The organism is Hydrococcus rivularis NIES-593 (genome assembly GCF_001904635.1).
In the GTDB taxonomy this organism is placed as follows: domain Bacteria; phylum Cyanobacteriota; class Cyanobacteriia; order Cyanobacteriales; family Microcystaceae; genus Hydrococcus; species Hydrococcus rivularis.
In genome coordinates, this window is the sequence record NZ_MRCB01000024.1 from 1 (window position 1) to 57,671 (window position 57,671).

Genomic DNA, 57,671 nt, shown 5'->3' on the forward strand with positions numbered 1-57,671 from the left:
CGATAACTCAAGGGCTACCGAAAGCCCCCGCCCTTTTAGGCGTGGGGTAGTTTACTCATAAGTAACTCTAAAGCCTCGCAATCTACATTAGAGTAGAACTCAAGCGAGTTAGCTCGTAGTTAATAGCATTTTCTATTCAGGAGTTAGCCGCTTTATGGGCAGGTCTTGTTCTACAAGTTGCCGAATTATATGTGTGGTTTCCACCATAGTTTGTAACTAGCGTTCTTGACATCAATTCATTTTTGACTACATTAGAAAAATATCGCTAGTCTAATTTTTCGGCAATAATAATCGGTCACAAGCTTTGAATTCTCTATGCCTCAGTTAAAAGCAAGCCAAATTTTGGTAACTTTCTTTACTTTTTTTTAATAAAATATCGCTAAAATGCTAGAGCACTATCTATCTTGCGATTGATTGAAAATGAAACGGACAAATACTATGTTAGCTTTAAGGACACTTAACGTCTTTTTGACGAACAAGTACTCTCTTGTCAAAAGAGAAAATCCTAGACCAACAAGTTGCCCCAACGCTCGGATTATGTTAGGTTAACTTCCTGGAAAAATAACGAATTGATAATCAGCAATACTTACCGAAAATTTTTCGACTAACTAATTATCATTTGACTCTGGATCGTCGAGGCAAATTTTAGACAAGGTGAAATCATGAAAAATGCTTTAGTTTGTTCTAGCGTGGCAACCTTTGAACCCAGCGGTTATATTACGGCTGCTAACGTTGATGAGTTTAAACAGGCACTTACAACAGCAGTAACCTCTCAAGCTTATTCTGTCTTTTTGGTCGATATGAGTCGCGTTGAGTTTCTCGACAGTGCTGGTTTGATGGCAATAGTAACGGCTTTTCGCCTGACTCAAAGTCAAGGGAAGCGATTCAGCCTTTGCTCGTTAGCTCCCTCAGTGCGCATTATTTTTGAGCTGACGCAGTTGGATAGAGTATTCGAGATCTTTGAAAATCGTCATGCTTTTGAGAAAACTTTAGACAAGCCCGTAGCCGTTTAAGTTTTTGAAGCTAGGCGATCGCCGACGAAGGCGATCGCGCGGGAAAACATCCGGTATATTAGAGAAGCCGAGCATTAGTGCCAAGCTCAATACCGGAGGTTTTTAGTTGTGGCAGTTGCAATTGAGAAGATTCTAACACCTGATATTTCCAAACCTGCTCGCTACCTAGGTAATGAATTGGGAGCCATACACAAGCCCTGGGAAAGCGCTAAAGTTCGTTGGGTTTTAACCTACCCAGAAGTTTACGAAGTGGGGGCATCCAACTTAGGACATATCATTCTCTACAACATTTTAAATGCCCAACCGAGACAACTGTGCGATCGCACCTACCTACCCGCCCCCGACTTCGCTGCTAGATTGCGATCGGATAAAATTCCTCTATTCGCCCTAGAATCTCGACAACCTCTCATTGAATTCGATATTCTCGGTTTTAGCCTCAGCTACGAACTCGGCGCTACCAATATTTTAGAAATGCTTGCTCTGGCAAACATTCCCCTCACCTGGCAAGAACGGGCAACAGGCGACTATCCACTCGTATTTGCCGGGGGACAGACAGCAACTTCCAACCCCGAACCCTACGCCGACTTCTTCGATTTTATCGCCATCGGCGACGGAGAAGAACTCCTGCCAGAAATCGGTCTCGTCATCGAAGAAGGCAAAGCAGCCCGATTGAGCAAAGAAGAATTGCTCCTAGATTTGGCGCAAGTCCCCGGCGTTTACGTTCCCCGATTTTACGATGCCGCGGAAGATGGTTCGGTTCGTCCCAACCGTCCCGACGTACCCCAAAGAATCTTGCGGCGAGTAGCAACTCCTATGCCAGCCTATTCTATCGGTTTGGTTCCCTATGTAGAAACCGTTCACGATCGCCTGACCGTAGAAATTCGTCGTGGGTGTACTCGCGGGTGTCGCTTTTGCCAGCCAGGAATGCTGACTCGTCCGGCAAGAGACGTAGAACCCGAAGCGGTTATCGGCGCGATCGAAAAGGGAATCCGCGCCACGGGTTACAATGAATTTTCTCTCCTCTCCCTCAGTTGTTCCGACTATCTCGCCCTGCCAGCTGTCGGGATAGAAATTAAAAATCGCCTCAAAAACGAAAATATATCCCTCTCTCTGCCCAGCCAACGGGTCGATCGCTTTGACGAAAATATTGCTAATATCGTCGGCGGTACGCGGCAATCGGGACTAACCTTTGCCCCAGAAGCAGGCACCCAACGAATGCGAGATGTCATTAACAAAGGACTCACCAACGAAGAATTGCTGCGAGGAGTCAAAACCGCCGTCGAGCAAGGGTGGGATAAAGTCAAACTCTATTTTATGATCGGCTTGCCGGGCGAAACCGATGTCGATGTCATCGGCATTGCCGAAACCGTCCGTTGGTTGAGGAGAGAATGTCGCCTTAATGGAAGAAAGCGCCTTGACTTCAACATCACGATTTCTAACTTCACTCCCAAACCTCACACCCCCTTCCAATGGCATTCTGTCTCTACCACTGAATTTATCCGCAAGCAAGAGCTTTTGCGCCAGGAATTCAGCCGCATGAAAGGCGTAAAAGTTAATTACACCGACGTGCGCATCTCGGCAATGGAGGACTTTTTAGGACGGGGAGACAGACGCTTAGCCGCCGTCATCCGTCGCGCCTGGGAACTCGGTGCCGGAATGGATGCCTGGTGGGAAAATACTGAAAAAGCCTTTGCCGCTTGGGAGGTAGCCATTGCCGAATCGGGATTGACCTGGAAGTATCGTCAAATCGAAAAGGGCGAGTGGAATGTTTTTGGGGAGGAGTCAGTCGTTCAGAAGTCAGAATCTAAAACCAAAAATCCCCTTGATGTGCCTTTGCCGTGGGATCATATCAATACGGGGATCGATAAGAAGTGGCTTAGAGAAGACTTACAGAAAGCGCTGGAAGCTGCGATCGTTCCCGATTGTTCCTTCGATGGCTGTTCTCACTGCGGTATCTGCGGAGTAGATTTCGGACATAATATTGTCGTCGAACCGCCGCCGATTCCCCAATTTAGCGGACATTTCCAACCCAACCAAAATCGAGTTCAGCGATTCCGCGTCTGGTTTGGCAAGCAAGGCGATATGGCATTAGTGAGTCATCTGGATTTAGTACGCCTGTTCGATCGCGCCGTACGTCGCGCAGCATTGCCGATTTCCTTTACCGGAGGCTATCATCCAGGGCCGAGGATTTCTATTGCTAATGCCTTGCCTCTGGGAGTTACTAGCAGTGGAGAGATTGTCGATTTTGAATTGACCGATCGCATGGACATAGAAGCGTTTCGTCAAAAATTGGTCGCTCAGTTACCAGCGGACATCCCAGTCTATCGAATTGAAGAAGTGAGCGTACAATCGCCAGCGGCAACGGGATTGCTAGAGAAAGCTGAATATTTTATTAAAGTCGGCGCAGTCGAGCCAGTTTCTAGAGAACAATGGCAACGTTGGCTTGATACGATTCTGGCTTTAAAGGAGATTGTTTGGGAGAAAACAACCAAATCTGGAAAGAAAACCCTAGTAAATTTGCGCGATCGCTTGTTTGAATTAACCCTCGAATCCCAAGAAAATACCACCGAACAGCCTGTCGTTTTGCGTTATGTGGGGAGTTGCCGCAATGACGGAACGCTCTTACAACCAGAACACGTCGTTTACATGCTCGAACGAGTTTCTGGGCAAGAGTTGTACCTATTGCGCGTCCACCGCCAGCAAATGATGTTTGGCGATTTTTGATGAAAGGATTTTAGATTGGGGACTCAAATAATTCGTAATTCGTAATTATTTGGTCACTTGTTAGTAGTTTGTGGTTAGTAGTTAGTTTTCTCCCCACTCTCCCGTCTCGGAAGTCTCCCCAACTTCCGACTTCTGACTTCCGACTTCCCCTACTCCCGTGCTCTCTGCCTCTAGAAACAATATGAAAATTGCAATCCTATCCCAGGATGCCTCTCTCTACTCGACGCGAAGACTTAAAGAAGCTGGAGAAGCCCAAGGGCACGACATGCGGGTGATTAATTATCTGCGTTGCTATATGAACATCACCGCCCACAAACCGATGGTTGTTTACAACGGTCAGCCTTTGGAGAATTTTGATGCCATCATTCCGCGCATTGCTGCGTCGAGAACCTTTTATGGAACCGCTGTAGTGCGACAGTTCGAGGTGATGGGAGTTTTTAGTGCCAATGAATCCCAAGCCATTTCGCGATCGCGCGATAAACTTCGTTGCTTGCAAATTCTGGCTCGCGAAGGGATTGGCTTGCCCGTAACGGGATTTGCCCACGACACCCAAGATATTGATGGATTAATCAAAACCGTTGGCGGCGCACCCGTCGTGATTAAACTCTTAGAAGGAACTCAGGGAATTGGCGTAGTTCTCGCCGAAACCCATCAAGCGGCAAAGTCGGTTATCGAAGCCTTTCGCGGATTGGATGCCAACATTTTAGTTCAGGAATACATCAAAGAAGCCGCAAGCACCGATCTTCGCTGTTTTGTGGTCGGGGGTAAAGTGATTGCTGCCATGAAACGCCAGGGAGCAGAAGGCGAATTTCGCTCTAACCTGCATCGAGGCGGCAAAGCCGAGAAAATTAAATTAACCCCAGAAGAACGCAGTACCGCAATTCGAGCAGCCAAAGCGATGGGGTTGAGCGTTGCGGGGGTAGATTTGCTTCGTTCCGATCGCGGTCCGGTGGTAATCGAAGTGAACTCTTCGCCAGGATTGGAAGGAATTGAAACAGCAACGGGATTAGACGTAGCGGGAAAAATTATTGAATTTGTGGCTAAAAAAGCGACTAACGGAGCGCCGCGCGATCGCATTCAATATTAATCATTAACAAGATGGAAATTGCTGGAGAAACGATTCCGCCTGGGAAACGACGGCGACTAGAAATTCCGGTGACGCATTTACCCACCCAAACCCCTATTTCTCTACCCGTCATTGTCGTCAATGGCAAAAAAGCCGGACCGAGATTGTGGCTGAGTGCTGCCATTCACGGAGATGAAATCAATGGCGTAGAAATCATCCGCCAGGTGTTGGAGAAGATAAAACCGAAAAAGTTGTGCGGGACGTTAGTCGCAGTTCCTATCGTCAACGTATTTGGCTTTCTCGAACAATCCCGCTATTTGCCCGATCGCAGAGACTTAAATCGCTCTTTTCCCGGTTCCCCGAATGGTTCCTTAGCCGCCCGTTTGGCACATTTATTCATGACGGAAATTGTCAAACGCTGTACCCACGGCATCGATCTCCATACGGCTGCTATCCCTCGCATCAATCTCCCTCAAATTCGTACCAATTTGGAGGACGAACAAACCTATCATTTTGCTAAAGCATTTGGCGCCCCTCTCCTCATTCATGCCACCACGCGGGATGGATCGTTGCGTCACGCAGCCAAGCAACAAGGAATTCCCATTTTACTCTACGAAGCAGGAGAAGCTCTGCGCTTTGACGAGCAAGCGATTCAAATTGGCACGAATGGAATTTTACGAGTAATGGACTATTTGGGGATGTATCCTTTACCTTTTCCAGCGACGGAGGTAACATCGGTAGAAGTTTCTCAAACCAAGTGGGTGAGAGCGTCTCGCAGTGGTATCTTGCACTTAGCCGTTAAGTTAGGGGAACAAGTTGAGAAAAAGCAGTCCTTGGGAATTATTACCGACGCGTTTGGCGAAACTAACACGAAAGTTCGCGCCCCAAAAAAGGGCATGGTCATCGGACATACCCAAAATCCTCTCGTCAATCAAGGCGATGGCATCGTGCATTTAGCCTTAATCTAATCGTCTCCAAAAAACCAGCTCAACAGTGCTAATAAAAGACCAATTAGGCACAACCAACTGTAGTGTCCTAGCCAATTAAGGACATGCATGGGAAAAAAGACTAAAGACTCCGAGAAAAGCCAGTTAGCAATGAATAATAGGATTAGTACAACAATTAGCGACATTGATGTTCTTTTTCTCAAGGGGGCGATCGCGAACCTATACGATTCTAACGATGGCTGCCTTTCTCCTAATCGCTGCCATTGCCTTCATAATAGTGGTGTCTACTAAAGAGTCTCCCAGAATGGCTACATCCTTTCTCCTAAGCGATCCCTTCCTGCAAATGCCGACTGAAAACTCGGTACGGGTTGTTTGGTTTACGGATTTTGAAGGTTCTAACCATCGAGTTATTTATGGAAACAACCTCGAACTCTCGGCAGAAGCGACGACAACCAAGCTTAGCCGCGTTAGAGAAGATAAAAACTCAAAAGTGACTCCAGGCTATACGCAGACAACTAAGCGGGATATTTGGCGACACGAAGCCGAAGTGACAGGGTTAACGCCCAATCGACGAGTTCCTTATCAAGCCATCAGCGTGCGAGACAATGGTGGGAAAACAGAAGAAGTTAAAAGCAATATTTTTAGCTTGGTATCTACCCCCAAACCAGGAAAGCCTCTAAAAATTCTACTGACTTCGGATCATCAACTGATGCCCCTCACCGCAGCGAATCTACAGAAAGTCGTGGAAACTATCGGACGAGTGGATGCCGTCTTTTTTGCCGGCGATTTAGTCAATATTCCCGATCGCGCTTCTGAATGGTTTGATGATAGCCGAGGCGGTGCTTTTTTCCCTTGTCTTCAAGGTCGTGCCAATTATGTTTTAGAAAAAAATGGCGTTAAAACTATCTATCATGGCGGCGAATTAATTCAACATGCGCCTTTATTTCCCGCGATCGGCAATCATGAAGTAATGGGAAGATTTTCGATGGAAACGCCATTAAACGATCAATTTGATGATTCTTTCCCTCGTACTCAAGCTGAAAAATATTATCAAACAACCAATCTAGAATTCGATTCTCAAGCCAAAGAAAACTGGATAAAAAATAATTCTTTTAATACAGATACTTATGAAGAAATTTTTTCTCTGCCTCAAAATAGTTCGGGTGGGAAAAAATACTATGCCGTCACCTTTGGCGATATTCGTCTAGTTGTTTTATATGTGACGAATATGTGGCGTTCTCCTAGTCTTGCCCCTAAAGATCGCGGTCGATATAAAGAAAGCGAACAGGACTTAAATAATCCACAAAAGTGGGGCTACGGACAAATGATTTTTGAACCTATCGCCAAAGGAAGCAATCAATATCGTTGGCTAGAAGAAGAACTGCAAAGTCAAGAGTTTAAGCAGGCAAAATACAAAATTGTCATGTTCCATCATCCAGTTCATACTTTAGGAGGAAATATCGTTCCGCCTTACACAGATCCGATTCCTCGGCTTGAATATGCATCGGATGGAAGCCTTAAATCGGTTCGTTATGATTATCCCCGAAAAAATGATTATATCATCCGCGATCTCATGCCGATTTTAGAAGCGGCAGGCGTGCAATTCGTCTATTACGGACATTCCCATCTGTGGAATCGCTTTGTTAGTTCCAGCGGCATGCATTTCTTAGAGTCGTCTAATGTGGGCAATACTTACGGCGCTCATATCGGAGAAAATAGAAGACCGATTCCAACGGATAATCCTAACTTAGATTATGTAGCTGTTGGCAATCCAAATGGACTAGAACCGGTAGTTCCAATAATTGCGCCTTTGTTAGATGAAAATGGGCAATCGCTCCCTTATATTGCCAGTAATGATATTACTGTATTTAGTATTTTAGATACGAGTAATGGAACCGTCAGTAGCTATTATTTTGATACGCGCCAACCCAACTCCGAAGTCGTCAAGTTTGATGAATTTGCGATCGGGTTATCGGTTCATCGTTGATTAGTGCTAGCGAGGGATAATTAATCATTAACAAAATCTCTAACTTGAGACTTGGCGAAATGCTGCCAAAGAGTCGGAACCGCGATCGATAATGCGATCGAAACCAGATTTATCTACTGAAAACAAGGATAACTCGTCATCGACCGTTCCCTTTAAATAAATCTCGCCAGCTAATTCGCCACCTAAATCGACACGTCCAACAATTTGTTGCGTTGTGGGATCGAAGTTGAATTCAAAATAATGTCCTTGAGCAACTCCATCAACCACATTGTCATAAGTGCCAATCGGTTCGCCAGAGGAAGTATAAAAAGTCACGACTAAAGACTGTAAGACATTTGTTTTCCCAGCCCCTTTCTCGGAAATAATCGTGGGAACTGTCGGCGGATCGTAGCTAAATGAACCCTTGGCTGAATATCCCTTTTTCCCAGTCCACTGAAAGCTTACTGTAGTTGCCTCAGCCGGGGCAACTAATCCCAAGCCACTAGCTATGGTAATAAAAATCACTATTGATAGGGTAACCAGGAGATTTTTCAGACTTAGCATAGCTTACCAACACCATTCTCCCTTGCAGCCTTATATTTTTAGACGAGAAGGCGACTTTCAAGTACTACTATGCCTCATCGTAGGCTTCGATATCGAGCAAGTGGAGATAGGGTTCGATTAATTCTTGACGCTGAAACGCGATCGCCCGCAGCAAATGCCAATCCTGCAAAGCTTCAAAAGGATTGTTGTAATCGTCTCGTTCCAGGCGCGCAGCTAAATGAGCAACATCCTCTGGCGTTAACGCGGCAATTTCTTGCTCAGTTAAACTCGTAGCCGTCATTTCGTTTACCTCCCCTAATACCATTTTTCTCTGACAGCCTTTTACATTTTAGCCCGACTTCATTGTTTCTTTTTGTAATTGTTAATGCCAATTAAATAAAGGCAAGATAAAGAAAGATTGTTCTAGCAAACTCTAAGAACATGAATATTTTGATTGTTGAAGATGAAGTGGAAATTGCTCAACTGATTCAACAAACTTTAGAAAGAGAATCGTTTTCATGCCGTCTTGCCAATAATGGACTAGAGGCATTGGAGATTTTCCAACAACAGCAACCCGACCTTATTATTCTCGACCTCATGCTTCCCGGTTTGGATGGGTTAGAGGTTTGTACGAGAATAAGACAAAAACCCAGCAAAAAAGACCCCTATATTTTGATGCTAACCGCCAAAGGAGAAGAGATCGATCGCGTCATCGGTCTTTCTACAGGAGCAGACGATTATTTAGTCAAACCCTTTAGCCCAAGAGAATTAGTCGCGAGAGTGAGGGCGCTATTGCGGCGCAGCTTGCGACAAGTCGAACAACAGCCAACTCAAGTTTATCGAACGCCACATTTTATTGTCGATTTAGATCGCCATACTGCCAGTCGTCGTTTGAACTCCGAACAAGAAGAACCCCTCGATCTGACTACCCTTGAATTTAATCTGCTTGCTACGTTTATCAGTTATCCAGGTCGAGTGTGGAGTCGCACGCAACTAATCGATAAATTATGGGGAAATGACTTTTATGGAGACGAACGAGTAGTCGATACTCATATCAGACGATTGCGAAAAAAAATCGAACCCGATTCCGCCAATCCAACTTTTATTAAAACCGTTGTCGGTCTTGGTTATAAATTTGAAGATGGTTGAGAGTTGTTTTTTGTAGGGCGATCGCCGGGGGGATTGGAGTTGGCAGAAAAAGCAGAAGATTCTACTCATGTTTGCGAGCGTTAATATTAGTTAAACTCATCGCGATCGCAATTTCCCTATCGGTCTCGCTCGACTTGATTTAAAGATCGTATCATGAAAACTTATCTAAGGAGCGATCGTGGCTAAGTTTAGTTTGGGAACGCGCTTATTTTTCTCCCACTTGTTGGTGATGATTGTGGGTTTGGGAAGTTTTATCGCGATCGCGAAACTTTCTTCTCCGCAGATGTTTGTTATTCGTTTAGAACAGTTGGAGAGAAGAGGATTTTTTACTATTCGTTCGGCGCGGACTTACTTAGTTGAAGGCTTTAAAACCGCTTGGGATAGTAGTGCGATTTGGTCGGTTGTCGCTGGGGCAACGACAGCAGGAGGATTGAGTTATTGGGTATCGAAGCGAGTAACCAAACCCGTCAAGCAAATGAAAGAAATTACCCAAAAATTTGCGGCAGGGGATTTAAAAGAAAGGATGCCAGGCAGTGAAATTCCCGAATTAAATCAACTAGCGCAGAGTTTTAATCGCATGGCCAGTAGCCTAGAAGATGTCGAAAAGCGACGGCGAGAATTAATTAGCGATCTGACTCACGAACTGCGAACGCCTTTAACAGTAGTCCGGGGTTATTTAGAAGAATTAGCAGATGGCGCGATCGCACCTTCATCGGAATTATATCTACGCTTGGTAAGAGAAACTCGACGTTTAGAACGATTGACTAGCGATCTACAAGAACTTTCTAAAGCCGAAGCAGGATATTTATCGATTAATCCCAAAAAAATTAATTTATATCCAATTTTAAAGTCATTACTAGAAAAATTTGCCGATCAGTTATTAGAAGAAGGTCCCGTATTACGATTAGATTGTCCGGCCGATCTGCCACCTGTCTTAGCCGATCTCGATCGCACCGAACAAATATTAGTCAATTTACTAGGCAATGCCCTGCGCTACACCGAGAAAGGCTCGATCGTACTTCGCGCTTGGCGAGATAAAGATTGGGTTTGGATAGCAGTTACCGATACGGGAATCGGCATTGCACCGGAAGATTTACCTTATATTTTCGAGCGTTTTTGGCGTGCCGATAAATCCCGCGCTAGCTACTCCGGCGGAACCGGAATCGGACTTGCGATCGCGCGTCGTTTAGTCGAACTTCAAGGCGGTCAAATCGAAGTCGAAAGCGAGTTTGGCAAAGGAAGTACGTTTCGCTTTTCGCTTCCGATTGCTTGACAGTTATCTGTTATCAGTCTCTGGGTTATTAAATATCTCAGATTTGATTATTTAAGTGTTTAAGCGTTAGTATTCATTGTCCATAATCTATTTTATTAATAGAGTTTATTCAATCTAGTGGAATGCCCGCAATATTCATAATAGTAAATCTATTCACTATGAATGATTGATATCGATTTCAAGCAATTGATTAATATCTATCTCAATCATTTAATTAATTCTTTTTCATTTCCTGATTTAACAAAAATTAATATCAATCTATAGGTAAAACTCTATTAAAGAAACCTGGCTTTTGAAGATAAGATGCTTGCAATACAAGCATCTTAATCAATACTTATAGATGAAATTAAATTTTTCTTTACGAGTTTCATGAAAAACTTAAGTATTTTTTAAAAAAGGATGTAAACTGATCTATTAAATCAATTCAACTTTCTGAATAATCTGTCAAACTAACATAGTCTTTTGCCAGATCGTTTAAGGAAAAGCTTTTTGAGTGTTTATTGAACACTCATTGCATCTTGTGATGTCAATATTTTCTGAGTTTATGGCTCGTTAATCTTTTCTTAATTTTATTTACAGCAAAGGGATAGTCTGCCCGGAGGTTTTATGTCTGATTTTTCTAAATTTTCTCGCCGTAAATTTATCTGTGTAGCCGTTGCATCGGGTGCGGGTGCAGTTTTGCTGAAAGGTTGCGTAGGAAATCCGCCAGATACTGCCTCTAAACCAGCCCAAGAGGCTGCACCTGTTAGTCTGACGCCGGAAACAACGCCCGAAACCACCAGAATCAAACTAGGATTTATTCCAATCGTAGAAGCAGCCCCACTCATTATAGCCAAAGAAAAAGGCTTCTTTGCCAAATATGGCATGACCGAAGTCGAGGTATCCAAGCAAGCTAACTGGGGAGCAGCTAGAGACAACGTAGAGATTGGTTCGGCGGCTGGCGGGATTGACGGAGGTCAGTGGCAGATGCCTATGCCCTATTTAATTTCTGAAGGGTTAATCACTAAAAATAACGTGAAAATCCCCATGTATGTGTTGGCGCAGTTGAATACGCAGGGCAATGGCATCGCGATCGCCAACAAACACCAAGGCAAAGGAATTGGACTCGATCTCAAAGGAGCAAAAGACTATATTATCGGTCTCAAGCAAGCAGGTACTCCCTTCAAAGCAGCCCAGACCTTTCCAAGGGTCAATCAGGACTTTTGGATTCGCTACTGGTTTGCCGCAGCAGGAATCGATCCAGATAAGGATGTTAACATCCTTACCGTACCAGCTGCGCAAACGGTTGCCAACATGAAAACTGGAACCATGGATGGCTTCAGTACGGGCGACCCTTGGCCCTACCGGATTGTTACCGACAATATCGGCTTCATGGCTGCTTTAACGTCTGAAATTTGGCCTTTTCATCCAGAGGAATATTTAGCCATCCGAGCTGATTGGGTAGATAAGAACCCCAAAGCTACCAAAGCTCTTTTAAAAGGAATTATAGATGCACAGCAGTGGTGCGACAAGACTGAAAACAAGCAAGAAATGGCAAAAATCCTGTCTGCCGCTGGCTATTTTAACGTACCTGTAGCCGTTCTCCAAGAGCCGTTGACAGTCGGCTACAAGATGGGCGATGGCAAAGCAGATATCAAGGATGTTGCCAAGCAAGGCGTGCTGTACTGGAAAGATCCTAGAGGTAGCGTCTCTTATCCCTACAAGAGCCACGATCTCTGGTTCCTGACAGAAAGCGTTCGTTGGGGCTTCCTCCCCAAAGATACCTTAACCAATGCCAAAGCGCTAATCGATAGAGTAAATCGCGAAGATCTTTGGAAAGAAGCGGCTAAGGAAGCAGGAATTGCCGAAGCGGATATTCCTTCCAGTACTTCTAGAGGAGTAGAAAAGTTTTTTGATGGCAAAGAATTTGACCCAGAAAACCCACAAGCTTATTTAGATAGTTTGGAAATCAAGAAAGCATAAAACCAAGACGAATCTAAAACAATCAAGGAGGAAAACTTAAAAAATGACCGCAACTTTAAGAAGTCGTAATAGTTCGGTAGGAAACCCCGTCAGCGAATTCTGGAAAAAATATTCTAAGGACTTTCTTCCCGCTGTTATAGGAATTCTGGCGTTCTTAGTCGTATGGCAATTATCTTCGGCAATCGGATTGATCAAACTACCAGGTCCGATAGAAGTCGTTACAAACGAGCGAACTAGCACTTATTTGTTCTATCCTTTTTTCGATCGCGGCGGAACCGACAAAGGCTTATTTTGGCAGACACTAGAAAGTTTAAAGCGAGTCTTAATCGGCTATTCGCTAGCAGCCTTAGTTGGCATTAGTGTTGGCATCTTAATCGGGGTAAGTCCAATTATTAACAAAGCCCTAGATCCCCTCTTCCAGTTCCTGCGAACCGTACCGCCTTTGGCTTGGGTTCCCCTCTCTCTGGCTGCTTTGCAACAGAACCAACCCGCAGCCCTATTCGTAATCTTTATCACCGCAGTTTGGCCGATTCTCATTAACACGGCAGTAGGCGTTCAGCAGATCCCGCAAGACTACATCAACGTCAGACAAGTTCTACAGCTCTCCAATCAAAAATTCTTCTTCAAAATCCTCATTCCTTCTGCACTGCCCTATATCTTTACCGGATTGAGAATTGCAATTGGTTTGGCTTGGTTAGCTATTATCGCTGCGGAAATCGTCATGTCCGGGATTGTAGGAATTGGCTTCTTTATCTGGGATGCCTATCAAAATAACTACATCAGCGACATTATTTTGGCACTCGTCTATATCGGTGCGGTTGGGTTGATTCTCGATCGCTTCGTTGCTTGGATACAAACCCTCATCGTCCCAGGCGAATAACGGGTTTGCGTAGCGTTTGCGCGGGCAAGATGCCTGCATACTAAAAACTGATTACTGATTACTGAAAATGGGCGTTTTTGTAGCAGTTGACAACATTGACAAAGTTTTTAACCTTACCGGAGGCGGACAGTACGTTGCCCTCAAAGGAATCAATCTACAGATTAAAAAAGGCGAATTTGTTTCTCTGATCGGTCACTCCGGTTGCGGGAAATCCACACTACTAAACATGATTGCCGGACTGGATTTGCCCAGCGAGGGAGTCGTCTCCCTAGAAGGGCAACGCATTAAGAAACCAGGACCCGATCGCATGGTCGTGTTCCAAAATTATTCTCTCCTACCTTGGCTGACAGTCAGACAAAACATTAGTTTGGCAGTCGATGAGGTAATGGCGGGCGCGCCTGCATCCGAACGCCGCCAAGTCGTAGATGAATATATCGATATGGTCGGTTTGCGCCATGCCGTCGATAAGTATCCCAAACAGCTATCGGGGGGGATGAAACAACGGGTTGCGATCGCCCGCGCCCTCTCCATTCGTCCCAAATTGCTCTTGCTCGACGAACCCTTTGGCGCACTAGATGCCCTCACCAGGGGAAGTTTGCAAGAGCAGTTAATGAAGCTGTGCGACGAATATCATATTACCTCCGTCATGGTCACTCACGATGTAGATGAAGCCGTGCTTTTGTCTGACCGAATCGTGATGCTCACCAACGGACCCGCTTCCAAAATCGGGGGAATTTTAGAAGTAGACATTCCTCGCCCTCGCAAACGCATGGAAGTCGTTAACCACCCCAGTTACTACAGCTTGCGCAGCGAAATTATTTACTTTCTCAACCAGCAAAAACGCATCAAGAAAATCCGGGCGCAGAAAACCGCCGTCATTGCCCGTCATGGCTTAGAGAAAGTCAACCTAGAAATTGGTTTCGTCCCTCTCACTGCCTGCGCTCCCCTCGTTGTTGCCAAAGAAAAAGGCTTTTTCATCAAGCATGGGTTAGATGAAGTTAACTTGGTGCGAGAAACCAGTTGGCGCGGGATTGTCGATGGAGTCGTCGGCGGTTATTTAGATGGGGCACAGATGCCCGCTGGCATGCCGACTTGGTTAACCGCAGGCGGTCACGATGAAACCCCCATCCCCATCGTGTCCGCTCTAACCATGACCCGCAACGGCAATGCGATTACGCTAGGGAAAAAGTTTTACGAACAGGGAGTGACCAACGCTAAAGAATTCAAACAAAAGCTATTGGCGTTGGATGGAGAACCCCATACTCTCGGCGTGGTACACCCTTCTTCCATGCACAACATTTTATTGCGCTACTGGTTGGCAGCGGGCGGGATCGATCCCGATCGCGATGTTTCCATCAAGACCATTCCTCCCGCTCAAATGGTAGCCGATCTCAAGGCAGGCACGATCGACGGTTACTGCGTCGGCGACCCTTGGAACCTCCGCGCTGCCATGGAAGGAGTTGGCTTCACCGTCGCCAGCGACTTAGAAATTTGGCTGGGACACCCCGGCAAAGTTTTGGGAGTTAGAGAAGACTGGGCTAATACCTATCCCAATACCCATGTCGCTCTAGTAAAAGCTATTTTAGAGGGCTGTCGCTACTGTGCCGATCCTGCCAACCACGAAGAAATTCGCCAAATGCTTGCCGATCGCAAGTATCTTAGCACTAGGGTTGACTACATTCAATTAGGCGACCCCAATGCCAACACCTGTAGCTTGGATAAACCCATGTACGAATACGGGCACCTTCTCTTCTTCGGCGATGGGGTCAATCGTCCCAGTCGCACGGAACACCTCTGGATGATGACGCAACTAGCGCGTTGGGGAGATATTCCTTTGCCGCGTAACTGGCTGGAAATTCTAGAAAGAGTTTGCCGCGTAAGCGTTTTTAGTACTGCATCTAGAGAACTGGGCTTGAGTGACATCAAATATCGCCGCGAACCAATTAAGTTGTTTGATGGCATCGAATTCGATGCTGAAGATCCGCTGGGCTATCTCAATAAATTAGAGATCAAGCGCAACGTCACGATGGCAGAAGTTCATCTAAATGCACCGAAAGCGATAGCTGCTTAAGAGGGTTAGTTAGGAGTTAGTGGTTAGGAGTTAGCCAGCAAAAGATCGACTAACCACTAACCAACTAACCAATAAAAAACCAGTCGTCAATCAACAATAGAAAAAGATGCAAGCCGTTCAAAATACGATTCCACAAAGATCGCAAGCTTTTGATGATAAAGCCTTTCTGGTTATTGAAGGTGTCTCCAAGGTTTATCCCACTCCAACAGGACCTTATACTGTCCTAGAAAACGTCAATCTGACGGTTAATGAAGGGGAATTTATCTGCGTTATCGGTCACTCTGGTTGCGGCAAATCGACGCTGTTGAATATGGTTTCCGGTTTCGCCAGTCCCACAACTGGTTCGGTTCGCGTGAACGGAAAACCCATTAAAAAACCGGGTCCCGATCGCATGGTGGTTTTCCAAAATTATGCTCTCCTGCCTTGGCTGACGGTATTTGAGAATGTTTATTTAGCCGTCGATGCTGTTTATCCCAAAAAATTGGAACAGGAAAAAAGAGCGATCGTTCGCGACCATTTAGCGATGGTGGGATTGTCGGAAGCAGCAGAGAAAAAACCCCCGCAAATTTCTGGCGGGATGAAACAACGGGTTTCCATCGCTAGAGCGCTCTCAATTCGTCCTGAAGTCTTAATTTTAGACGAACCTTTTGGGGCATTGGATGCTATCACCAAAGAGGAATTACAAGAAGAATTGCTCAAAATTTGGAACGAGCATCGCTGTACGGTGTTGATGATTACCCACGATATCGACGAAGCCCTATTTTTGGCAGATCGCTTAGTCATGATGACCAACGGGCCTGCGGCAAACATTGGCGAGATTGTGGAGATTCCTTTTCCGCGTCCGAGAGATCGAGAACGCATTATGGAAGATCCGCAATACTACGATCTGCGTAACTATGCCCTAGACTTTCTCTATAATCGTTTCGCTCACGACGATGCGGCATAAGGGTTCTAGGTTTAATAACTCAACTAACTTGCTCGCAAGTTAGTTGAGTGATAATCATAAGTTTATTTTCCTATTAATAATTTTTAACTAAAAAATTGAACCTTTTCCTTGTCAAGGGAAAGGTCTTTCTATAGAATCTATGCAATAGATTTTTATATTTTCATAGTACTTTTTCTATGAATAATGGGTGCAAGATCTGCTTGTACTGATCAGATCGAGCTGACTAGAAAACCGAAAACATTCTGGAAAAGCTACTTTTAACCAGATGATTGAAGCAGTTCTACTCTAGCTTGGTTCTGAGAACAGGTTCGATTGGTTGTAGTCCTGTCTAGCTACGACTGAGAACTCAAAGCCGTTTCAGCTAACAGTTTTTTCGATTATCCATGCAAATAACCAATCGCATTCATTTTTATAACTTGCGCGGCGACCTATTTGGAGGCGTAACTACTGCGATCGTTTCCTTACCGCTAGCGCTAGCGTTCGGTGTCGCTTCCGGTGTCGGTCCCGTAGCTGGTCTTTACGGCGCTGTTTGCGTCGGCTTTTTTGCTGCACTGTTTGGCGGCACGCCAACCCTCATTTCCGAACCAACCGGACCGATGACCGTGGTCATGACAACGATTGTCGCCAGTATGACGGCTAAAAACCCGGAGAACGGTATGGCAATGGCGTTTACCGTTGTCATGCTGGCGGGAATCTTTCAAATTATTTTTGGAGCCTTCAAGCTGGGAAAATATATTACCCTCATGCCCTACAGCGTGATTTCGGGTTTTATGTCCGGGATCGGAGTTATCTTAATTATCCTTCAGCTAGCTCCGTTTGTCGGACAACCCAACCCCAAGGGCGGGGTACTAGGCATGGTGCAAAACCTACCCCAACTGTTGTCCAATATCAATCCGGCTGAAACTGCCTTAGGTGCGCTGACGCTGGCAATTATTTTCTTAATGCCATCAAAAATCAAGCGCTATGCTCCCCCCCAACTGGTGGCATTAATTGTAGGTACCATCGTCTCTCTGACCATCTTTAACGGGGTTGAGATCAGACGAATTGGCGAGATCCCAATGGGACTGCCAACCTTGCAAATGCCTACATTTACTCCTGCTCAAATCACTACGATGATTATTGATGGGGCAATGCTGGGAATGCTGGGATGTATCGATACCTTGCTTACGGCAGTGATTGCCGACAGTTTGACCCGTACCGAACACAAATCTGACAAAGAATTGATCGGTCAAGGGATTGGGAACTTGGTTTCCGGATTGTGCGGTGGCTTGCCCGGTGCGGGTGCTACCATGGGAACGGTGGTCAATATCCAGACTGGCGCTAGCACCGCTTTATCGGGTCTAACTCGCGCTCTGATCTTATTAGTGGTCGTACTCTGGGCTGCTAATCTAACCGAAACCATTCCCATGGCAGTACTGGCTGGTATCGCCCTCAAGGTGGGGATTGACATTCTCGATTGGAGCTTCCTCAAGCGCTCTCATAAGGTATCTGTCAAAGGAGCACTCATTATGTACGGCGTGTTGCTCCTGACCGTATTTGTCGATCTGATCGTTGCCGTCGGCGTTGGGGTATTTATTGCCAATATTCTGACAATCGAGCGTCTCTCTAGCCTCCAAGCTAAAGAGGTGAAAGTGATTAGCGATACCGATGACGAAATTTTACTGACCGCAGAAGAAAAGGGACTGCTCGATCGCACTAACGGTCGCGTGCTGCTATTTTACCTGAGCGGACCAATGATCTTCGGGGTCTCTAAAGCGATCGAGCGCGAACATAGAGCGATGGCAGATGCCGATGTTTTGATCGTAGATTTGAGCGACGTGCCGATGCTAGGCGTAACGGCTTCTCTGGCGATTGAGAATGCCATCAAGGACGCTTGCGATAAGGGACTTAAAGTGTTCGTCGTAGGTGCGGCTGGCAAAGTTAAGCGCCGACTGGAACGCTTGGGACTTTTCGACCTCATTCCTCACCATCATTTGTTAATGGATCGCACCGAAGCCTTGCAACAAGCGGTTGCCTTGGTTGAGGGTCATGCCGCTAATCCAAACGAGACAGCACTCGAAAGTTGTTGATTGGCGAGAAGCGATCGCTTTGGCGATTTAAATCCCAATGAAGGCAATCGCGTTTTCTCCCTCCTAAATTCTACCTTTGTAAAACTAATGATTAATGCAATAACCTCGATATCACCGCCAACATTTCCTCTACTAGCAACTGCAACAGAATCTGAATATGCCCCTATCGTCCTAACGGGGGTACTGCTGAGTTTAGTGGTTATTTACATTGCCAGCAAACTCGGCGGGGAATTGTCTCGCATGCTGGACTTTCCCCCCGTTTTAGGAGAATTAATTGCTGGCGTAGTTATAGGCGCTTCTGCGCTACATTTGGTCGTTTTCCCCGAAAGCGGCGCTATTGCCTCCGACTCAGTTATTGTTAGTATTCTCAAATTCATCGATAACCTCTCTCCCGAAACGCTAACGTCAATCTTTCAAAGTCAGAGCGAGGTTATCTCTGTTCTAGCCGAACTCGGAGTCATTATCCTCCTTTTTGAAATTGGTTTAGAATCTGACATTCGAGAATTGCAAAAAGTCGGCTATCAAGCGACGATTGTTGCTTGCGTTGGCGTAGCGGTTCCTTTTGGCGCGGGTACTGCTGGGCTAATGTTACTCTTTCACGTTCCAGCCATTCCAGCCATTTTTGCAGGCGCGGCACTGACAGCCACTAGCATCGGCATCACGTCCAAAGTTTTGTCAGAAATTGGACAACTCAAGTCGAAAGAAGGTCAGATTATTGTCGGTGCTGCCGTTATCGACGATATCCTGGGCATTATCGTTCTGGCAGTAGTGGCCAGTCTTGCTAAAACCGGCGAAGTAGACGTAGCGAATGTTATCTATCTAATTGTCAGCGCTACCGTTTTTCTTATCGGTTCGATTTTACTGGGCAAATTCTTTAATAAATCCTTTGTCGCGATCGCCAACGTATTACAAACGCGAGGCAATCTTATCGTTCCAGCTTTTATCTTTGCCTTTTTTATGGCTTTCATTGGCAACGCCATTCATTTAGAAGCCATTTTGGGTGCGTTTGCGGCGGGTTTAGTCCTAGATGAAACCGACAAGCGCAAAGAACTAGACGAGCAAGTTAAACCCATCGCCGACATCCTCGTGCCGATTTTCTTTGTCACCGTCGGCGCCAAAGTCGATCTAGGCGTTCTCAATCCCCTTGTTCCTGAAAATCGAGAGGGATTGATTATTTCTACTTTCTTGATCGGGGTGGCAATTCTGGGTAAAATCGTAACGGGATGGTCGGTTTTCGGTCAATCTGGCATTAATCGCTTAGCGATTGGTATCGGCATGATTCCACGCGGCGAAGTCGGACTGGTGTTTGCCGCGATCGGTACGGCTAGTGGCGTTCTTGACAAACCTTTGCAAGCTGCGATTATCATTATGGTTATTCTGACCACTTTTTTAGCCCCACCGTTCTTACGGTTGACCTTTGGAGAGTCCCAAAAGCAAGTAGAATCGGCAAAGCAAGTGAAGCAAGCTGATTTAGCTCGATAAATTACTTCCATCTTTTTAGAATATTATTGGAAGGTAGAGGAAAACTATTTCTAACATAAATTCAGCTAAGAAATAATTGCAAAAAAACTTAAAGTTTTAGCAAGCCTGGGTTGATATTTCCTCTGCCTTCTCATTTTTTTAGAAAAAATATTAAACAAAAAAAATATAAAATTATTGACTAAATTAAAGATGAAATTTTTAAAAAAAATAGCAATAGGAGTGAGGCAATTACTCAAAGACGAAAATTTTCTCTATGGGATTCACAAGGTAGAAAACCTGGTTTCAAAAGTTTTATCTATCGCACTAATTATTGTTATTTTATTTTCTCTGTTCGATCTGGTCATGATTTTGTCTATAGATCTAATCGCGACAGAAGCCACTGGTTTTTTTAGTAAAACTTTAATTGAAATTTTTGGTATGTTTTTAAACATACTAATCGCTCTAGAATTGTTAGAAAATATAACCGCTTATCTAAGAAGACATATCGTTCAAGTTGAGTTAGTTGTCGTTACAGCTTTAATTGCGGTTGCTCGCAAAATTATTATTTTCGATCCCAAACAATACGACAAGATCGATCTCATTGCTCTAGCCATTGCCAGCCTCGCACTTTCAGCGAGTTATTGGCTGATTCGACGCATGAATCAACACAAATAGTGTTGCCAGTCTTGTCGTTAAATCTTCTTTACTTGCTTGACAGCTAATGCTAAACTCCCTAAGAGGATGTTTGAAAAGTATAGTTTTTGTCATGCCTAACGTAGCGCAGCGAAGCGAAGCATCTCAGCCAATGCCGAAAGATTGGGATTGTTAGCTCCATTTTATTGCGCTTACAATGACAAATTCTATTTTATTGCGCTTACAATGACAAATTCTATCGCTCTTGGACTTTCCAAACATTCTCTAACGAGCTAATGCGATCGCATTGCCAGCCTACTTACATTATCCAACTCAAAAGCATGAGCCGCATCGGCGCAGTTGCCATAGGAAGAAATGAAGGCGAACGACTCGTCAGTTGCCTGAAATCTCTAATCAACCAACTTCCCCAAGACGTACCGATTATCTACGTCGATTCCGGTTCGACAGATGGTAGCGTAGCCACAGCGCAATCTCTAGGCGCTTGCGCGATCGAATTGGACGCATTGGCTCCGTTTACGGCAGCGCGAGGACGAAATGCCGGATTTAACTATCTGATCGAGCATTTTCCCGATCTCGAATACGTCCTATTTATCGATGGAGACTGCGAACTAATTGAGGGGTGGATCGAGCAAGCCGTACAAACCCTCGATGAAGACGAAAAACTCGCCATTGTCTGCGGTCGTCGGCGAGAACGGTTTCCCGACGCATCGCCCTACAATCGACTCGCTGACATGGAATGGAATACACCCGTTGGCGAAGCGAAAGCCTGCGGTGGCGATGCCTTAATGCGAGTCAGTGCTATTCGAGAAGTCAATGGCTTTAACGATCGCATGATTTGCGGAGAAGAACCGGAAATGTGTATCCGCCTGCGCCAGCGCGGATGGAAAATTCGGCGCATCGATGCCGACATGACCCTGCACGATATGGCGATGTACGAGTTCGGTCAGTGGTGGAAGCGCTCGATCCGTGGCGGTTGGGCAGTTGCCGAAGGAGCAGCCATGCACGGCGCGCCACCAGAGTGCTACATGAGGCGAGAAAATAAGAGCGGCTGGATGTGGGGATTTTTTGTCCCGTTAATCGCGATCGCTTTGGCTTGGCTAACTTCTGGACTCAGTTTACTGCTATTGCTCGGTTATCCAGCCTTAATGTGGCGAATTTATCGCTACCGTCTCACTCAAGGCGATTTACCCTCTCACGCTCGCCTGTATGCTTTTTGGTGTATGCTATCTAAACCAGCGCAGGCGATCGGTCAGTTTCAGTACTGGCTGATGCGTTGGCGCGGCAAGCAAGCGACGCTAATCGAATATAAAATGCCTGTTGCACAGAAAGTTGAGACATAAAGGAAGTTTCCATGCGGATTGCGATCGTTGGCTGTGGCTTCGTTGCCGATTACTATTTAAAAACACTTCCCTTCCATCCCAATCTAGAACTGGTGGGAGTCATGGATCGAGATTTGGCGAGAGCATCTATCTACTCTAGCCATTATTCAGTGCCTTTCTACCATTCCTTGGAAGAGCTACTTGAGGACGATTGCGTCGATCTCGTCGTCAATCTCACCAATCCTAGCAGCCATTTCTCGGTTTCCAAAGCCTGCTTGGAGTCTGGCAAACACGTCTACTCCGAAAAGCCGCTGGCGATGGCACTCTCAGAAGCTCAAGAACTGGTGAACCTAGCCGAACAACGAGGCTTATTAATTACCTCCGCTCCCTGCAATCTGCTTGGGGAAACCGCGCAAACCCTCTGGAAAGCGCTGCGAGAAAACGTCATCGGGACTGCGCGACTCGTCTATGCAGAGATAGACGATGGATTGCTGCATCGCATGGCATACAAGCAATGGACTAACGGGATTGGCATTCCCTGGCCCTACAAAGATGAATTTGAAGTCGGGTGTACTTTGGAACACGCTGGCTACTATATTTCCTGGCTGGCGGCTTTTTTTGGTCCGGCGCAAACCGTTACTGCCTTTTCTTCCTGTTTAATCCCCGACAAGCAAACAGACGTTCCCTTGGCGGTTAATTCGCCAGATTTTTCGGTCGCTTGTATTAAGTTTGCTTCCGGCGTTGTTGCCAGATTGACCTGTAGTATCATTGCGCCTCACAACCATGAGCTGCAAATTATCGGCGACGAAGGCATACTTTCTACCCACGATTGCTGGTACTATAACTCCCCAGTTTATATCAAGCGCAGAATTACGATCCGGCGCAAGACCTTTGAGACTCCTTGGAAAATTAAATATCCGCTGGTTGGAAAACCCAAGAAACGCTATCCCTATAAAGGAGCCATGCAAATGGATTTCTGTCGAGGCGTGGCAGAATTGGCTAGCGCGATCGCCGAGCAACGTTCCTGCCGCCTGTCAGCTAGATTTTCTCTCCATATCAATGAGGTCGTTCTCGCCATTCACAACGCGCTAGAAACAGGCTCTCCCTACAAAATTACCTCATCCTTCGACCCAATCGAACCAATGTCATGGGCAAAATCGTGACAGCAATTTTCAGAAAGATTGGAGTCAGAGAGACTTCTGAGACTCGGAGACAAGGGCAATCTCTCGCGTTTTTTTAGCTCGACCCGCCCCTACTAACCAATCCAAAATCCAAAATCCAAAATGGTATAAACGATGCAGGATAACGCGCAAACTCCGATCGCATTCATTACAGGTGCTTCCGGTTTTTTAGGTCGATACGTCGTCGCCGAGGCGTTGCGACGCGGGTATCGAGTCCGTGCGATCGCGAGGGAAAAACCACCTTCCTGGTACGAACATCCCGCCTTGGAATGGGTAAATTTAGATTTGCGAACAACTTCTTTTGAAGTATTTGGCAACAACGCTTTCGTACAGATTTAGGTGTTAACTCTTTCTCGCTCTCAATAGTACGACGACTTTTGCTCCGATTCAACCTTAGGATGTAATGTAATTTTTCTCAATTTAAAAGGCGACACTAGAGGTCAGTTATGGTATCTACATCACAACCGATTCGTTGGGGTATTCTTGGGACTGGATTTATTGCTCAAAAATTTGCTGATGGACTACGCTCGGTTCCCGAGGCTCAGTTATGGGCAGTAGGTTCGCGCACTTTAGCATCCGCCCAAAAATTTGCCCATCAATTCAATGTACCCAAGGTTTACGGTAGCTATTCAGACCTGGTTAATGACCCAACCATTGATGTCGTCTATGTTGCTACCCCTCACATTTATCATAAAGAAAATTGTATTTCTAGCTTAAAAGCCCGAAAAGCAGTACTTTGCGAAAAACCCTTCACGGTCAATGCTCGCGAAGCAAAAGAAGTCATTACCTTAGCACGCGAACAGAAGCTCTTCTGTATGGAGGCAATGTGGATGCGCTTTATGCCACTGATTCAGAAGGTTAAGCAGATTGTAGATCGGGGCGACATAGGTGAAATACGCTTGTTTACCGCCGAATTTGGCTATCCTACCCAGTTCGATCCCAATAACCGCTTTTTTAAGCTTGAACTCGGAGGAGGTGCCTTATTAGATCGAGGTGTTTACCCCCTTTCCTTGGCGTTTTTTTTATTTGGACCTCCAAATCAAATTAGCGGTCAAGCTTGTAAAGGCAACTCAGGAGTTGACGAACAATCTGCAATGTTATTGACCTATGAGAGTAGCATGCTAGCTATCTTGTCTTCCACACTGAACACCTATGGCTCAAATTCCGCCATCATCACGGGAACCCGAGGCAAAATTGTTATTCATGAGCCGTTTTACGAACCTGAGCGGATTTCGCTTATCAAATTCCCAGATTCTCCAGTGGTTTCAACGGCTAAATATTGTGTGAATTCTTCACGCCTAAAGCAGAAACTCATTACGTTAATGAAACGCAATCTACTTGTGAAGAGTTTAGTGTCAAAACTGCGTTATCCTACTACGACTTTTTCCCATGCCAACGAAAGCAACGGTTTAAGCTACCAAGCAGTGGAAGTTGTACGGTGTTTGAAAAACGGTGAGCGTGAAAGTCCAATTATGCCGTTGGATCACACTTTAAAAATTATGGAAACGATGGATGTGCTCCGTCAACAATGGAATTTGAAGTACCCCCAGGACATAGATTAATAATTTATCTTATCTTCAATGTCGCAAATCAGTTTTCGGTTCCGCCTATAGGAGCCTCAAGTACTAGCTAATACACTCAGGTCAGCCTATGAAAATTGCTTATTTAATGAATCAGTATCCCTATCCGAGTTGTACATTTATTCGTAGAGAAATTGCAGAGCTTGAAGCCTGCGGCATTCCTATTAGTCGGTTTTCTATTCGCTATCCAGATTTGCCAATTAAGGATGATGCCGATCGACTAGAATTGACAAAAACTCGTTTTATTTTGACTGAAAGTCCCTTTAAACTTCTTTTTAGTATGCTGTGGTCTTTTCTTACTCGCCCTCTGGCTTTTTGGAGGACATTACAATTAACCTTTAAAATTGGCTGGAAATCCGATCGCGGCACGATTGTTAATCTGGTTTATTTCGCTGAAGCTTGTCTACTGTTACGATGGTTGTTAAAGTTACAAGTTGAACATGTCCATGCTCACTTTGCCAGCAATCCTGCTGCCGTTGCCTTGCTGTGCCATTCTTTAGGGGGTCCACAATATAGCTTTACTGTTCACGGACCCAACGAATTCGATCGGCCACAAGCGATCTCTCTTCCTGAGAAAATTCGACAGGCTGCCTTTGTCCTCGGAATTTCTTCTTTTACAAAAAGTCAGCTATTTCGTTGGTGTGACTACACTAATTGGGCAAAAATTCATATCGTTCATTGTGGTGTTGATAAATTGTTTTTAAACCAGCCCTTTGTACAATTGCCACAAGAACCTTGCTTTGTGTGTGTTGGCCGTTTATCCGAACAAAAAGGACATTTAATTTTAGTGGAGGCAGCTAACCAACTAGCATTAGAAGGATTACAATTTAAAATCGTCTTAGTGGGGGATGGACCTTTTCGTCAAAAGATTGAAGATCTTATCGTTCAATTTCATTTAGAAAATTACATTGAAATTACCGGCTGGGCCACTAATTTAGAAGTTCAGCAGCATATTTTGAAGGCTCAAGTCATGGTACTGCCTAGTTTTGCTGAGGGGCTACCTGTTGGAATTATGGAAGCCTTTGCACTTTCGCGCCCTGTCATCAGCACTTATATTGCAGGCATCCCCGAGCTAGTTGAGCCAGGTGTATGTGGTTGGTTAGTTCCTTCCGGCTCTATTGAGGCACTTGCTAATGCAATGCGCTCTGCTATTGATACTCCTGTTGAAAGGCTTACAGAAATGGGCAAAGCCGGTTATCAACGAGTTCTTAAGGATTATAGTATAACTACTGAAACTCAAAAATTACTAGCTTTGTTCGAAAAATATTATCCTTCGATTTCTGTTGAAAAAAATTAACAAGATATCGCAAAAAGTTCCTGCCTGTAGGAGATTGATTGCTTGGACAAATAATTTTTTATCTAAATAGACTAAATAGATACTGCCCAGTTCGTAGTATTCTTTAGCAGTGCCTTTTTCTTTTTGCAGTTTTTTTTGCAGGTGAGAAAAGGTGATTTCAACCTGACGAGTTTTGAAAACCTGTAGATAGCCCCAGTCTCCCAGTCCTCTCCGTCCTCCGTTCTTAAAGAAGTCCCCAATAGGCGGCCCTTTCTCGCAACCAACCAGATTGTTGCCAACGAGCGATCGCGCAAACTTGAGTATTGTAATCCTTTTGGGATCGCTACACACAAAGCTTCACCGGAAAGACGGACGGAGAATTGTCGATTTCTATAGAAGAACTCATTGCTATTGGAGCGAAATTTTCTGACTAATAAAAACAAAAGTGTCAGAAATCTGGCACTTTTCGCAACTCAAAACAAGTTGGTCGGATCGATATTTACCCTTGCGGTTCGGTGTTGGTATCTGCCATCTGCATGGCACGCATCAGATTCTCTAGGGCATATTCGAGATGCAGTCCCGCATCTACGGCTACCCAACCCTCATTTGTCAGATGTCGCCATTCAAAATGGAGGTGGGGACCTGTAGACATTCCCGTGCTACCAACTCGTCCGATAACGGTTCCCTGGTTTACCCAATCGCCGGGTTTGACGAAAACTTCTGATAAGTGGGCATAACGAGATTCTTGAGTGCCCTTCTCGTGGCGTACAATCACCGTTAATCCGTAGCCGTCTATCCAATCTGCGACAGCTACTTCGCCGTGGTAAGTAGCGAGTACGGGAGTTCCTTGCGGTGCGCCGATATCGGTTCCCTCATGCATTCTGTTAGTGCCCGTGATGGGATGAATTCGCCAGCCAAAACCAGAGGTAATATTAGCAGGAATGGGTAAGGGGAAAATGAGGGACGTTCTGTGGTGTTGGGAGGGGACTTGAGGATCTTGAGGATAGTGATAGGTTATCGTTGCTCGATTGTACTTGGAAACGGGAGCTAAGGTAATAGAAGCAGGCGGCTTAACGACCGAACCAATCGCGGTTGGGCGAGCTTGATAGCTGGTAGATTTCAGCCTTCCTGAAGTTTTTGCCCTGCTGGCGACTTGGATTAGGGATGACGCCGGTCGGGTTCTCGTCGCGATCGCGCCTTGCTTTTTGGCTGTGCTGCCGCAGGTGCCGTTGGTCAGTTTTCCATTTTGAGCAATGCTGATGCATCCCGTGGCGCGATCGCTCATAATCACAGCGCTTGGAGCTGCGTAATTTTCGGCTTCGTCTCGGCTATAGTTGGTTGGGTCGATGTAGCTATTCTTTCCCAGATTGGCCAGCCTAGAAACATTGCTTGTCTGAGTTGACTGAGGTTGGCGAATGAGGTGGCGAATCCCCGAAGCGTCGTTTTCTGCAGTCGAGGAAGAGGTAGAAACTTTAGGAGCGGACAGTTGCGTTTTTGTGGAAGGTTTGGGAACCTCAATCGGGGCGGTTCGAGTCACCGTAGTTTTTACAGGATTTTCTCTGACAATCGGTTTAATGCGCTTTGCCGGAGCTTTTGGAGCGAGGTCGATCGCTTTTGGCGGTGGATCTGAAGGAGTTGAAGGATCTGGAACGATAAATGTGTTAGTAGTTGCTTTGGCTGGGATCCAGACTAATCCACTCGCCAGAATACTGAGTCCGCCCATTAATCCCATACCTTGTTTGAGCAGGCGATAGGGATGGACAGGATTTTTGGGATTGACGGGATTTGCATCTTGGGACGATGGCTGACTCATTGCTGCCTCACTCCTCTACAGTAGATTGAATTGACCTAGAGTTGATCGTCGTAACCGAGACTTATTGTACCGGATGGTAGATGAATTTCTGTAGTAGCTCCTGGGGAATGCAGCCGCACTCGCAACTCTCCTTTAGAATTTACGCCGACGACGACTCCAGGACTGCCATTGACTGTCACTTCGCGTCCGATACTTTGTAAAAGGTTTAAATACGAGGGTAGCAAAATTTCTACCCCATTGGATAGATAGTGTTGATATCCAAAAAATATGCCATAAATTGCGATCGCGGCTAACTGTTCGAGAGAATGAATGGCGGGAAAAGACTGGAGATTAATCCCTACTTCCGGTACGGGATTTTTCCAGTTAATGCCTGCGCCGATAACGGCTTGAGCGATCGTTCCTTGCTGGATGAGGGTTTCGCTTTTAATGCCGCCCAGTTTGCGTCCCTCCAAGATTAGGTCGTTGGGCCATTTCAAAAAAACGGGTAGATCGTGGCAGCGCAATGCCTCGGCAATTCCCCAAGCGCTAAAAAGGGTTAAATGGGGCGCATCGCTTGCCGGAATATTAAGATTTATGGCAACGGATAGATACAGTCCCCCTCGCTGAGATTGCCACTGCCGCCCCCACTGTCCGCGTCCTGCGGTTTGTTCGGCAGCGATCGCTGCTAGGGGAGGTTTGAGGTTGCGATCGTCGAGCAGTTCCCAAAGAATTTGGTTGGTCGAAGGGATAATTTCGTAGAGATAAATTGATAATTGTTGCAGTGTTTGGTTATCGGAAAATTTGAGGAGTTCTGCTGCGAGTTTTTGTCGATCCAATCCCATTTTTTCTCGCGCCAAGACGCTATGTTTTTTTTCAATCTTCTTTTGCTCTGCTATTGAGAAGCATTTACAGAACTCCTTTAGAACTCGGAATGGCATCGGCGCGACGGGGATCGATTTCTATCGCCATTCGCGTCGCCCTAGCAAATGCCTTGAAAGTAGCTTCAATGATGTGATGAGAATTGATACCATCCAATTGGCGAATATGAAGCGTCATTTGGCTGTGGTTGACCAAGGCAACGAAGAATTCCCTGACCAACTGGGTATCATAAGTCCCTACTCGTTGGGTAGGGATTTGTAACCCGTAACTCAGATGCGGTCTTCCCGAAAAGTCGAGTGCCACTTGAATGAGGGCTTCATCTAAAGGGGCGAGAAAATGACCGAAGCGAACGATGCCCTTGCGATCGCCCAACGCTTTTGCCAAGGCTTGACCTAGTGTAATTCCTACGTCTTCATTGGTGTGGTGGTCGTCAATTTCTATATCTCCCGTTGCCCGAACTTCCAAGTCGATTAACCCATGAGAAGCGATTTGGTGCAGCATGTGATCTAAAAAAGGAATGCCCGTCGCTGCCTTACAATTTCCTCGTCCGTCGAGATTGAGGCTTACGCTTACGTCGGTTTCTTTTGTAGTGCGGCTAACTGAGGCAGTCCTTGCCGGAAAGGGCAACTCCAGATCGGGAGAGGTTGGAAAGTGAAGATCCCGCGTTGGCATGGTAGTGAGTTAACTTTTAGATGGATCGCTTTTATGTCCAAGATAACAGTTTAGCGATCGTCAGTACAGAGTATTAGAGAATTATTGACTGCACCAAGAAACGCGACGCGACCCAGACAATCCATTAATCTAGATGCCGGAAAAGGGACAAGGGAAAAAGATATATAGAAGTTTTTTCTTCCCCCTTTTCCCAAATAGGAATTAAATTTTATGATTTTTGCAGGATGTCTAATAATTGAGATTCCGTAAGTTGAGTAATTCCTAACTGTTGGGCTTTTTCTAGTTTAGAACCGGCTTTTTCTCCCACGACTAAATAATCTGTTTTAGCACTGACCGAACCTGTGACTTTTCCGCCTGCTTTTTCAATTAAATCCTTGGCTTCATCGCGGGTGAGAGTTGGCAGAGTTCCAGTAATCACAAAGGTTTTACCTGCCAAAGCCCTAGGTCGATCGCCTTTTGAGGTGGAAGTACTAGCCAACTGTAAGCCTGCCGCTTGTAAACGCCGAATTAGCATTTGATTGGCAGGAATTTTAAACCAATCGTATACGGACTCAGCAATCTCTGCACCGATCCCGTAAACGGATTCTAAGGCGGCAATCGAAGCTTGGGATAATTGTTCGACACAGGGAAAATTATCGGCTAATAATTTAGCCGTAACGCTACCGACATAACGAATGCCCAATCCGTAAAGAACTCTAGACCAAGGTTGCTCTTTACTTTGGGCGATCGCATTGACTAAATTCTCGGCAGATTTGGTTCCCATTCTCTCTAAAGAAGCGATTTGTTCGGGTTTTAAGTCATACAAATCGGCAATTGACTCAATCGATCCATTTTCAATCAGTAAAATTACGATTTTTTCTCCCAATCCGCGAATGTCTAAAGCATCGCGAGAAGCCCAATGCACGATGCTAGCGCGTAAAATAGCCGGGCAGGAACTATTGACGCACCGCGTTACGGCTTCGCCAGCAAGGCGCACTAATTGCGAACCGCATTCGGGACAGTGGGTTGGCATTTGAAAAGGTTGGCTATCGGGGGGGCGCAGTTCGTGCATAACGCGGACGACTTCGGGAATAATTTCTCCCGCTTTGCGAACGATAACCGTATCGCCAACGCGAATGTCTAATTGAGCAATGCGATCGCTATTATGAAGAGTAGCTTTTTGCACGATCGTCCCCGCTAGATGCACGGGTTCCATAATCGCGATCGGCGTGACTGCCCCAGTGCGTCCTACGTTGACGGCAATCTCTTTTACTATGGTAGGAGCTTCTTCGGCGGGATATTTAAGCGCGATCGCCCAACGAGGAAACTTTTGCGTAAAGCCGAGTTTTTCTTGCAGTTGAAAGTCATTTATCTTCACAACTATCCCATCAGTCATGTAGGGTAGGGTTCGCCTTCCCGTTTCCCAGTATTGGAAGTATTCCTCTACTTCTTTTAAAGACTGACACAGCTTACAATTGGGATTGACAGCAAATCCCATTTCTTTGAGAAACTCTAGAGCTTCCCATTGGGATTTGAGCGTGTTATGGTTGGGAAGGTGCAAGGTATAGGCAAAGAACTTCAATCGTCGCTTATCGACTATTTTGGGATCGAGTTGCCTAAGCGTCCCGGCAGCAGCATTGCGGGGGTTAGCGAAGAGAGGTTCTCCGGCTTGTGCTCGTTCTTGATTGATTCGGTCAAATTCATCGAGAGGTAAAAATGCTTCTCCTCGTACTTCTACAATCGGTGGCGGCGTTTCTAGGTGCAATCGCAGAGGAATAGAACGAATAGTACGGACATTGTGGGTAATATCTTCCCCAGTAACGCCATCTCCCCGCGTGACTCCTCGCACGAATACGCCATTCTCATAGGTCAATGCTAAAGCATTTCCATCGATTTTTAACTCGCAAACGTATTCAACTTGTTTGATATCGGGAACTACACGCTGCCAGCGTTCCTGCCATTTAGCCAATTCTTCTAGACTAAATGCGTTTTCTAGGCTGTAGAGAGGAATGTTATGGCGAACGGAGGTAAATTGAGAGGCAGGTCGATCTCCTACTCGCTGAGTTGGACTATCGGGTACGATCAGTTCGGGATATTGGGTTTCTAAATCTTGCAGTTCTCGATACAGTCGGTCGTAAACCGAGTCCTCCATAATAGGGTTATCGAGAACGTAGTAAGCATAGTTAGCTTTAAGCAGTTGTTGCCGCAGTCGTTCGACTCTCTGTCGGATTTCTGGCGTTACGGATGTCACTTTCTCCTCTTGTAATCTCAGATCGATCTCAAAAATTGATAGATTTAAATAGCTTTCAGATCGAGCATAACTTAACCAAGGTAGACAGTACTCGCAAAGCTTCAATCGCAATCCCAAAACTCGCGATCGCAACGAGATAATAACAAGAAACTAAGATCTTGCACCTTTCTCAAACGAACTTAATTCAAAAAACACTCTGGATGCTGATTTTGCATATATTTATGCCACAAAAAAACCCACAGCTCAATTCTGTGGGGTTTTTCTTCTCTTGCTTCTATTGCTGGAGCAGTCAATCGAATCGAAGTCAGTAGAGACGTTCGTGGAATGCCTCTAGGAATTTTGAATTCCGAATTATTTCACAATAATTTTGCCAACCATACCCGCACCGCGATGGGGTTCGCAGTAATAAGTATACTCTCCAGGCTCGTCAAAGGTGCTTTCATAGGATTCGCCGGGAGAGAAGACAAGATTTTTGTGAGACATTTTGGTGGCTACAGCTTCATCCATTTTGCTGCTGTCGAAAACCACGTTGTGAGGAGCCAGCTTGTTGTTCACCCATTTTACGGTGTCGCCTGCTTTGATGGTCAAGGTGTCGGGTTCAAACTTCAGCAAGCCGCTGTCCGAACCCATTTTGACTGTATAGGTTTCTGCCGCAGCAGGAGCAGCGGAAATAACGAAGCTAGAAATGACTAGCAAAATGGTGGCAAGTAATACAGCTAATTTCTTCGACATTTTTGTTTGCTCAGTAAAATTACCCAACTACAAAAGTTTGACAGTCTGTCTTTTGACAGGAGTCCTAAAATTTGCTTGTTTTAGATCCATAAAAGATCCTACTACAGAAGTTCGACAGTTTGTCTTTTGACAAAAGATCGACCGTTGCCGACGATAATCTACGGTTCGATACGCAAACGAGAGGAGAACTCAATGAAAAGATTTTTGTCTTTAAGCTTGCTAGTTTTGGCATTGTTTACTTTAACCTTTACTCGTCCTGCCTTAGCTGGAGATTTAGCCAAAGGAGCTAAGTTGTTTTCTGCTAATTGCGCTGCTTGCCATGCCGGTGGCAAGAATGTAGTCAATGCAGCGAAAACGCTGCAAAAAGGCGATTTAGAGAAGTACAGCATGAATTCACTAGAAGCAATTAAGACTCAGATTGCCAAAGGAAAAAATGCTATGCCAGCTTTTGCGGGTCGCTTGAGCGAGCAAGAAATCGATGACGTAGCCAATTATGTCTTGTCTCAAGCAGAAAAAGGTTGGTCTTAAAGCGAGTCAAATCAAGTTGCAATTATTTGAGTCTATGAAGGCTAGCTCAAAGATATAGGTTACTAGACTCGCAAGCTTGGTTAGGCAGCAACGCTGTTTCATTAATGGTTAATTGTTTGGTCATGCAGGCATAGATCTAGCATTCCTAAAAGAAGGAGACTTGAGGAAGGATGCCGATCTGCCTGTAGATCGAACGAACTATTGTTTTTAAGTATCTAGGCAAAATTCAATTCATCCCCGAAGATTTGGAAAAGGGAAGAAAATGTGTAATTAATATTTGTCATATTTGTCTACTTACTTAAAATAGGTCGCTGTTTGAACAATCTAATTGTCTTTAAAAAGCAGACAACATCGTTCCCATGGTCTGGAGCCATCCGATCGTTCGCCACATCTACAACCAATACTTAACGGACAGGCATATCAAAAGTTTATAACCAACCTAAATGATTTGTAAAAATGGAGTGAGAGCGTCTTGCTCGCACTCCGTCCGCCATTCAAATCGAATTGCTACATATAGGCTAAAAAGTACAAATTGAGATGGATATTATCGAAATTCTCAAAGACGACTATCAGCGATTTCCCGCCGATCAAACTTATAGTATCTACGCCGAAAACGTTTATTTCAAAGATCCTCTCAATGAATTTCGGGGAATTGCACGCTATAAAGAGATGATTGGTTTTATGAGTAATTGGTTTCAAGACATTAAAATGGATCTCCACGACATTCGGAGAGAGGGAGATACCATACACACTGAATGGACGCTCAACTGGACGACTCCCATTCCTTGGAAACCTCGCATTACCATCCCTGGCAGAAGCGAACTAAAGCTCGACGAACAAGAAATGATTGTCTCTCACATCGATTACTGGCACTGCTCTCGTTTGGACGTAATCAAACAACATCTATTTCCCAAATAGAAGAGTTCGCGTGATAGAATCGAGGGGAAAAAATACGCTGAAACACATGTAAGAGTTCGGCTATGGGTGAAGCTAAGCGTCGTAAAGCTGCACTAGGCGATAAATACGGTCAAGAAGAAAGAATCTTTCCTTGGCTGCCAGTAACTAAAAGTCAAGCAGAAAACCTGTACAAATTAACCACAAGAGTGGCATGGATTGGTATCGGTGCTCTAGCCGTTATTTGGGTGACCATTCGCTTTATCGGACCCGCTTTTGGTTGGTGGGAAATTCAGTAGTAAAACTCTAGCTCGTTTGCGATCTGGTCTCGATTTCCTTTAGACTTCAAGCAGAACTGAAGTCAGAATTATGTCTCGTCATTGCTTAACTAAGCTTTTAGCTTTTCTGTGCAGCATCCTTTTAATTGCCTGCGGTACGGCACAAAATCAAAATGTCAATCTTCCTGCCATTTCTTCCAATTCTTCTGTCGAATCGGCTGAGAGAGTGGTAGCTTTAACTTCGCTAACCGCCGATATTATCGAACGGTTAGATAAAAATAAACTGGTTGGAATTGCAGGCAGTAGCTTGCTCAAATCGAGCGATCGCTTTACAAATATTCCTACAGTTAGTGAAGGACAAACCCCACCTAATTTAGAAAAAATTGTTGCTCTCAAACCCGATTTAGTCATCGGTGCTAAAGGATTTAGCGACCAAACTCTTAACAAATTAAAAGAGTTGGGGATTGCTACGCTGGCTACCGATATAAATAATTGGAATGCCTTAACAGAAATTACTCAAGATTTAGCTCAAAAAATTGGTGCCGATCCAACTCCTTTATTAGAACGCTATCAAACCTTTTTAACCGATATTCCCCAACAAAATTTATCGACTTTAGTTTTAGTCAGCCGTCAACCGATTTTAGCTCCTAATAAAAATAGTTGGGCGGGCGATTTATTAGCGAAATTTAATGCGAAAAATTTAGCAGCAGAATTGCAGGGAAAATCTCCTTTCCCTGGTTATATTACGCTTTCTCCTGAAAAAATCCTCCAAGCTAATCCAGAAGTCTTGTTAATTGTAGAACCATTCAGACAAAAATTACTTGAAGAATTTAAAGCCCAACCTTTCTGGAGTCAATTGAAAGCCACTCAGCGCGATCGCGTGTATGTTTTTGATTATTATGGATTAGTCAACCCTGGCAGCATCGACAAAATTGAAGAAGCTTGTGCGAAACTGAAACAGGCATTGAAAGCATCATAAATAAGATTAAGATTTAACGAAATCTTTATAGTATTGCAACAGCAAACTCCCTGCCTCATCCAATTGTTTGCCAAAAGCAATAATTCCTTCTGCATGTCCGCTCATCACTAAAATTTGCGTTTCACCCAAATTCTCTTCTCGGCACAATCGAATAATTTCCTTTGCCATTTCTGGCGTACCGTAAGCAATATTTTTTGCCGTTGTTGGGACTTTATCCATTAATTCTTGCCAGAGTTTGAGATGGTGAACGTGAATAATTGCATTAATTTTTGGGTTGGCTTCATAAACAGCCGCATGGGTTAATGCTTCTGAAGAAGCTTGAATCGGACCTTCACATGTTACATAATTTCGCTCCCAATCGTAATCGATAACCGTCGTATAGTGTTGTTCGTTTAGGATGGGCAACCCTCCCGTTTTAGTACCAGAAATGATAAATTGGCTGGTTTTGTCGGGATGGCGAATACTGAGATTGCCAAATCCTATGCCATTAGGATATTCGCCAATTAAACCCAATTGATAGAGTTTATTTCTCCATCGATTGAGGTCTTGAATTTGATTACTAGAAAGGGGTAGCGAGTCAATCCAATGACATTGATATTTTACATACCCTTCATCAATTGTGTTTGTCATACCATTTTGGATTTTGGATTTTGGATTGGAAAACACTTTTCTGATTAAGGTTTTAGTTATTTATTTGTAACCCTCATTTTTTAAATTGGCTCGCCACTAGGAGAGTCAAAAAACTCCAAATCCCAAAAGACGGTAGCTGCTTGGGTCGGTTGAGACGCGATCGCCGTAAAACTTAAACTACATAGAGCAGTGGCTACCGTCAATTTTGCGAAGATATCGTTCATCTTAACTATTAAACTTAACGACTTGCAAAGTCATCCAATAATACTACGATTGCCGATTAATGTTACATTGCCTCGCCTCCCACGACGACATCGCGAATTCGCAAACTCGGACCGCCGCAACCGACGGGCAAACCGCTTTGTCCGCCCTTGCCGCAACCGCCCGATTCATCCCAGTAGAAATCATCGCCGATCGCTTCGATATTTGCCAGGGTTTTAAATACATTTCCCGATAGCGTCACATCGCGCACGGGTTCGGCAATTTTGCCATCGCGAATCATCCACGCTTCTCCCGCACTAAAGGTAAACATTTCTCCATTGGTCATGCCACCCAACCAATTTCGAGCGTATACTCCTTCTTGAATTCCCGCAAATAACTCTTTTACGGGTATCGTGCCTCGCTCGATCCAAGTGTTGGTCATGCGAACGATTGGGGGATAGTGATAATTGAGACAACGAGCATTTCCCGTCGCCTGTTCGCCCAACTTACCTGCCGTTTCTCGGGAATGCAACCGCCCGACTAATACGCCATCTTTAATCAATTGAGTGGTTGTTGCAGGGGTTCCTTCATCGTCGTAGAAATAACTGCCTCGGTGTATTCCCCCGCCTTCGGCACCCTCCTTATCAAGGAGGGTAGGGGCAGCGCCGTCAAAGATTTGCAGCTCTTTGGGACCGAACCGTTTCCCTATACTCATGACTTCTAACAAGTCGGGATTTTCGTAGAGCATATCCGCTTCCGAGAGATGTCCAAACGCCTCGTGAACGAATAAACCTGCGAGAATGGGATCGATGACAACGGTGTAAGTATTGCCTTTGACTGATGGCAAGGAAAGCGCATTGACTGCCCGTTGAGCGGCACCCCGCACCTGTTCGTCTAGCTGGGTTAAATCTTCGTAAGCCTTGCGAGAACCTGTTGTTTCTCGCCCCGTCTGCACGATTTCTCCATCTCTAGCGGTAGCGGAAAAGTGCATTTCCATGTCTGCCCAGGATTGCTCGATTAAGGTTCCCTCAGAAGTGGCAAGAATAACGCGCTGGGTGGTATCGCCGTAGCGGACGGAGGTGGTAGCGACGCGATCGCTATAGGCGCGAAGAAGCTCATTGTAGCGATCGCAGAGGGCTTTTTTCTGCTCTAGCGGCACGTGACGCGGATCGGTTCCGGTTAGTGGCAGTTGGCAAACGACTTGCGCGGGTTCGACTGGGGCGAGAATCGTCTCTTCTTCTCCTACCATTTTGGCAGCGGCAATGGCTTCTTCGACGCGATCGGCTAGGGTAGATAATTGGTTAAAGGTAGCGAACCCCCAACCGCCTTTATAAGCTGCTCTCACCTGGCCGCCAATCGAAATGCCTTCGCTAAGGGTTTCTACCTTGTCTGCTCGCAATAAGATATTCGTTCCTTCTGCTTGTTCTATGCGAATGGCTAAAAAATCGACGCGATCGCGATAGCGATTTATCAACTCGGCAAGTAAATTTTTGTAGTCGGAAAATTGGTTTGACATGGCTATATCTGCAAGCTTTAATCTCTACTATTTAATCAGCCTCATCAAGACATCCTTTACGGCTGGAGGTAGCTGACGCATGATTTTGCCTTTCTCGCGATCGATCGCAACTAGGGTAACTCTCCCTGTCAAATACAATTCTTCTTCCTGTAGCATCTGAATTTTATAGTCCCAATTAATTCTGACTCCTGCTATCTCGGTCATGCGAGTTTTGACGACAGCCGCTTCTCCTAAGCGCATGGCTCGATGATAGCGAATGGACATTTCGACTACGGGTAAGTCGCAACCTAACCTTACCAAATCGGCAAAATCTATGCCCATGGATCGCAAGCATTCGACTCGCGCTTCTTCCATCCAGGTAAGATAAGAACCGTGCCAGACCACCCCGCCGTAGTCTGTATGATGGGGTTGAGCGCGAACGGCGTATTCAAACCATACTTCTGTAGTCGCTCTGAGAGCGTCATCGGTTGCGATCGCGGTTGTCGGCGATAATTGGGGTTGCTGTTGCTCGGACAAGTTATCACATAGCGTTTTTTGTTCTTTGTTATTGTAACTCGATCGATTTTGACTTTTGTTGTAGCTGGTACATGTGATGGAACAATTTCCAGCGGTATTCTTCTGAGAGTCCGCAAGTCACCGCACCGCGAATGACTACATTCAAATACCAGTCGTTAGGTGCTAATTCTTCTTCTAGTTTATCGACGACGACATAAGTGCGAACGTTGCGATAAATTTGTGTACCATGGTACACATTTACAAATTCGTGGCGGTATCCGTTGCGGGGAATTTCTTCTCGTTCGTCGAGAAGATCGCTCAATCTCCAAGGTAAATTATACAATACCCCCTCAACGCAAGAACTAGGATCGGGAACGATATCTAAAGCACCGCAGTTACGACGTAGAGAGCGGCGATAAAATCCGAGACGATAGCCTTTAACAACTCCAGTTCCGATGACGTAGTGATGAGTATTTTCGCCGAGCGATCGCTTTAAATCCACCGGACACATACAAGAGCCATAGGCAAAATAATAGAAAGATGGTTCGCTCGGTTGTTGGGGCTGCCAATGACTTCCCTGATGGTTTGGCAGAGAAGTTTTGAGTCGTAAATTCTGCGATATGCAATTGCGATTTTTTTCTATTTGCCGCTCTCTCATGAACAGCTTCAAATTTTTTCTAAAGGTATATTTTACTTTTTAGCTTGCTTTTATGCTAGTGCTGAAAGCTTAAAAAAATAAGAGGGACTGAGAGCTTATTTATATAGCGATTTTTACGGAACGAATTAATCTTTTACTGTATAAATGACCTCTATCAATCCCACTAACCAATTAACCCCTACCAGTACTTTGATAACATTTCACCGATATATTGTCTACGTATTTTCACCAAGTTCATCAAAATTTTAAAATTTAGCCGTGCTATCTTCAAATCATTTGACGCGATCGCAAGGAGGATTGAACTTTTGGATTGAATCCCGTTTATTTTTCGCAAGCGGCAATTTCATGGCTATAGCGACTGAGGGTTTCTCCCAATTTGTCCGCAATTCCCTCAATCCAATTTTCGTCTTGCTTGGTATAGCTGCGGGGTGCATTAGCCCCTAAAATGAGAACGCCTCCGTTGCCCATCGGTTGGCAGATCAGCCCTTGGGTATTTTCTGGCAGATAATCAAATTCTATGCGTCCTGGAAAAAGTTTGAGATCGACCAAATAAATTGGTTTGTGAGTCTCCAACACTCGCCGAACGATTTGACCGGGTTTTACATGGGGATTATCTGCCAATATTCCCCGCCGCAGGAGAACTTTTCCTTGGTAGTAAACGACTAAGGATTTTGTTACAGTATTGGTTAATAAGAGATGCGATGCCCAAGCCAATTCGGTTTTAACCGCATCGGGCAACTCCGAAGCCAACTCCATTCCCTCTTTGCCAATCAAAGTGACCGCATCGGACGATCGCGGCTGGATTTGCTGCCAAAGCAAACCGACTAGAATCAATATAGCACTGAGGATCGTACCCAGCACGTCGGAACGAGCTTGAGATTCTGTAAGCTGAGTGGTTGTCAAACGGTTAAGGAGCAGCAATATTCCTCCCAAAATGCCAACAAGCAAAGGAAGCAGCCGCAACACTCGATTGGGATCGGATTTAATCATTCGTCATGAGTCATTAGTCATTGGTCATTAGTTCAGTCTACAAAGGACGAATGACAAAGGACAAATGACCAATTTACTCTTCTCCGGGTTCTAGAATTCGTTGAAATAAATACCCCGTTCCCCGCGCGGTGAGAATTAATTCTGGGTTGCTAGGGTCATCTTCTAACTTTGCCCTCAAGCGAGAGATGTGAACGTCAACGACGCGGGTATCGACGTGGCGTTCGGGGGTATAGCCCCACACCTCCTGTAAGATCTCCGATCGCGAGAAAGGTTCTCCAGAACGGCTGACTAATAACTCTAGCAAGCTAAACTCCATTCCAGTCAAACGAATGCGCTCGTCGCCCTTGTAAACTTGTCGCTTGTTGGTATCGATTTTAATCGATCCCACATGAATCACCCCAGAACTGGGAATGCCGGGGGTGCCATTTTTTTCGACTCGTCGCAGCACCGAACGAATGCGAGCTTCTAATTCCTTGGGAGAAAAAGGTTTGACTACGTAGTCATCAGCCCCTAACTCCAAACCCGTAATGCGATCGGCAACGTCTCCCAAAGCGGTTAACATAATGATGGGGATATCAGATTCCTTGCGGAGTTCTTGACAAACGCCATAGCCATCGAGCTTGGGCATCATTACATCCAAGACTACCAAGTCTGGATTGGTCTGATGAAAGACTTCGAGGGCTTCTTCTCCATCGGCAGCCGTAACGACATCGTAGCCAATCATGGAGAGACGAGTTTCCAAAATTCGGCGGATGCTGGCTTCGTCATCTACAACCAAGATTTTTTCTTTATGAATCTCCAAGTTACTCAACACTCCTTTTTTAAATAAATTTGCTAATTCTTAAGTTAATTTTTGAGTGCCTCTGTTACTAGAATATCTCTTTCCCGTTATTATTAACCCTAAATTGCCTTGTATATTGGCTCGATTGGGCATTTTTTTTAAGGTTTACTTAATTGTTGAGACTGGTGGATATTTTGCTCTTTATCTGAATGGATTTAACAATTTTTTAAAAAAACTTCAAATGCCGAAATCTCGAACAATTTATGTTTGCAGTGCCTGTGGAGCAGAATCGCCGCAGTGGTTTGGCAAATGTCCGAGCTGTGGAGTCTACGGTTCCTTGGAAGAGCAAGTTGTCATGCAAAATTCGATTGGAATTAGTCGAGGGGGCTGGCAATCGTCTACACGCACGGTTGGCAAAACCAAGGGACCCGCTCAGCCAAGAATATCTGTCAAATTCTCGCAAATCGCCCACGAAGTTCAAGCCAGGTTTCCTTCTGGATATGGAGAATTGGATCGGGTGCTAGGCGGGGGAATCGTTCCAGGTTCGCTGGTGCTAATTGGGGGAGATCCCGGCATTGGCAAATCGACGCTATTGCTGCAAGTCGCCAACCAGTTATCTCAGCGATTGCCCAGAATTCTCTATGTATCCGCCGAAGAGTCGGGACAGCAGGTTAAGTTACGTGCCTCTCGTCTGGGCGTAACTCAGACATCTTCTTGCGAACAGGAAGATACGAGCAATGGCAAGGCGAAAAAAGGTCATCAATCCTCACAAGACAAACTCCAAGAGGGAAATTCCAATCTCTACGTTCTCCCCGAAACCGATTTAGAAGAAATTCTCCGAGAATTGGAATCTCTTAAACCCCAGGTGGCAATTATCGATAGTATTCAAACCCTTTATTTTGCTTCGCTAACTTCTGCTCCCGGTTCGGTCGCTCAGGTGAGAGAATGTACTTCGGCATTGATGCAGGTGGCAAAGCGAGAGAATATTACTTTATTTATTGTCGGTCATGTGACTAAAGAAGGAGCGATCGCAGGTCCGAGGGTATTGGAACACCTAGTCGATACAGTGCTATATTTTGAAGGCGATCGCTATGCCTCTCATCGTCTGTTGCGCTCGGTGAAAAACCGCTTCGGAGCCACCCACGAAATCGGTATCTTTGAAATGGTAGAGCATGGCTTAGATGAAGTCGCCAATCCTTCTGAGTTATTTTTGGGCAACCGCGACGAACTCGCCCCCGGTACGGCGACGGTAGTTGCCTGCGAAGGAACTCGTCCGATTGTCGTCGAGTTGCAAGCCTTAGTCAGTCCGACTAGCTATGCTTCGCCGCGACGTTCGACGACGGGGGTAGATTACAACCGCCTACAACAAATTCTGGCAGTCCTAGAAAAGCGAGTCGGCATTCCCCTATCAAAATTGGATGCTTATGTCGCTTCTGCTGGCGGATTGGGCGTGGAAGAACCTGCGGCGGATTTGGGAATTGCGATTGCTGTGGTTGCTAGTTTTCGCGATCGCGTCGTCGATCCGCGTACCGTATTAATAGGAGAAGTCGGTTTAGGCGGACAGGTGCGCTTAGCCTCCCAAATGGAATTGCGGCTCAAAGAAGCGGCTAAACTAGGGTTTAAACGCGCGATCGTGCCTAAAGGACAAGCGTTTCCGGACGATTTGGGCTTAGAAATTATCCCCGTTGCCAAGGTGATTGATGCGATTATCGCAGCGATTCCCCCTCAACGCCGCTTTGGAGGCGATATCTCAGAAGAGTATGAAGGAGAAGAATCGATGGGTAATGAAGAGATGAATTAAAGAAGATACAACTTGAGAGTGATGGAAAGAAGGAAAAATTATTTAAGTAATAGTATAAGACTAGCTTTTTCTCTTTATGAAAAAAAGCTAGGCATTAATTAACTACAAAGACGACCTCTCCCCGATGTCAGAATTTTTTCCGGCATAAAGATCGGTGCGTTTGTCAATAACGAATCCCGCGAAATTATACGAATATTCGACTGGGAATTTGAAGCGTTTGCTCGCCAGAAAGTGAACTTTTGTCCAGAAGACTTGAAGGAAAAAATCGATCGAACAATTGATGCCATTTACCAACCCATTAACAATGGGGTTTATCGAGTTGGATTCGCTACCTCTCAAGAAGCCTATGAAGAGGCGGTAACAGAACTTTTTGAGGCTTTAGATTACTGGGAAAAAGTCTTAGAAAAACAGAGATATTTATGCGGCGATGTGCTAACAGAAGCAGACTTTTGCTTGTTTACTACCCTGCTGCGTTTCGATCCGGTTTATTACGTACATTTTAAGTGCAATATTCGTCACATTTGGGATTATCCAAATTTGTGGAATTATCTCAAGGATCTGTATCAACATCCTGGCATTAAAGAAACTTGCAATTTAGACCATATTAAGCGGCATTATTATATGAGCCATCCTCATATTAATCCTAGCGGTCTTATTCCTAAGGGACCTGTCATTAATTTAGACGAACCTCATAATCGAGAGTAGTTTTCTTGCTGGATTATTGAACGCAACAATTCCTTGTACTCGCTCTTAAGCTCTGAAATGCACTGCCATGCAGTGTAAAGTACGCTTCTACCAGATAAATTTTTTCTTTTTTACTTAATAAATATCTAAGAGGCGATCGCATTCCTTAAAGCTTCAAGCTATTTCTATTAAGTTTTGTTACTCAAGCATAACCTTGGCGATCGCCCGAATCTCCTGCCACATAACCTCTGTACGACAGATATTTGCCAAATTTATCATAGAAATAATCAAATGATACTTGCAAAATGATTGATTTAAGTCTATGATAAAAACAACGTTAAGATCCTATATAAAATCGAAACGTTGACCTAGAGATAGTTGCTGATGAAGTCAAACTTCACTCACGGGGGACGTTAAATTGATTCAAGCAACCCTACATCAGCTAGTCGTTTTTGAAGCCACTGCTCGCCACGGTAGTTTCACCCGCGCAGCCGAAGAATTATTTATCACCCAACCGACGGTTTCTAGCCAAATCAAACAATTGACTAAAGCTGTTGGTCTACCATTGTTCGAGCAAATTGGCAAACGCCTTTATCTAACCGAAGCCGGAAAAGAATTACTGGCAACCTGTCAGGAAATCTTTGAAAGGCTAGATAACTTCGAGATGAAGGTCGCCGACTTAAAGGGAACCAAGCAGGGAAGGTTGCGGCTAGCCGTAATCACGACGGCAAAGTACTTTATCCCTCGGATTTTAGGGTCTTTCTGTCAGCAATATCCTGGGATTGATATTTCACTCAAAGTAACCAACCATCAGCTTATTCAAAAGCGCATGATGGAAAATGAGGATGACCTCTATATCCTCAGCCACCCTCCAGAAGATATGGATCTGTCTACCCAGTCTTTTCTGGATAATCCATTAGTAGTGGTAGCACCGCGAAATCATCCTTTGGCAATGGAGAGGAACATTCCCATCCAACGCCTTAACGACGAACCTTTCATCATGCGGGAAGCGGGTTCGGGGACGCGATATGCCGTCCAGCAACTGTTTGCAAGGCACAAAGTCATTGTGAAGGTCAGGTTAGAACTGGGAAGCAATGAGGCAATCAAACAGGCGATCGCTGGAGGTTTAGGCATTTCCGTCCTTTCCCAACACACCCTACTTGGTGAGGGGTCTAATAGCGAACTAGCGATCTTAGACGTACAACATTTTCCGATTAAATGTCGCTGGTATGCAGCTTATTTAGCGGGGAAACAACTATCTGTCATCACTCAGACTTTCTTAGACTATCTCGTACAAGAAAGTCAAAAGATACAGGTTCCTTCTCTCAATTTGCTTGCCACAGTTTGATAAAGCGATTAGTTATTAGCAATTAGCGATCGCCAAGATCCGTTCACTAATTTTGAGGTAACTCTATGTTTGAGACGTTCAGCCAGAGTATCTGGTTGGTACCCTTGTACGCCTTGACGGGAGCGGTACTTGCCTTACCCTGGTCTCCTGGTATTATCCGTCAAACGGGACCGAGGCCTTCTGGATATATTAACGCCATTATGACCTTGATGGCGTTTCTTCATAGCTTGCTTGCCCTTCCAGCCACTTTGAACCATCCCCCTCAATATATCTCTTTTAACTGGCTTCATGTCGTCGATTTAAATATTTCCTTCGATATCGAAGTCTCCTCTGTCAATATCGGGGCATTGCTGTTAATTACGGGATTGAATCTCGCTGCCCAGATTTTCGCCATCGGGTATATGGAGATGGATTGGGGATGGGCGCGTTTTTACTCCTTACTTGCCCTGTTTGAAGGAGGAATGTGTGCCCTGGCACTTTGCAATTCTCTGTTTTTCAGCTATGTCATTCTGGAAATCCTGACTCTGGGAACTTACTTGTTAATTGGTTTGTGGTTCAATCAGTCTTTGGTAGTGACAGGGGCAAGGGATGCCTTTTTAACCAAACGGATAGGCGATTTAATTCTGCTAATGGGTGTAGTTGCCTTGTTGCCCATCGCGGGAACTTGGAACTATACCGAGTTGGCAGAGTGGGCAAGAACTGCAACGATTAGCCCTACTACCGCAACTCTCCTCTGTTTGGCACTAATTGCAGGTCCTCTGGGCAAATGCGCGCAATTCCCTTTGCATTTATGGTTGGATGAGGCGATGGAAGGTCCTATGCCCGCTACGATTCTGCGGAATACCGTGGTCGTTTCTACTGGGGCATGGGTATTAATTAAGTTGCAACCGGTGTTTGCGCTGTCTTCCGTCGCTACTAATGTCATGATTTGGATTGGTGCGGTAACGGCGGTGGGTGCTGCCGCGATCGCGATCGCGCAAATCGATCTCAAGCGTTGTCTATCCTACGTCGTCAGCGCCTATATGGGTTTGGTATTCATTGCCGTAGGAACGGGACAAACCCAAACCGCATTGACGCTGCTATTTACCTATGCGATCGCCATGTCTGTGTTAGTGATGAGTGTGGGCAATATCATCTGGAACAATATTACTCAAGATATCACTCAATACGGCGGGCTTTGGTCGCGCCGTCCCATCACTGGCATTTGCTTTCTCGTAGGGGCAGCTTCTTTAGTTGCTTTTCCTCCCATGGGCTGTTTCTGGGTACTAACCGAGATGGCGGATAACCTGTTCCAGAACTATCCTTGGTCGATCGGCGTTTTGTTACTGGTTAATGGATTAACTGCCTTTGGCGTTACCCGCGAGTTTTGCGCGATTTTTGGCGGCAAACCCAAGCAGATGACCGTTCGTTCTTTTGAAGCTTTCTGGCCTCTTACCCTGCCGATGACTATCGTAATGGGATTTGCCCTCCACGTACCTTTACTCCTCAAGCAATGGAATCTTCTCCCTGCCTGGGAAGACCTAAATTTGACCGTTGCTAGTTTCCTTGTCATCTCAACAGTCGTTGGCGGCGCTACGGCAGCTTATATTTATCTCGGCGATCGCATTGCCAAACCCGTACAATTTAAACCCAAAGCCCTACAAGATTTTTTTGCCTACGACCTTTATACTGCCAAACTTTACAAGTTAACAATCGTCTTTTTCGTAGGTTTGATTTCCCAAATTGTCTCTTGGTTCGACCGTTTTATTGTCGATGGCATCGTCAATTTAGTCGGCATAGCAACCGTCTTTAGCGGACAAAGCTTAAAATACAACGTCTCAGGTCAAACTCAATTTTATTTCCTGTCAATTTTTTTAGGAGTTGTCTTTCTAGTCATTGCGATCGGTTGGCCTATACTCTCTCAAGTTTCCCTAGTATTTGGAGCTAATTAGTAAATGATTCATCAGTCTTTTGTAACAATTACTCAACCATTAGAAAGAACAACAAGGTGTGAGTGAATGAGCAGAAATAATCAAATTTTAAATGTATCGCGTCGCAATTTAATTAAGTAGTCAAATAACAAACGACCGACAACTAACTACTCATAAAACCTCTATGCTAAGTACTTTACTTTGGCTACCTATTTTAGGGGCAGCAATCGTTGGAATTTTTCCAAACCAAAAGGAAACGAAAAGATTGCGCCAGATTACGATAGCGTTTGCGATCGCGTCTTTTGCTTGGTCGCTTATGCTGCTAACTCAGTTCGATATAAACAATCCCGGATTGCAGTTTAAAGAATATTTTTCCTGGGCGGAACCAATTGGCTTGAGTTATAGTTTGGCAGTCGATGGACTATCGATGCCCTTATTAGTTTTAAGTAGTTTTTTAACCATGATTGCCATCTATGCTACGGCAGAAAACGCCGAACGACCTCGCCTAAAATATTCCCTATTTCTTCTGATCAATGCGGGGATTGCTGGGGCATTAATGGCGCAGAATTTACTTTTGTTCATTCTTTTCTACGAATTAGAGTTAATTCCGTTTTATCTGGCGATCGCGATTTGGGGAGGAGAAAAACGAGGCTATGCTTCGATTAAATTCCTTCTCTATACAGCCGTATCTGGCTTATTAGTTTTGGCAGCTTTTCTTGGCATTGGTTTCTTAAGCGGATCTCCAAATTTCGATTACCAATCGCTAACGACGACAGAATTATCTTTCAAGACGCAATTAATTTTACTGACTCTACTCCTGGTTGGTTTTGGCATCAAAATCCCCTTGGTTCCTTTACATACTTGGTTGCCAGATGCCTATACCGAAGCTTCACCAGCCGTAGCAATTCTATTAGGAGGTATCCTAGCAAAACTGGGAACCTATGGCTTAATTCGGTTTGGTTTGCAGCTATTTCCCGAAACTTGGTCGCTGGTAGCCCCTGGACTTGCCATTATCGGTACGGTTAGCGTTGTCTATGGGGCATTAAGCGCGATCGCGCAAAAAGATATCAAGCGCATGGTTGCCTATAGTTCTATCGGTCACATGGGCTATATGCTGGTAGCGGCTGCGGCGGGAACGGCGTTAAGCGTTTTAGGTTCCGTCTCGCAAATGGTCAGCCACGGTTTGATTTTAGCCCTACTGTTCTATTTAGTGGGCATCATCGAACGCAAAGTTGGCACCCGCGACATCAATGTCCTCAACGGTTTAATGAATCCCATTCGAGGATTGCCCACCATCAGCGCCCTTCTTATCCTAGGAGGAATGGCTAGCGCGGGAATTCCCGGTTTAGTAGGTTTTGTAGCTGAATTTATCGTTTTTCAAGGCAGTTTCTCGGCTTTCCCCATTCCTACACTTTTGTGCATTATCGCCTCCGGTTTAACTGCCGTTTACTTCGTTATTCTGCTCAACCGCACTTGCTTTGGCAAGCTGGATAATTACACGGCATATTACCCAAAAGTACTGCGATCTGAAAGCATTCCTGCGATCGTCTTAACTGCCGTCATTTTATTTTTAGGCATTCAACCCACTTGGTTGGTGCGCTGGATCGAACCAACTACGAGTTCAATGGTAGCCAATCTTCCCGCGTTCGGTCAGCAAGTCGCTATAGACTATCAACCATCACTCGATAAGTAGTTGAGTTCTCAATTGAGATGAAATCTATTCCCCTTGCGTAAGCGAGATGCTGCTGACGGGCAAGATGCCCGCACTACAATTTACAAATTCAAAAACGAATTGAACTATTGAACTATGGTAGAAACTGCTGAGAAACCCAAAACTAAATTACCTCCTTCAACCCATGAATTTGCTGAGATAGTTCATCGCTTGGAAGCCGGCGGTTCGATGCTACCCGATACGCCAGAAAATCTAATGCAAATCATCGGTATTTATAAAGCCTATGCCGTACCGATGGACTTTTACTGGCGCGATCTCCTTTATATTGCCGAACGGGTTTTTCTCGATCCGCTTCCCTTCTTTAAATACTTCTTACCTCAAGAATATTTAGACCTTCACAATCACTATGCTGGAGACGATGCAGATTTAAGAATTTGGCGCGGACAAGCAACTGCCCATCCCGAACTTCTCGAATTTATGGAGAAGGGGAAAACATTCAAAATGCCCAAACTATTCCACCATCTCTGGCACGATCGCATTAACATGGAGTTTGCCGAAGAATGTATGCGTGCTATGTTCTGGCACGGTCGAGATATGGGCTGGGGATTGTTTGATGCCTATTTAGATAGTGACGAATATAAGGCTAATGCCGATCGCGCCATCAAAGCTTATTTCAAATACAATCCCCCAATGCTGGCGCTTTATAAACTCTTCCCAGACATGTTCTTAGAACAAGTCAGAATGATGTCTTATTATTCTAATTTGGGCTTGTTCTGGGAAGTTATGGCACCCGTTTTCTTTGAGATGTCCGATATCTACGACGAAGGCGGATTTAAAGGCGTTCCCGATGCGATGAATTTCTTAGTTAACGGGATTTTTGCCATTGCCGGTCGTCCGATTTACCATCACGTCTATATTCGGGGTGAATGCTACGAAATTATCCCCAAATCAAAGGGATTTATGTGGCTGTACGAAGCAGCATTACCTTACGTAGAAGCTGTATTTTATCGGACTTCCCCCTTCCGAGGAACGAAATCTTATAACGCGCAGGCAAAAGAAGTTCCCGACGAGCAAAAAGACTTTCATTACGGTATTTTATATGCCGATGTTTTCCCCGTGGGAACGGCTGGCATTCCGCCAACATTGTTGATGGATGATATGTATCATTTCCTTCCTGGTTATCTGAAAGATTATTATCATAAGCATTGTCGAGGAGAAGACGATATTCTCATTCAATTGGGTATTAGTTTCCAGCGATCGATGTACAATGTGACTTCGGCAGTTATTCAAGCATTGCGTACTGCGCTTTTATATCCTTTAGACGACCCCAATCCGAAGCATTTAATGGCAAATCGGAGATTTTTTGAAGCACAACTCGATCGATTCATCCGTCCCGAATCCCGCCTAAGAGAGATTCAAAGTCAGAATTATCGATAATAAGTCCGCTAGGCGCAATGCCAAACTTCGACCTAGTAATCTTGAGGGGTGCGCGATCGCAAAACAATTAAACTTAGAAATGGATCGATATTCTGGTAACAAACTTGGGAAGTGCAAACGCGATCGAGCCGAGAATCTGCATTCTCATGGGCGTGTCCGGTTCGGGAAAATCTACTGTCGGTAGATTGCTCGCTCAAATAGTGGGCTGGCAATTTTATGACGGAGACGATTTTCATCCACTCGAAAATCTTGCTAAGATGAGTCGCGGAATTCCGCTTAGCGATCGCGATCGCCAGCCTTGGCTGTTAGCATTGCGGGATTTAATCGATGAGGTGCGGCGCAACAAAAGTCATGCAATTATTGCTTGCTCTGCTCTCAAGCAAGGTTATCGAGATCTGCTACAGGGGGATCGACAAGATCTTCTCTGGGTTTATTTCAAAGGGAGCTACGAGCAGATTTGGCAGCGAATACAGCAGCGACAGCAGCATTTTATGAAAGCCGAACTGTTACGCTCTCAGTTCGAGTCGCTAGACGAACCCGAAAATGCCATCGCGATCGACATCTCCCGAACTCCAGGAGATATCGCCATGCAAATTGCCAAAATTCTCAACGAGAAAAAAAGCTGGTAGTGACACTTTAATGCCGCCACTACCAATCAACTATTAAGCCGCGTGTTGGCGATACCAATCAATCGTATTTTTCAAGCCCTGTTTAAAGTCCATCTGAGCTGTAAAGCCAAAAGTCTCTTTCGCTCTAGTAGTATCGAGACAGCGACGCGGTTGACCGTTGGGTTTGTCGGTCTCCCAAACAATTTCGCCATCGAATTCCATTAGTTCGCAAATTAATTCCACCAAATTACGAATAGAAATTTCGTAATTCGTTCCCAGATTGACGGGTTGGTCGCCGTCATACTTCTGAGTTGCCATGACAATTCCCCGCGCCGCATCGGTAGAATAAAGAAACTCGCGGGTAGGACTCCCATCGCCCCAAACGGGAAGCTGTTTGTCTCCCCTTTGCTGGGCTTCGTATACCTTGCGAATCAAGGCTGGGATGACGTGAGAACTACGGGGATCGAAATTGTCTTCGGGTCCGTACAAATTGACGGGCAGAAGATAAATTCCATTAAACCCATATTGCTGCCTATAAGACTGAAGTTGAACTAAAAGCGCTTTTTTGGCAATGCCGTAGGGCGCGTTCGTTTCTTCTGGATAGCCATTCCAAAGATCGTCTTCTTTAAAGGGTACGGGGGTAAACTTGGGATAGGCACAAATGGTACCGACGCAGACAAACTTTTCAACTCCCGCTTGATAGGCGGCATGAATTAACTGAGCGCCCATCATCAAGTTGTCGTAAAAAAGTTCTGCTGGTTTTTCTCGGTTTAACCCGATGCCACCGACATGAGCGGCTAAGTGAACGACAATATCCTGCTGTTCGACCGCTCTTTGACAATTTTCGAGAACGCGCAAATCGCAATCGCGGGAACGGGGAGTTGTAATTTTATCTAGGTTGGCTCCTGCCTGGCACAACTGCTCGACTACCTGACGACCAAGAAACCCAGCGCCACCCGTAACCAGAATACGTTTGTTGCTTAAATCTAGCATAGTTTTTTATCCTTAGTCCCTAGTCAGCGCTCGGCGCTCAGCTATCAGTTATCAGCGATTAAAAACTTTCTAACTGATAACTGATAACTGATTAACTAATAACTGATTTAGTCCACCATAACGCCTACATTCTGACGAATATAAGCATTATCTAGCAAGAGTTGCCCGTTGTGAGAGCCATTGGGAGAGGGAATTCCTAAAGCAGCAAGATCGGCATCTACCATTAAACGGACTAACTCTTCAAAGGTAACAGATGGCTGCCAGCCAAGTTTTCGTTTGGCTTTAGCAGGATCGCCTATGAGTAAATCTACTTCCGCAGGACGCAGATAGCGCTCGTCAAAGGCAACGTAGTCTTCCCAATTAAGATTGACGTAACCAAAAGCGATCTCTAAAAATTCTCTAACCTCGTGAGTTTCTCCTGTGGCAACGACATAATCATCTGGTTCGCTTTGCTGTAGCATCAGCCACATCGCTCTAACGTAATCTTTAGCATAGCCCCAGTCCCGCTTGGCATCCAAATTGCCTAGATACATCTTTTTCTGGCTGCCTGCTACGATTCGAGCAAGTGCCCTAGTAATCTTGCGAGTGACAAACGTTTCGCCGCGACGGGGGGATTCGTGATTGAACAAAATTCCGTTACAAGCAAACAATCCGTAGGACTCTCGATAGTTTACCGTTTGCCAATGAGCGTAAACTTTAGCGCAGGCATAGGGACTGCGAGGATAGAAGGGGGTTGTTTCCTTTTGGGGGATTTCCTGTACCTTGCCAAACATCTCGGACGAACCCGCTTGATAGAAGCGGACTTCAATTCCCGTGCGTTGTTGGTAATCGCGAATTGCTTCTAGCAACCGCAGCGTTCCCATTCCTACCGAATCTACCGTGTATTCTGGAGAATCGAAGCTAACGCGAACGTGAGATTGAGCGCCTAGATTATAAATTTCTACGGGTTGAACTTGCTCCAGAATGCGGCGCAGAGTGGTTCCATCCGTTAAGTCTCCGTAGTGTAGAAACAACCGCGCATCTGGGTTGTGCGAATCGACGTAGATATGATCGATGCGATCGGTATTAAACGTGGATGTTCGGCGAATAATGCCATGAACTTCATATCCTTTTTCTAGCAATAATTCGCTCAAATAAGAACCATCTTGACCAGTAATACCGGTAATCAGCGCTCGCTTGGGTTGAGTCATTTCTAATTGTCCTGTCCTTGGTAGGTATTTATAGAAATATTAGATACGGATGGCACAGCTTGACCTAGCTGTCGCCAAAAACTAAATTTCAACGAACATGTAAATATCTTTCCTAAATTAACCTAAAAGCTTGCCTGGTGGTTAAAAAAAAATCAACAATTTTTCAAAGTTTTTGTAAAGTTTGAAGCCGTTAGTTCTAGGAGAATTGCCTGGAAACTAACGACTCATAACTCAATGACTAATGAATGGAGTTTAATAAGCTCCATTGCTATGAGGAAAGATAATTACACCAATTGTTTTGACAATTATCCACAGATCCATTAACCAGTTGCGGCAATTGACGTAGTAGACATCTATTTGGACTCGTTGGGGATAGGGAATATCATTACGTCCAGAGACTTGCCATAATCCCGTAATTCCTGGTCGAATGGTTAGCACTTTTTCGATACGATTTCCGTATTTACACAACTCTTCTGGAACTAGGGGACGAGGACCGACTACGCTCATATCTCCCATCAGCACGTTCCAAAATTGAGGAAATTCGTCAAGGCTAGTCAAGCGCAAAAACTTGCCAATCCAGGTAATTCGGGGATCGTCGCGCAGTTTAAAGTTGTTTTCAAACTCTTCGCGCATCTGAGGCGAATTTGCTACGATCGCCTCTAGAATTTCGTCAGCATCGCGAACCATAGTTCTGAACTTGATACAGCCGAAGCGCTTATAGTTTTTGCCAACTCGTTGCTGGACGTAGAAAATCGGACCGGGCGAACTAATGGCGATTAACAGCGCCAAGATCAAATAAAGCGGCGACAAGAAAATCAGAACTAACAGAGAAAAGACTACATCGAACATTCGCTTGGTAAAATCCCCATCAAAAGTTTGAGTCCACGATTTATAAAATTTTTTCGAGGAAACCGAGGATAGGGAACCGCGTTGCATCAAAACTCGCAAGGCTTTGATGCGTATAAATTGGCTATTAGCAGTCATCTTACTCCTTCACATCACATCACACCACACTGTCCCGATCATAAAGCCAGAAGACCATTATTATGGCGAATCTATCTAAAAAAGTCGCAATTTTTGTCAGAATCTTTTGAGGGAAAGTTCTGACAACAGTCTTCGATAAAGGCTAAATAGGAGGTTTCAAAGATTTTGGGGCTAAAATTAGCTGCCCTGGTCCGACAACTTTCTGGATTGATTTGACCTTGAAATTGGCAAAAAGTTTCAACGGCTTTGACTAGAGCTTCTGGGATTTGAGGGGAAAACAACAGTCCCGTTCCCGTTTCTGGAAATTGGCGAATATCTAGCACGGTTTCTAACGCACCGCCCTCTCCGTAGGCAATGACGGGCGTTCCGCAGGCTTGGGCTTCTACTGGAGCAATCCCAAAGTCTTCGCAGGCAGCATAGACAAAAGCTTTAGCGTTAGCCATATATTGCTCGACGACTTCATTGGGCTGCGCCCCTAAAATTTGAATATTGGGCTTGGCAATTTGGCGAATTCGCCTAAGTTCGGGTCCGTCGCCGATAATAACCAGAGGATAGCCCAACTGATTGAATGCTTCGACAATTAGAGAAACTTTTTTATAACTAACCAAGCGAGACACGGTCAGATAAAAGTCTTCTTTTTGCGCTTGAAAAGAGAAGCGATCGCAATTCACTGGCGGGTAAATTACTTTTGCTTGACGGCGATAACAACGCCAAATGCGCCTAGCAGTATGATAGGAATTGGCAATGAAGTAGTCAACTCGATTGGCAGCAATTACGTCCCACTGACGAACTCGATGCAGGATGTAGCGGATAAAAGTACCGGGCAAGCCACGTCCTAGGCGACTAGCATTGAGATAGTCGAATGTCAAGTCCCAAGCATAACGCATGGGCGTATGACAATAGCAGATGTGTAGCTGATCGGGATTGACGAGTACCCCTTTGGCGACTGCGTGGGATGAGGAGAGAATCACATCGTACTGCCGCAAATCTAGCTGTTCGATCGCTAGGGGCAGCAGGGGCAAATATTTCTGAACGCCGTTGCGAGCCAAAGGAAAATGTTGTAGAAACGTCGTTCCAATCTTTCGTCCATAGAGATAACTCTGGGGATTGACGGATTCAAAGTCAATTAAGGCATAAAGATCGGCATCGATGTGGCGCAAGATTTCGCGCACGACTAACTCCGAACCGCCCGTGGCTTTGGGAGTTAGCCACTCGTGAACCAGAGCGTATTTCATAGGTCGATCGGACAGCGAGCATTGGTTTCCAAAACGGTAACAAGATAAAGTTTTTCAGTTTTTCGGTGGCACAGTAGAAATAGAAGCGATCGCCAATTCGCAGTTGGCTGAAAGCTTAGTCAACGGTATTGGTATGAGGAGCAACAAAAGTGAACAAAGAGCTTTTATCTAGTCAAAAATTATCTTCTAGGTGGCTTTTAGGCAAGCAAGCACAGGCAATGGCAATTTTACTCATTATTTTTAGTATAGCGTCAAGCGCTCCCGCGATCGCCCAAGAAAAAATCCTGCGCATCCTAACCGTCATCGGACAGGGACAGGAAACGATTCCTACCAGCTTAGCTCAAGTACAGCTAGGCGTGGAGGTCAAAGGACAAACGGCACAAGAGGTACAGCAAGAGATCGCCAAACGGTCGTCGGCAGTGGTAGAGTTGCTGCGATCGCGCGGCGTAGAAAAATTACAAACCACTGGCATCCAATTACAGCCTGCCTACGATTACAGCAATAACCAACAACGCCTCGTCGGTTACGTTGGAGTCAATACCGTCAGTTTTCGCATCTCTAACGATAAAGTAGGGAATTTGCTCGACGAAGCTGTCAAAGCTGGAGCTACTCGCATCGACAGCGTTGGTTTTACTGCCAGCGACAACGCGATCGCAGCAGCGCAAAAGCAAGCGCTTCGGCTAGCCACCGAGGATGCCCAGCAACAAGCGGATACGGTCTTGAGTGCCCTCAATCTCACTCGCCAAGAGGTCGTCAACATTCAAGTCAATGGAGCTAGTACCCCGCCACCACAGCCGCTGATGGCTCGCGAGGCAGCTAGAACCGATTCTGCTACTACCCCCGTTATTGGCGGCGAGCAAACAGTTAGTGCCTCCGTCACCCTACAGATTCGTTATTGAAGTAGGGGAAGACGCGCGTCGGGCTAACCTTGCTTGAATGTCTGTCCCCCACCCTACAGAAATCGCGAATCGCTCTTAAAACTCGCTGTTGCTGCTACCGTAGCCGCCGACTGCGCTGGAGTCGGCGTCCCGCTTCGAGCCTAGCAAATCGAGTCTATCCACTCTAATAACGGGAGTCGAACGCTCAGTCCCTGTCTTGTCATCCGTCCAAGTTTCGATTGTCAACGTCCCCTGAATGCCGATCAAACTTCCCTTCCGAACGTAATTAGCAGCAACTTCTGCCGTTTTGCCCCAAATTTTTAGATTAAACCAATCGGGTTCGTCATTTTTACTGGTAGGGCGATTTACCGCCAAAGTGAACGTACACAAGACGCTTCCCGACTCGAAACATTTAACTTCCGGATCTCTGCCAGCGCGACCTACCAGATGTACGACATTTAGACTCATTCGTCAATTCCTCTCATTTGCCATTTTTTAGTACAAATATACTCTCACCATTGTAGCTCGTCAGCGCTCCAATCGAAACTAACTGGAAAAATAACATCTCGCAACGGTGTGGGAGGTTTCCTGCATGACTTGAATCCCCGTCCTGGCGAGGAACTGTAAAATTCCCGATCGAATTCGTTAACTTCGCTAGACTTAGAAGAAAAAAAGTAATAAGATCCAAGCCACATCAATTCTATTGGGCGATCGTAAAGCAGCATCATAAATCGTAGTGGGGGGAGAAAGTTCTGTGAATTTTTTTAAACGTTTTTCCCTGTCGCGAGACATGGGCATAGATTTGGGGACTGCCAATACCCTAATTTATATATCTGGTAAAGGCATCGTTTTAGAAGAGCCATCCGTCGTTGCGATCGATCGAGATAAAACCCCCATAGCTGTCGGCGAAGAAGCCAGGAAAATGCTGGGGCGAACTCCAGGTAATATTATCGCGCTGCGTCCCTTGCGCGATGGAGTTATCGCTGACTTCTACAGCGCTGAAATTATGCTATCGGAATTTATCCGTCGCGCCCATGAAGGAAATCCTCTCGGCAATCCTCGCATGGTGATAGGAATTCCTAGCGGAATTACTGGAGTCGAACGCCGAGCCGTTATAGAAGCGGCAACTCGTGCGGGAGCCAAAGAAGTCGGCTTGATTGACGAACCAGTAGCAGCTGCTCTAGGAGCGGGACTTCCCGTGACAGAGGCAACGGGTAACATGATTATTGACATCGGCGGCGGAACGACTGAGGTCGCTGTATTAAGCTTACAGGGAAGAGTGCTCAGCGAATCAGTTCGGGTTGCAGGCGACGAACTAACCGAGGCAATCGTGCAGTACATGAGAAAAGTCCACAACTTGATTATTGGCGAACGGACAGCAGAAGACATTAAAATCAAACTGGGTTCTGCTTACCCCATTCATAATGAAGAACCAGTTCAAGAAGTTCGAGGCTTACATCTTATGTCTGGATTGCCCCGAACCATTACTATTAAAGGAGGAGAGGTTCGAGAAAGCATGGCAGAGCCTCTGTCAACGATTGTCGATGCCGTCAAGCGCACGCTGGAGCGGACGCCTCCCGAACTGGCAGCAGATATTATCGATCGCGGAATTATGCTAGCTGGAGGAGGTGCTTTGATGAAAGGACTCGATATGCTCATCAGTCACGAAACGGGCATCGTTACTCACGTCGCCGAAGATCCGCTCAGATGCGTGGTTAAAGGCACGGGTGAAGTCCTCAAGAATCCTAAAATTTTGGAGCGAATCCTCAACGAAAGCGCTCGGATGGCATAAGTAAGGCAATAGGAGAAAGGCAAAAAATTATCGTTATGTTTGCGGTGCGGCGAGTAAAGTGGACTCGACTCGGAGTACAAATACTTTTAATTTTCTCGGTCATTGGAGTTGCTTGGTTGCTGCGCCAAACTCAAGGAAGGGCTATCCAAGAAATCTACTCCTGGATCGTTCGTCCGTTTCGATCCGAATCAGCTTCTCTGGTGGAAAAAAAACTTACGGATGCTCGTATTATAGAGTTAGAACTGAGAATTAGCGAATTAGAACAGCAAAATCAGCAATTTAAAAAACTTTTAGGCGATTTTGAAAAAAATAAACGATCTGCGATCGCAGCGCCTATTATCGGACGCAGCGCAGACGACTGGTGGCAGCAAGCGATTTTAGGTCGAGGCAGTCGAGATGGCATTGAAAAGGGTTTCGCAGTCACCGGAATTGGGGGATTAGTCGGTCGAGTCATCGAGGTGACCCCCCATAGCAGTCGAGTTCTTTTGATTAGCGATCCCAACAGTCGCGTTGGCGCGATTGTCACTCGCAGTCGTTCGATGGGTTTAATCAAAGGACGCGGCTCTCAAATTGCTGTTATGGAGTTTTTTGAAAAAGTCCCCGATATTCGCCCCGGCGACACGGTGAGTACCTCCGCCGTCAGCCAATTATTTCCCGCAGGTTTACCTATCGGTCGCGTCCAATCGGTCAATCTGCAAAAAGGACCCGCTCCGGAGGCTACGATAATCATAACAGCCCCGATCGATAGTTTGGAATGGGCGCTCGTCCATCCCTTCAAAAGCGATTTGGAACCAAGGTGATGAA

Annotated in this window: 52 protein-coding genes and 3 pseudogenes (1 of these 55 running past the window's edge); 34 read left to right on the plus strand and 21 right to left on the minus strand. The window is 45.3% G+C overall.

Annotation, left to right across the window (positions count from 1 at the left end):
- Positions 1-662 precede the first annotated feature (662 nt).
- From NIES593_RS16975 to NIES593_RS16995, 5 genes are all read left to right on the plus strand, one after another.
- Entirely contained in the window at positions 663-1,013 is a 351-nt protein-coding gene (locus tag NIES593_RS16975) for an STAS domain-containing protein (RefSeq protein ID WP_073600712.1), read from the plus strand.
- 108 nt (positions 1,014-1,121) lie between these two features.
- Positions 1,122-3,737, plus strand: coding sequence for a TIGR03960 family B12-binding radical SAM protein (locus tag NIES593_RS16980; RefSeq protein ID WP_073600713.1), 2,616 nt, complete (start codon positions 1,122-1,124; stop codon positions 3,735-3,737).
- A gap of 181 nt (positions 3,738-3,918) precedes the next feature.
- Positions 3,919-4,824, plus strand: a complete 906-nt coding sequence (gene rimK, locus NIES593_RS16985) for a 30S ribosomal protein S6--L-glutamate ligase (RefSeq protein WP_073600714.1) — start codon at positions 3,919-3,921, stop codon at positions 4,822-4,824.
- An 11-nt stretch (positions 4,825-4,835) separates the two neighbouring features.
- Positions 4,836-5,771, plus strand: a complete 936-nt coding sequence (locus tag NIES593_RS16990) for a succinylglutamate desuccinylase/aspartoacylase family protein (protein ID WP_073600715.1) — start codon at positions 4,836-4,838, stop codon at positions 5,769-5,771.
- A 166-nt stretch (positions 5,772-5,937) separates the two neighbouring features.
- The gene (locus NIES593_RS16995) at positions 5,938-7,737 is read left to right on the plus strand and encodes a purple acid phosphatase family protein (RefSeq protein WP_083602474.1); all 1,800 of its coding nucleotides are present in this window, start codon (positions 5,938-5,940) and stop codon (positions 7,735-7,737) included.
- Positions 7,738-7,776: 39 nt separating this feature from the next.
- Here the strand turns inward: NIES593_RS16995 and NIES593_RS17000 are convergent, their stop codons facing one another.
- On the minus strand, positions 7,777-8,280 hold the full coding sequence (locus tag NIES593_RS17000; protein ID WP_073600717.1) for a hypothetical protein: 504 nt from the start codon (positions 8,278-8,280) through the stop codon (positions 7,777-7,779).
- A 67-nt stretch (positions 8,281-8,347) separates the two neighbouring features.
- Positions 8,348-8,560, minus strand: coding sequence for a protein IsiD (gene isiD, locus NIES593_RS17005; RefSeq protein ID WP_015143230.1), 213 nt, complete (start codon positions 8,558-8,560; stop codon positions 8,348-8,350).
- Between the two features lie 140 nt (positions 8,561-8,700).
- On the opposite strand from isiD, the gene NIES593_RS17010 reads away from it, so the two are divergent.
- The 14 genes from NIES593_RS17010 to NIES593_RS17075 all read left to right on the plus strand — a co-directional run bounded on the left by NIES593_RS17010 (position 8,701) and on the right by NIES593_RS17075 (position 26,101).
- Positions 8,701-9,408: a response regulator transcription factor gene (locus tag NIES593_RS17010; protein WP_073600718.1), complete on the plus strand. Its 708-nt coding sequence runs from the start codon at positions 8,701-8,703 to the stop codon at positions 9,406-9,408.
- Between the two features lie 178 nt (positions 9,409-9,586).
- Positions 9,587-10,681, plus strand: coding sequence for a sensor histidine kinase (locus NIES593_RS17015; RefSeq protein WP_073600719.1), 1,095 nt, complete (start codon positions 9,587-9,589; stop codon positions 10,679-10,681).
- A 606-nt stretch (positions 10,682-11,287) separates the two neighbouring features.
- Positions 11,288-12,643, plus strand: a complete 1,356-nt coding sequence (locus NIES593_RS17020) for a CmpA/NrtA family ABC transporter substrate-binding protein (protein ID WP_073600720.1) — start codon at positions 11,288-11,290, stop codon at positions 12,641-12,643.
- Between the two features lie 43 nt (positions 12,644-12,686).
- Entirely contained in the window at positions 12,687-13,523 is an 837-nt protein-coding gene (ntrB, locus tag NIES593_RS17025; protein ID WP_073600721.1) for a nitrate ABC transporter permease, read from the plus strand.
- A 67-nt stretch (positions 13,524-13,590) separates the two neighbouring features.
- Positions 13,591-15,594, plus strand: coding sequence for an ABC transporter ATP-binding/substrate-binding protein (locus NIES593_RS17030; protein WP_073600722.1), 2,004 nt, complete (start codon positions 13,591-13,593; stop codon positions 15,592-15,594).
- A gap of 106 nt (positions 15,595-15,700) precedes the next feature.
- On the plus strand, positions 15,701-16,540 hold the full coding sequence (locus NIES593_RS17035) for a nitrate ABC transporter ATP-binding protein (protein WP_073600723.1): 840 nt from the start codon (positions 15,701-15,703) through the stop codon (positions 16,538-16,540).
- A gap of 383 nt (positions 16,541-16,923) precedes the next feature.
- Positions 16,924-18,609, plus strand: coding sequence for a bicarbonate transporter BicA (gene bicA / locus NIES593_RS17040; RefSeq protein WP_073600724.1), 1,686 nt, complete (start codon positions 16,924-16,926; stop codon positions 18,607-18,609).
- An 87-nt stretch (positions 18,610-18,696) separates the two neighbouring features.
- Positions 18,697-20,091 carry a cation:proton antiporter gene (locus NIES593_RS17045; RefSeq protein WP_073600759.1) on the plus strand — a complete coding sequence of 465 codons (1,395 nt, stop codon included), beginning with the start codon at positions 18,697-18,699 and terminating at the stop codon, positions 20,089-20,091.
- Between the two features lie 189 nt (positions 20,092-20,280).
- Positions 20,281-20,745: a phosphate-starvation-inducible PsiE family protein gene (locus NIES593_RS17050; protein ID WP_073600725.1), complete on the plus strand. Its 465-nt coding sequence runs from the start codon at positions 20,281-20,283 to the stop codon at positions 20,743-20,745.
- A 299-nt stretch (positions 20,746-21,044) separates the two neighbouring features.
- Positions 21,045-22,064: a glycosyltransferase family 2 protein gene (locus NIES593_RS17055; RefSeq protein ID WP_073600726.1), complete on the plus strand. Its 1,020-nt coding sequence runs from the start codon at positions 21,045-21,047 to the stop codon at positions 22,062-22,064.
- Positions 22,065-22,075: 11 nt separating this feature from the next.
- Positions 22,076-23,206, plus strand: coding sequence for a Gfo/Idh/MocA family protein (locus NIES593_RS17060; protein ID WP_073600727.1), 1,131 nt, complete (start codon positions 22,076-22,078; stop codon positions 23,204-23,206).
- A 132-nt stretch (positions 23,207-23,338) separates the two neighbouring features.
- Entirely contained in the window at positions 23,339-23,563 is a 225-nt protein-coding gene (locus NIES593_RS17065) for an NAD-dependent epimerase/dehydratase family protein (RefSeq protein WP_083602475.1), read from the plus strand.
- A 107-nt stretch (positions 23,564-23,670) separates the two neighbouring features.
- Positions 23,671-24,786: a Gfo/Idh/MocA family protein gene (locus NIES593_RS17070; RefSeq protein WP_073600728.1), complete on the plus strand. Its 1,116-nt coding sequence runs from the start codon at positions 23,671-23,673 to the stop codon at positions 24,784-24,786.
- 88 nt (positions 24,787-24,874) lie between these two features.
- Entirely contained in the window at positions 24,875-26,101 is a 1,227-nt protein-coding gene (locus tag NIES593_RS17075; protein WP_073600729.1) for a glycosyltransferase, read from the plus strand.
- A gap of 24 nt (positions 26,102-26,125) precedes the next feature.
- Here NIES593_RS17075 and NIES593_RS25650 read toward each other — a convergent pair.
- From NIES593_RS25650 to petE, 7 genes and pseudogenes are all read right to left on the minus strand, one after another.
- Positions 26,126-26,341: pseudogene (locus NIES593_RS25650) on the minus strand (hypothetical protein); the annotation flags it as partial.
- Positions 26,325-26,466: pseudogene (locus NIES593_RS25655) on the minus strand (transporter substrate-binding domain-containing protein); the annotation flags it as partial. The pseudogenes NIES593_RS25655 and NIES593_RS25650, both read right to left, overlap by 17 nt.
- A 113-nt stretch (positions 26,467-26,579) precedes the next feature.
- Positions 26,580-27,893: a M23 family metallopeptidase gene (locus tag NIES593_RS25280; RefSeq protein ID WP_083602476.1), complete on the minus strand. Its 1,314-nt coding sequence runs from the start codon at positions 27,891-27,893 to the stop codon at positions 26,580-26,582.
- 35 nt (positions 27,894-27,928) lie between these two features.
- Positions 27,929-28,714: a biotin--[acetyl-CoA-carboxylase] ligase gene (locus NIES593_RS17095; protein ID WP_073600730.1), complete on the minus strand. Its 786-nt coding sequence runs from the start codon at positions 28,712-28,714 to the stop codon at positions 27,929-27,931.
- Between the two features lie 64 nt (positions 28,715-28,778).
- Positions 28,779-29,423: an imidazoleglycerol-phosphate dehydratase HisB gene (hisB, locus tag NIES593_RS17100; protein WP_073600731.1), complete on the minus strand. Its 645-nt coding sequence runs from the start codon at positions 29,421-29,423 to the stop codon at positions 28,779-28,781.
- Between the two features lie 208 nt (positions 29,424-29,631).
- Positions 29,632-31,653, minus strand: coding sequence for an NAD-dependent DNA ligase LigA (gene ligA / locus NIES593_RS17105; RefSeq protein WP_073600761.1), 2,022 nt, complete (start codon positions 31,651-31,653; stop codon positions 29,632-29,634).
- 351 nt (positions 31,654-32,004) lie between these two features.
- Positions 32,005-32,385, minus strand: a complete 381-nt coding sequence (gene petE / locus NIES593_RS17110) for a plastocyanin (protein WP_073600732.1) — start codon at positions 32,383-32,385, stop codon at positions 32,005-32,007.
- Between the two features lie 192 nt (positions 32,386-32,577).
- Between petE and petJ the strand changes: the two genes are divergently transcribed.
- From petJ to NIES593_RS17130, 4 genes are all read left to right on the plus strand, one after another.
- Positions 32,578-32,913 carry a cytochrome c6 PetJ gene (petJ, locus tag NIES593_RS17115; protein WP_073600733.1) on the plus strand — a complete coding sequence of 112 codons (336 nt, stop codon included), beginning with the start codon at positions 32,578-32,580 and terminating at the stop codon, positions 32,911-32,913.
- Positions 32,914-33,450: 537 nt separating this feature from the next.
- Positions 33,451-33,831 (plus strand): C6orf136 family protein, encoded by a 381-nt coding sequence (locus NIES593_RS17120; RefSeq protein ID WP_073600734.1) that lies wholly within the window; start codon positions 33,451-33,453, stop codon positions 33,829-33,831.
- A gap of 62 nt (positions 33,832-33,893) precedes the next feature.
- Complete coding sequence (locus tag NIES593_RS17125) at positions 33,894-34,106, plus strand: DUF2839 domain-containing protein (protein WP_015144854.1); 213 nt, start codon at positions 33,894-33,896, stop codon at positions 34,104-34,106.
- A 70-nt stretch (positions 34,107-34,176) separates the two neighbouring features.
- Complete coding sequence (locus NIES593_RS17130) at positions 34,177-35,064, plus strand: ABC transporter substrate-binding protein (RefSeq protein ID WP_073600735.1); 888 nt, start codon at positions 34,177-34,179, stop codon at positions 35,062-35,064.
- A 6-nt stretch (positions 35,065-35,070) separates the two neighbouring features.
- Here the strand turns inward: NIES593_RS17130 and NIES593_RS17135 are convergent, their stop codons facing one another.
- From NIES593_RS17135 to rpaB, 7 genes are all read right to left on the minus strand, one after another.
- Positions 35,071-35,694 carry a class II aldolase/adducin family protein gene (locus NIES593_RS17135; protein WP_073600762.1) on the minus strand — a complete coding sequence of 208 codons (624 nt, stop codon included), beginning with the start codon at positions 35,692-35,694 and terminating at the stop codon, positions 35,071-35,073.
- Positions 35,695-35,774: 80 nt separating this feature from the next.
- Entirely contained in the window at positions 35,775-35,918 is a 144-nt protein-coding gene (locus tag NIES593_RS24300) for a hypothetical protein (protein WP_175561168.1), read from the minus strand.
- Between the two features lie 62 nt (positions 35,919-35,980).
- Positions 35,981-37,411, minus strand: coding sequence for a TldD/PmbA family protein (locus tag NIES593_RS17140; RefSeq protein ID WP_073600736.1), 1,431 nt, complete (start codon positions 37,409-37,411; stop codon positions 35,981-35,983).
- Positions 37,412-37,438: 27 nt separating this feature from the next.
- Positions 37,439-37,927: an acyl-CoA thioesterase gene (locus tag NIES593_RS17145; RefSeq protein WP_073600737.1), complete on the minus strand. Its 489-nt coding sequence runs from the start codon at positions 37,925-37,927 to the stop codon at positions 37,439-37,441.
- Positions 37,928-37,955: 28 nt separating this feature from the next.
- The gene (locus NIES593_RS17150; RefSeq protein WP_073600738.1) at positions 37,956-38,564 is read right to left on the minus strand and encodes a gamma-glutamylcyclotransferase; all 609 of its coding nucleotides are present in this window, start codon (positions 38,562-38,564) and stop codon (positions 37,956-37,958) included.
- A 321-nt stretch (positions 38,565-38,885) separates the two neighbouring features.
- Positions 38,886-39,554: a cofactor assembly of complex C subunit B gene (locus NIES593_RS17155; RefSeq protein WP_073600739.1), complete on the minus strand. Its 669-nt coding sequence runs from the start codon at positions 39,552-39,554 to the stop codon at positions 38,886-38,888.
- Between the two features lie 73 nt (positions 39,555-39,627).
- The gene (gene rpaB / locus NIES593_RS17160; RefSeq protein ID WP_041392237.1) at positions 39,628-40,356 is read right to left on the minus strand and encodes a response regulator transcription factor RpaB; all 729 of its coding nucleotides are present in this window, start codon (positions 40,354-40,356) and stop codon (positions 39,628-39,630) included.
- 220 nt (positions 40,357-40,576) lie between these two features.
- Between rpaB and radA the strand changes: the two genes are divergently transcribed.
- From radA to NIES593_RS17195, 7 genes and pseudogenes are all read left to right on the plus strand, one after another.
- Complete coding sequence (gene radA, locus NIES593_RS17165) at positions 40,577-42,136, plus strand: DNA repair protein RadA (RefSeq protein WP_073600763.1); 1,560 nt, start codon at positions 40,577-40,579, stop codon at positions 42,134-42,136.
- Between the two features lie 162 nt (positions 42,137-42,298).
- Positions 42,299-42,841, plus strand: a pseudogene (locus NIES593_RS17170) (glutathione S-transferase C-terminal domain-containing protein); the annotation flags it as partial.
- 397 nt (positions 42,842-43,238) lie between these two features.
- Positions 43,239-44,168, plus strand: a complete 930-nt coding sequence (locus tag NIES593_RS17175; protein ID WP_073600740.1) for a LysR family transcriptional regulator — start codon at positions 43,239-43,241, stop codon at positions 44,166-44,168.
- 65 nt (positions 44,169-44,233) lie between these two features.
- Entirely contained in the window at positions 44,234-46,099 is a 1,866-nt protein-coding gene (locus tag NIES593_RS17180; RefSeq protein ID WP_073600741.1) for an NAD(P)H-quinone oxidoreductase subunit F, read from the plus strand.
- A 163-nt stretch (positions 46,100-46,262) separates the two neighbouring features.
- Entirely contained in the window at positions 46,263-47,771 is a 1,509-nt protein-coding gene (locus NIES593_RS17185; protein WP_073600742.1) for an NADH-quinone oxidoreductase subunit M, read from the plus strand.
- Positions 47,772-47,885: 114 nt separating this feature from the next.
- Positions 47,886-49,187, plus strand: a complete 1,302-nt coding sequence (locus tag NIES593_RS17190; RefSeq protein WP_073600743.1) for a CO2 hydration protein — start codon at positions 47,886-47,888, stop codon at positions 49,185-49,187.
- 146 nt (positions 49,188-49,333) lie between these two features.
- Complete coding sequence (locus NIES593_RS17195) at positions 49,334-49,816, plus strand: gluconokinase (RefSeq protein WP_073600744.1); 483 nt, start codon at positions 49,334-49,336, stop codon at positions 49,814-49,816.
- Between the two features lie 33 nt (positions 49,817-49,849).
- Here NIES593_RS17195 and NIES593_RS17200 read toward each other — a convergent pair whose 3' ends face one another.
- The 4 genes from NIES593_RS17200 to NIES593_RS17215 all read right to left on the minus strand — a co-directional run bounded on the left by NIES593_RS17200 (position 49,850) and on the right by NIES593_RS17215 (position 54,197).
- Positions 49,850-50,788, minus strand: a complete 939-nt coding sequence (locus NIES593_RS17200; RefSeq protein WP_073600745.1) for a GDP-L-fucose synthase family protein — start codon at positions 50,786-50,788, stop codon at positions 49,850-49,852.
- Positions 50,789-50,895: 107 nt separating this feature from the next.
- Positions 50,896-51,978, minus strand: coding sequence for a GDP-mannose 4,6-dehydratase (gene gmd / locus NIES593_RS17205; protein WP_073600746.1), 1,083 nt, complete (start codon positions 51,976-51,978; stop codon positions 50,896-50,898).
- A gap of 252 nt (positions 51,979-52,230) precedes the next feature.
- Positions 52,231-52,962: an undecaprenyl-phosphate galactose phosphotransferase family protein gene (locus NIES593_RS17210; protein ID WP_073600747.1), complete on the minus strand. Its 732-nt coding sequence runs from the start codon at positions 52,960-52,962 to the stop codon at positions 52,231-52,233.
- A gap of 71 nt (positions 52,963-53,033) precedes the next feature.
- Positions 53,034-54,197 (minus strand): glycosyltransferase, encoded by a 1,164-nt coding sequence (locus tag NIES593_RS17215; protein ID WP_073600748.1) that lies wholly within the window; start codon positions 54,195-54,197, stop codon positions 53,034-53,036.
- 149 nt (positions 54,198-54,346) lie between these two features.
- On the opposite strand from NIES593_RS17215, the gene NIES593_RS17220 reads away from it, so the two are divergent.
- Positions 54,347-55,096, plus strand: a complete 750-nt coding sequence (locus NIES593_RS17220) for an SIMPL domain-containing protein (RefSeq protein WP_073600749.1) — start codon at positions 54,347-54,349, stop codon at positions 55,094-55,096.
- Between the two features lie 75 nt (positions 55,097-55,171).
- Here NIES593_RS17220 and NIES593_RS17225 read toward each other — a convergent pair whose 3' ends face one another.
- Complete coding sequence (locus NIES593_RS17225; protein WP_073600750.1) at positions 55,172-55,543, minus strand: single-stranded DNA-binding protein; 372 nt, start codon at positions 55,541-55,543, stop codon at positions 55,172-55,174.
- Between the two features lie 322 nt (positions 55,544-55,865).
- On the opposite strand from NIES593_RS17225, the gene NIES593_RS17230 reads away from it, so the two are divergent.
- The 3 genes in view from NIES593_RS17230 to mreD are tightly spaced (at most 35 nt apart) and all read left to right on the plus strand, a layout consistent with a single transcriptional unit that may run on beyond the window.
- Positions 55,866-56,867 (plus strand): rod shape-determining protein, encoded by a 1,002-nt coding sequence (locus NIES593_RS17230; RefSeq protein WP_175561169.1) that lies wholly within the window; start codon positions 55,866-55,868, stop codon positions 56,865-56,867.
- 35 nt (positions 56,868-56,902) lie between these two features.
- On the plus strand, positions 56,903-57,667 hold the full coding sequence (mreC, locus tag NIES593_RS17235; RefSeq protein WP_073600751.1) for a rod shape-determining protein MreC: 765 nt from the start codon (positions 56,903-56,905) through the stop codon (positions 57,665-57,667).
- Positions 57,667-57,671, plus strand: partial view of a rod shape-determining protein MreD gene (mreD, locus tag NIES593_RS17240; RefSeq protein WP_073600752.1) — the start only. Its footprint extends 577 nt past the window's final position; only the first 5 of its 582 coding nucleotides appear in the window; the start codon lies at positions 57,667-57,669; its stop codon lies off the right edge, out of view. The genes mreC and mreD overlap by 1 nt, the downstream gene beginning before the upstream one ends.

Bases quoted from the DNA above. Each gene is read 5' to 3' on its own strand.
- NIES593_RS16975 (WP_073600712.1), top strand. From the start codon at position 663: ATGAAAAATGCTTTAGTTTGTTCTAGCGTGGCAACCTTTGAACCCAGC.
- rimK (WP_073600714.1), top strand. From the start codon at position 3,919: ATGAAAATTGCAATCCTATCCCAGGATGCCTCTCTCTACTCGACGCGA.
- NIES593_RS16990 (WP_073600715.1), top strand. From the start codon at position 4,836: ATGGAAATTGCTGGAGAAACGATTCCGCCTGGGAAACGACGGCGACTA.
- NIES593_RS16995 (WP_083602474.1), top strand. From the start codon at position 5,938: ATGTTCTTTTTCTCAAGGGGGCGATCGCGAACCTATACGATTCTAACG.
- NIES593_RS17000 (WP_073600717.1), bottom strand. From the start codon at position 8,280: ATGCTAAGTCTGAAAAATCTCCTGGTTACCCTATCAATAGTGATTTTT.
- isiD (WP_015143230.1), bottom strand. From the start codon at position 8,560: ATGACGGCTACGAGTTTAACTGAGCAAGAAATTGCCGCGTTAACGCCA.
- NIES593_RS17010 (WP_073600718.1), top strand. From the start codon at position 8,701: ATGAATATTTTGATTGTTGAAGATGAAGTGGAAATTGCTCAACTGATT.
- NIES593_RS17020 (WP_073600720.1), top strand. From the start codon at position 11,288: ATGTCTGATTTTTCTAAATTTTCTCGCCGTAAATTTATCTGTGTAGCC.
- ntrB (WP_073600721.1), top strand. From the start codon at position 12,687: ATGACCGCAACTTTAAGAAGTCGTAATAGTTCGGTAGGAAACCCCGTC.
- NIES593_RS17030 (WP_073600722.1), top strand. From the start codon at position 13,591: ATGGGCGTTTTTGTAGCAGTTGACAACATTGACAAAGTTTTTAACCTT.
- NIES593_RS17035 (WP_073600723.1), top strand. From the start codon at position 15,701: ATGCAAGCCGTTCAAAATACGATTCCACAAAGATCGCAAGCTTTTGAT.
- bicA (WP_073600724.1), top strand. From the start codon at position 16,924: ATGCAAATAACCAATCGCATTCATTTTTATAACTTGCGCGGCGACCTA.
- NIES593_RS17045 (WP_073600759.1), top strand. From the start codon at position 18,697: ATGATTAATGCAATAACCTCGATATCACCGCCAACATTTCCTCTACTA.
- NIES593_RS17050 (WP_073600725.1), top strand. From the start codon at position 20,281: ATGAAATTTTTAAAAAAAATAGCAATAGGAGTGAGGCAATTACTCAAA.
- NIES593_RS17055 (WP_073600726.1), top strand. From the start codon at position 21,045: ATGAGCCGCATCGGCGCAGTTGCCATAGGAAGAAATGAAGGCGAACGA.
- NIES593_RS17060 (WP_073600727.1), top strand. From the start codon at position 22,076: ATGCGGATTGCGATCGTTGGCTGTGGCTTCGTTGCCGATTACTATTTA.
- NIES593_RS17065 (WP_083602475.1), top strand. From the start codon at position 23,339: ATGCAGGATAACGCGCAAACTCCGATCGCATTCATTACAGGTGCTTCC.
- NIES593_RS17070 (WP_073600728.1), top strand. From the start codon at position 23,671: ATGGTATCTACATCACAACCGATTCGTTGGGGTATTCTTGGGACTGGA.
- NIES593_RS17075 (WP_073600729.1), top strand. From the start codon at position 24,875: ATGAAAATTGCTTATTTAATGAATCAGTATCCCTATCCGAGTTGTACA.
- NIES593_RS25280 (WP_083602476.1), bottom strand. From the start codon at position 27,893: ATGAGTCAGCCATCGTCCCAAGATGCAAATCCCGTCAATCCCAAAAAT.
- NIES593_RS17095 (WP_073600730.1), bottom strand. From the start codon at position 28,714: ATGGGATTGGATCGACAAAAACTCGCAGCAGAACTCCTCAAATTTTCC.
- hisB (WP_073600731.1), bottom strand. From the start codon at position 29,423: ATGCCAACGCGGGATCTTCACTTTCCAACCTCTCCCGATCTGGAGTTG.
- petE (WP_073600732.1), bottom strand. From the start codon at position 32,385: ATGTCGAAGAAATTAGCTGTATTACTTGCCACCATTTTGCTAGTCATT.
- petJ (WP_073600733.1), top strand. From the start codon at position 32,578: ATGAAAAGATTTTTGTCTTTAAGCTTGCTAGTTTTGGCATTGTTTACT.
- NIES593_RS17120 (WP_073600734.1), top strand. From the start codon at position 33,451: ATGGATATTATCGAAATTCTCAAAGACGACTATCAGCGATTTCCCGCC.
- NIES593_RS17125 (WP_015144854.1), top strand. From the start codon at position 33,894: ATGGGTGAAGCTAAGCGTCGTAAAGCTGCACTAGGCGATAAATACGGT.
- NIES593_RS17130 (WP_073600735.1), top strand. From the start codon at position 34,177: ATGTCTCGTCATTGCTTAACTAAGCTTTTAGCTTTTCTGTGCAGCATC.
- NIES593_RS17135 (WP_073600762.1), bottom strand. From the start codon at position 35,694: ATGACAAACACAATTGATGAAGGGTATGTAAAATATCAATGTCATTGG.
- NIES593_RS24300 (WP_175561168.1), bottom strand. From the start codon at position 35,918: ATGAACGATATCTTCGCAAAATTGACGGTAGCCACTGCTCTATGTAGT.
- NIES593_RS17140 (WP_073600736.1), bottom strand. From the start codon at position 37,411: ATGTCAAACCAATTTTCCGACTACAAAAATTTACTTGCCGAGTTGATA.
- NIES593_RS17150 (WP_073600738.1), bottom strand. From the start codon at position 38,564: ATGAGAGAGCGGCAAATAGAAAAAAATCGCAATTGCATATCGCAGAAT.
- NIES593_RS17155 (WP_073600739.1), bottom strand. From the start codon at position 39,554: ATGATTAAATCCGATCCCAATCGAGTGTTGCGGCTGCTTCCTTTGCTT.
- radA (WP_073600763.1), top strand. From the start codon at position 40,577: ATGCCGAAATCTCGAACAATTTATGTTTGCAGTGCCTGTGGAGCAGAA.
- NIES593_RS17180 (WP_073600741.1), top strand. From the start codon at position 44,234: ATGTTTGAGACGTTCAGCCAGAGTATCTGGTTGGTACCCTTGTACGCC.
- NIES593_RS17185 (WP_073600742.1), top strand. From the start codon at position 46,263: ATGCTAAGTACTTTACTTTGGCTACCTATTTTAGGGGCAGCAATCGTT.
- NIES593_RS17190 (WP_073600743.1), top strand. From the start codon at position 47,886: ATGGTAGAAACTGCTGAGAAACCCAAAACTAAATTACCTCCTTCAACC.
- NIES593_RS17195 (WP_073600744.1), top strand. From the start codon at position 49,334: ATGGGCGTGTCCGGTTCGGGAAAATCTACTGTCGGTAGATTGCTCGCT.
- NIES593_RS17200 (WP_073600745.1), bottom strand. From the start codon at position 50,788: ATGCTAGATTTAAGCAACAAACGTATTCTGGTTACGGGTGGCGCTGGG.
- gmd (WP_073600746.1), bottom strand. From the start codon at position 51,978: ATGACTCAACCCAAGCGAGCGCTGATTACCGGTATTACTGGTCAAGAT.
- NIES593_RS17210 (WP_073600747.1), bottom strand. From the start codon at position 52,962: ATGACTGCTAATAGCCAATTTATACGCATCAAAGCCTTGCGAGTTTTG.
- NIES593_RS17215 (WP_073600748.1), bottom strand. From the start codon at position 54,197: ATGAAATACGCTCTGGTTCACGAGTGGCTAACTCCCAAAGCCACGGGC.
- NIES593_RS17225 (WP_073600750.1), bottom strand. From the start codon at position 55,543: ATGAGTCTAAATGTCGTACATCTGGTAGGTCGCGCTGGCAGAGATCCG.
- NIES593_RS17230 (WP_175561169.1), top strand. From the start codon at position 55,866: ATGGGCATAGATTTGGGGACTGCCAATACCCTAATTTATATATCTGGT.
- mreC (WP_073600751.1), top strand. From the start codon at position 56,903: ATGTTTGCGGTGCGGCGAGTAAAGTGGACTCGACTCGGAGTACAAATA.